Genomic DNA, 57,671 nt, shown 5'->3' with positions numbered 1-57,671 from the left:
AATCAAGCATTTGGTTAATGCTGCCGCTAGAACTTCCATGCGGAGTGGCGCGTGGTGAATCAGCAGGATTTGTGATCGTCGCTAGGGTTTCTAAAAGGGCGAAGGGTTGATTGGCCGCTTGCAGAATCGGTTGTAGTAATTGGGCGTAGCGTTGCTCTAAATCAACCACTTTGGCTTTCGCTCCCCAGCGAGCATAGCCATAGTAGGCTTCCTGCATATAGCTGGCGGCAATTTTCTCCTTACCCCAATCGAGATAAAATTGCGCGGCCAGTTCATATGCTAAAGCTTCTTCTTGAATGAAACCATTAGCTTTAGCACCCGCGATCGCCCGCTCATAGCCATTAATTGCCTCCAAGAAATTGCCCAAAAATTGATGTTTTTCTGCTGTCAAAAGATCCAGCTTGTGCTGGTAATTCATCGGGGCATTCTCTGCCCAAGGTGATAGGCTGCTTTGGTGCTGTTCCACCAAGGCGAGTAGCTCTAATCGCTCATTTTCGGGCTTGCCGATCGCGACTGCCAAACAGGTTAACCCTCCATAAAAATGGATGGCGGGAATATGCAACATTCCGACAATGTTATCTAGATACTGCTTGACTTCACTGAGATATTCAAGGGCAAGCCCATAATCACCAAACAAATAGGCCAAGATCAATTTGTAGGTGTAAGCAATCCCAAGATCAGTTAGTTGCTGATTTTGAAGATGTTTTGGAAAGATTTTCGTCTCGTCATAACGATCGCCAATCAAGAGAGCGGGCTGGCGGTGTGTGACCAACAATCGTTCAAGAAACTCACTCGTCATCTGCAAGTATGCTAGAGCGTTATCTTGCTTTGACGAAGCAATAGCAGAACAGAATTGATCAACCTCGGCTTGCAGTCCAGATAATTCCTTGCCGCTATAGAAATAAGCATAAAAATAGTGGGCTAAACAATAGCCTAAATATAAAAAGTCACCGGCTTCTATACCGGTTAAATATCCCTGCTTAAGCAGAGCTGCTATGGAAGTCATGGCTTCTTTCTGGTGCTGAACACAGGCAGCAAAGAAAAGAATGCTCAGGCACTTGTATGCTTTTGTATTGAGCTGATCGATTAGGGTTAAGGACATTTTTCCCAAGCGATAGCCCCGATCGACCTGACCGAAGCCCGTGGCTAAAACCAAGCCGTAAGTCGTATAACCAACACTTGAGACAGGCGTGTTGCCAAACTGGAGCGACAAGCTCACAATCTTTGCGCAAACAAAGGGTAGAAAAGTGGGCTTTGCAATAAATACCATGGGCATAATCATGCCCAGCAATTCCATGGCGGCAATGGTCTTTGGGTCAGTCATCACTGGCAAATTGACCAAATCCTCAATGACCGTTCCCTCTAGCTCAGTTTCCACAGTTTGCAAGGTTTGGGCGGTGAGGCTTGGTGTGATGTCGTCGGGAAACTGAACTCCCAATTCAGTGATAGCTTGGGCAGCAATGGCGATCGCCTCTGCCAATTGATTCTGAGCCGTCAACACCCTGACTTGCACCATATAAACAGGCACTTTATCCAAGACGGTTTGAGCTTGCTCTAAAACCTGTTGAACTTGGGCGATCGCCCCCTCAAAATCAGCCTTTAAACAGGCCACATCTGCCGCCATTTGATGGAGTTTTAAGCTCAATTCATACTGGGTCTGCCAAGGCTCTTCTGAAAGTAGCTCCAGCCCGATCGTCACGAGGCCTTGAGCCGCACCGTAAGCCGTTGCCTTTTTCGCCTTGTCAATGGCAGCAAGATTCAGTCGAATCAATGCCTCTCGTTCATTTTGCTGACTTAATAGCCCATGCCCCAAATTCAAATGTCCGACAATATCAAATAGCTTCTCCTCTCGCTCTGCTGCCGACAGGCGACTTTGGAGCAACTGACCCATCTTCAGGTGAGTCACCTGTTTCTGATCTTCAGGAATCAGGGAATAAGCAGCCTGTTGCACTCGGTCATGGGAAAAACGGTATTGAATTTGCCCAGAAATTTCTTCGCTCCAGGCTTGATCGACCTGGGATGAATCACGATCCGCATAGAACTTATAAATCTTGCCCTCTGGCAAAATCAGCCCCTCTTGCAGTGCTGGCCATAGGGCTGAAGCCGCTTGAATTTCGCTTTGTTCTGAAACAATTGCTAAGGTCTTGAGGTCAAATTTAGCCCCAACACAAGCGGCAAACTTCAGTTGTTCTTGGGTGACCATGGGCAACTTTTGGAGCTGCAAGGCCATGAACTCCACCACATCATCCGTTAAGGCTGCGTCCTGTACTGGTACTAAGTCGCATTGCCAGTGACCCGCCTCCCGATCGAAGGTAATGAGACTGTCTTGGTGTAGTGCTTTGAGGAATTGGGTCGCAAAGAATGGGTTGCCCTGGGTTTTTTGCATCACCAGATGGGTCAAGGGCTGCACTTTGCTGTTTGAGGTTCGGAAAGTATCAGCAATTAACTGGTTGAGACTCTCTGCACTTAAGGGGCCGAGGGTGAGGGTCGTCAAGGAAACATGGGCCTCTTCTAAGGCTTTTACTGTGATTAAAAAGGGATGGCCGGGCAACACTTCATTATCTCGATAGGCTCCCAAAACCAAGAGACATTGAGCATGGGAGCGAGCCTCTGTTAACAGATTTTGCATCAACCCCAAAGAAGTTGAATCAGCCCATTGCAGATCATCGATAAAAATGACGAGGGGGTGATCTGATTTTGCAAAAACTTGAATGAAATTTTGAAATAAGTGGTTAAAACGATTTTGGGCGGCTTCACCAGAAAGCTCTGGAGCGGGTGGCTGCGGCCCAATAACTTGTTCCAGCTCAGGAATGAGATCGATCAGAATTTGACCATTGCTGCCCACGGCTTCCAGAATATGGGTCTTCCATTGGGCTAATTGCGCATCAGATTCTGACAAAAGCTGTCCCATCAGGTCGCGCAGTGCTTGTACAAACGCAAAGAGGGGAATACTGCGATTGAATTGATCAAATTTTCCCTTAATGAAATAGCCTTTTTTCTGAGTAATGGGCTTGTGAACTTCGTTGACAACAGCGGTTTTGCCAATTCCAGAGAATCCCGCCACTAGCATCAATTCTGAACGGCCTTGAGCAATCCGATCAAAGGCTTTCAGGAGCGCTTGAACTTCCGTTTCGCGGCCATAGAGTTTTTCAGGAATCAGGAAGCGATCGCTTAAATCCCGTTGACCCAATTCAAAATCAGCAACAGTGCCTGTGTCCTGCCACTGGTTCAAGCATTGTTGTAAATCATGTTTTAGTCCCAGGGCACTTTGATAGCGATCCTCAGCATTTTTGGCAATCAATTTAGCAACGATCGCCCCTACGATGGCTGGAATGGCTGGATTGATTTGCTCAACGGGTGTGGGTACTTTGGCAATATGACAATGCACCAGCTCCATTGGATCCTCTGACTCAAAGGGCAACTGGCCACTGAATAGTTGATATAAGGTCACACCCAAGGCATAAAAATCCGCGCGATAGTCAATCCCCCGGTTCATGCGTCCGGTTTGCTCCGGCGCAAGATAAGTCAGGGTTCCTTCAAGAACATTCGGATTTTGAATTTCCTGTGTCTCTTTGGGCAATAGGGACGCGATGCTAAAGTCAATGAGTTTGACTTGCTTGGATTCTGGATGAATTAGAATATTGGCCGGCTTAATATCTTTATGAATGACCCGTTGCTGATGCAGGTTATGCAGAATGGTGGTCAGTTGCAGGGCAATGTTGAGCACATCACCTAGGCTGAGTTGTTGTTGCTGACAATATTGCTGAAGAGAAATGCTGCCACAGTCTTCCATGATCAGGGCATAGCTATTGCCGATCGGCTCCAAATCTAAAGGCTGCACAATGCCTGGAACATCAAGATTTTGAGTGATGGCGTATTGATTTCGAAATTGAATTAATTCACTAAAGGTGGGATAGCTTGAATGCAGCGCTTTTAGAATTACTAGTCGCTGACTATGGTGCTGGATGGCGCGATAAACGGATGTGCGTGACCCACGGTGAATTTGTTCAAAAATTCTATAGCCAGGAACTTCAGGAAAAGAATTGATTGAAGAAGCATTCAGTGGAGACATCTAAATTAATCCGTGATGAAGCGTTGATAGAGTTGAAATTGATCGTGTTTTCATCAACTCAGACATCTAGCTTAGCAATTTCTTTTGGTCAGGTGTCAATCTTAATGTTTGTGCTGAGGGTGATGACGATCGCCTGATTTTGTAACCTAGTGAACCGATCGCCTTTTTTGATCGCCTTTTTTTGATCGCATGGTTGCTGTTAAGCATGGTTTTGCTGCCCATTCTCACGCATTAAAAAAGCTTGGGCGATCGCCCCTGATGGTTTCTAGAATGGGAACCGTAGCCTTGGGAGTTGGCGGCAATGGTGCGATTGGCGCGGTGGCAGTGGGTGGTGTTGGCGCTGCCGTTGGTGACGATAGTGGGGGTGGTGCTGTGGGCGGCCGGCTCCCAGTTGCACGCTTGGGGCTTGAGTTGGATTTGGGGACTGTTTACCCTGATGCTGGTGGGCTGGCGCTGGTTGCTGGTGCGCTGGACAAAATCCATGGTGGGGCAAGTGGAAGCGGCGATCGCCTCGGCGGGGCTGGCGGACTGGGAACAGCGGGGCGATCATGTTGCTGTGCCGGTGAATGAAGGTGCGTTGGCGCGGGCGGAAGTGGCCTTAACGGACCTGTTGCAAGCTGCCCAAAACGACCCGGCCCCTTGGGAAAATTGGGATCAGTTTTGGCAGCGTTGTTTGAGCTTAACGACGGCGGTTGCTCGGGCCTATTACCCGGAGGCGAGCTATCCCTTACTCAGTATTTATGTGCCCCAAGCCTATCGATTGATGCGGGGGACGGTGGATGATTTGGATCGCTGGATGCAGCAACTGGAGCCAGTTTTGGGCCAGGTGACCGTGGGCCAAGCCTACGAGACCTATACGCTGTATCAAAAGCTGGAGCCTTCCATGCGCAAGGCGTTTCGGGCTTGGCAGTGGGCCCAGTGGTTTTTGAATCCGGTGGCGGCGGCGGCTCGAACGATCACCCAAGGCTCCAGCACTAGGGCTGATCGCGCCCTGTTGGCGAATTTGGGGCAAGTGTTGCGGGAAACGGCTTTGCGGAATTTGGCGCGCCAGGCGATCGCCCTGTACGGTGGGGCCGGGTTGCCGCCGGAAAATTTTGCCCCGATCGCCTCACCCATTCCCCAGGCCCAAACCGAAACCCTGCAAGCCTTGATTGCTCAAGCGGAACCGGAAGAGGCGATCGCCACCGCCGTGGTGAATGTGTTGTTGTTGGGGCGAACGGGGGCCGGCAAAAGCAGCCTGGTGAATGGGCTGTTTGCGGCGGAGTTGGCGGAAACGGATGTGTTGCCCAACACCGATCGGGTGGTGAGCTATGAGTGGGTGGCCGCCACGGGCGATCGGTTGCGGCTGTGGGACTCACCGGGCTATGAACAGGCGGGTAACCCAACGGCCGGAGAGCGGGCCCGGGCGGCCGCTCGGGCCGCAGACGTGATCCTGTTGGTGACTCCAGCGCTGGATCCGGCGCTACAGATGGATTTGGACTGCTTGCGAGATTTGCAGGCCGCTGGGGTGACGGCTCCGGTGATTGGGGTCATTTCCCAGGTGGATCGCTTGCGGCCCCTGCGGGAGTGGCAACCGCCCTACGACTGGTTGGAGGGAGATCGACCCAAGGAGCAATCGATGCGGGAAGCGGTGCAATATCGCGCCGAGCTACTGGGGGCCCATTGCGATCAATTCTTGCCTGTGGTGTTGGGAGAGCGGGGGCCTTGGGGGCTGGAAACCCTTTCCCTGGCATTACTAGAGGCGATCGGCCCAGCCCAGGAACTTCGCTTGGCCCGCTTCCTACGCGATCGGGAAGCCCGCGCCACGGCCGCCGCTCGCATCATCGATCAATATGTGTTCCAAATGTCCACCGCCCAAGGGCTGGCCCTGTTTCTCAAAAGCCCCGTTCTGCAACTCATTTCGCGGGTGATGACCGGCTCTCCAACCTTGGCCTATCTGTTGGCCGAGCGCATCCCGATCGAGCAATTGCCCCTGGTGGTTGGTAAGTTGCAACTGGCCTACGACCTGTTTAGCCTACTGCAACCAACAGCCAGCTTGGACGGCGAAGCGCGATCGCGCAACTTAGATTGGCTGTCCCTGTGGCCGCTGGTGACCGACAACGGTCAGCCACCGGAGCGGGAAGCTTGGGCCTTGGGCCATGCCTTGGTGGAACATTGGAGCCAAGAAACCCCGGCTAATACCCTGCGTGATCGGGTGCAGTTCTATCGCCAAGCGCGATTGGTCTAGGCAAAATCAGTTTAGAACCGCTGGAACGGGCGATCGCAGCCGGTGAATCTCCATGGCGAAGGAACGCGCCTTGACCCGAACGGAGTTGAAATTTCGCGCTAATCGCATCTCTGCTGATTTTTGGCGAAAAATTGAGCAAAATCACTCCAGAACTTTAACGCACCACTGATCGGCAGCTAAGGTGGGGGATTAATTTGTGATGATGCATTATCGAAACTTTAACTACAAATATCACAAATTTACGGCGGCCATTCGGATCATCCGTTAAGATTGGAGGATACTTGGTGCTATTTGCACATTTTGCAACTCAAATTTAAAGTTCTAATACGCTGGTACTCTTTATAAATATTCAATCCAATACAGATATTCATAACTATGGTCTGTCCTGGGCTGATTGTTTGATGTTTAGTGTTTGGATAGCTTGCTAAGCGTTATCCCTAAGTAGATGTCTGAAAAGCCATAGCTACTCCTTTCAGGTGTCATCGCAAATAAGGGGCTTAAGCTCCTTGCCTTCGTGATGATTCGTGCTTGGTAAATAATCCAAGACGCTTTTCAGACATCGACTCAGCAAGATTGCTAATTTTCCTTCCATTCAACAACTGACTGTTATGTCAAACCAGTTTCTTGGCATCACTGAAAAACTCAGTTTCCTGATTCAGCAAACCCCCTTAGCGCTGATTGAATGGAACCAAGATTTCTGTGTCATCAGTTGGAACCCGGCTGCCGAAAAAATCTTTGGCTATTCTGCGGAAGAAATTTATCTACAACCGGTTAGCCGTATCGTGTCGCCAACCGTGCAAACCGAAATTAAGCCGCTGATGGTGGCCCTGCTAGAGGAGCGAAAAACGGTTGTTTGTCAAAATGAGAATATCTGCAAAGACGGCAGTGTCATTATTTGTGAATGGATTAACACGCCGGTTTTTGATGACCAAGATCAGATGCTATCCATTTACTCGATCGCCCAGAATGTGACCGATCGAGTGATGGCCGAACGACGTTTGCAAGAATCCGAGGCTCAGCTCTTAGAAAAGTCCACGACCCTCGAGCAGGTGGTGGAACAGCTTCAGCAAGCGCAAATTCAACTGGTACAAAGTGAAAAAATGTCGGCCCTGGGGAATTTGGTCGCCGGGGTGGCCCATGAAATTAATAATCCTTTGGGGTTTTTAAAGGGCAATATTCGCCCTGCATTGGAGCACCTGGAGGATCTGTTTGCCCTGTTGGATGCCTATGCGGAACATCATCCCGATCCCCATCAGCAGGTGCAACAACTCATTGAAGAAGTGGATTTAGAATTCATTCGCCAGGACTTGCCCAAGCTTTTGGAGTCGATGAATCAGGGAATTGATCGCATTAAAACGATTAGTGATAGCTTAAGAACCTTCTCGCGCTTAGATAGTGAATATCCAGTTAGTTTTGATTTGCAAGATGGATTGGACAGCACAATTTTACCGTTAAAACATCGCCTGAAGTCCCATGATCATCGGCCTGCCATTCAGGTCATTAAAAACTATGGTGATGTGCCTGAAGTGGAATGCTTTGCCGGTCAACTGAATCAGGTGTTTATGAATTTGCTGGCTAACGCGATCGATGAACTGGATGAAGCTTGCCGCGATCGCCCTGTCCAGGCGCTCAGCGAAAATCCCCCCCAAATCATCATCACCACTGCCCTCTCGGCGGATCAAAAATCGGTTCACCTATCCATCCAGGACAACGGGCGCGGCATTGCTGAGGAGCTACAAAGCCAAATTTTTGAGCATTTATTTACAACTAAATTGGTTGGCAAAGGAACCGGCTTGGGCTTAACCCTGTCTCGACAAGTGATTGAAGAAAAGCATGGCGGTCGATTGTGGTTGGAGTCCCAGTTAGGGGCGGGCACAACCTTTATGATTGAGTTGCCGCTGGTTTGTGTAGACAGGAGTTAGGATTGAGCGTCACGGGTCAGGAAGTTGCATCGCTGCAACTTGGGATGCAACTGGAATCGATGCGGATGGCATCGATCGCCCTGTCGGTGGCGGGGAGTCGGCATCGGCGGGCGGCGGAACCTTGCCAAGATGCCAGTGGTTGGGTCTTGGGCGATCGGGCAGGATTTGCGGTGGTGGCCGACGGAGCCGGATCGGCCAGTGCCTCCGATCTGGGGGCCCAGGTGGCGGTGGAAACGGTTTTAACGTTGTTGCCTCGTTGGCAGCGGCGGCGATCGCCCCGATCGTTGGCGGATTGGTTGCCGTTGTTGCGGGCGGTGGTGCGGGCGGCTCGGTGGGCGGTCGATCGGGCCGCACGCGATCGGGATTTGGCCTTGCGAGAGTTGGCTTGCACCTTGGTGGTGACGGTGGCCTTACCAACGGGATTGGTGATCGGCCAAATTGGCGATGGGGCGGTGGTGATTCAAGATGCCCAGGGCAATTGGCAAACGCTCACGCAGCCGGAACAGGGAGAATTTGCCAACGAAACCCGATTTTTGCAGGAGCCAGGGGCCGCCCGATCGCCTCAGTTGGTCACTTGGCTTGGTGATTGGCAATCTCTCGCGCTATTTTCCGATGGTTTGCAGCGATTGGCCTTACAGGAACCCGATCAATCGCCTTTTCAGCCCTTTTTTCAGCCGCTGTTTCGGTTTTTAGCCCAAAGCCCAGACCTGACCGTCGTGATCGATCGGCTGCGGGCGTTTTTGGAGTCCGATCGAATTGCCCAGCGCACCGATGATGATGTCACACTAATTTTGGTTCAGCGTTTGGCTGATTGAACCGAAGCATCATTCTAAAAGCAATCCCAAAAGCAATCCCAAGAACACTCTCACCAACACTCTCAACAACACTCTTAAAACTAGCTATGCAACCGGATTTGCCCCCCAACTCCAATCCTCCAACGGCTCCCCGATCGCCCGATCGGCTCCTGCAAGCGACCCAGTGGATCGTGCTAGGGGCCATTGCCCTGGCTTGGGTTGGCCCGGCCTTCAGCCCCAGCGCCGAACCCACCCCCGAAACCCCCAAACCGGCGATCGAGCAGGGGCGTTAGGGCGTGTTTGGTCGCAAAACCGGGGGGCAAGGCACGGATTTTCTGAGTCGTTGGGCCAGCGGCGTTGCGCCCACCGCTGGCGAGCCAGGGCCAAGACGATCGCTGTGGAGTCGTTGGCAGCGATCGGCTCTGGCCTTGGGGGCTGGGGTGGTGATGGGGCTGGGGCCGGAGCCGGTGGGCTGGTGGCCGCTCCCCTGGGTGGCGATCGCCCCGCTGTGGTGGTTGCTGGCAAACCCAACGCTCAATTGGCGCGATCGACTCGGGTTGGGCTGGCTTTGGGGTTTGGGCTACAACCTCGTGGCGGTGTTTTGGCTCACGGGCCTACATCCCATGATGTGGCTGGGAGTGTCCTGGGCCACCAGCCTCACCATTGCCCTGGTGTGCTGGTTGGTGGCGGCCGGTTGGGCCGGGTCACAGGTCGCCTGCTGGGCGGTGGGGTTTGGGCTGCTACACCGCAAATTGGCGGGGCGATCGGCCGGCGGACGCTGGGCGCTGGGCCTAGCCCTGTGGTTGGTGACGGAATGGCTCTGGAACCAATCTCCCTTGGCTTGGACGGGATTGGGCCTGACCCAAGCGCCTCATAACTTAGCGATTTTGCACTTGGGCCAATTGTCGGGCCCCGCCCTGGTAACGGCGGTGATTGTGGGGGTGAATGGAGCCTGGGCAGAAGCTTGGTTGACCCATCGGCGGCGTTGGTGGGCCGGGGCGATCGCGCTGTTGCTGTTGGGCCATGGCTTGGGGGCCGCTTTGGCTGCCCAACCCTTAGCCGATCGCCCCGCTGCGGCCCTGACGATCGGGGTAATCCAAGGCAATATTCCCAACGATCTGAAATTTGGCTCCGAAGGTTGGCGCAGGGCCCTCACGGGCTATCAACGGGGCTATGAAACTCTTGCAGAGGCGGGCGTTGACGGCGTGTTGATTCCCGAAACGGCCTTGCCAATGGTCTGGACAGCGGAGGCCACTCGCGATCGACGCAATGAATTCCTGTCGGCAGTGCTCGATCGGGCTGTGCCCGTGTGGTTGGGCCTGTTTGCGCCCGATCGCCAGCAACCCGATCGCCTCACCAACAGCCTCATCTCCCTCGATCGCACCGGAAAAGCCGTGGGTCGCTATGACAAAGTGCGCCTTGTGCCCCTGGGGGAATATATTCCCTTTGAGTCTGTGATCGGCGGCTTGATCGATCGGCTATCGCCGCTGGACACCAAGTTGGCCCTCGGCCAGCCCAATCAGCGCCTCAACACTCCCTTTGGCCAGGCGATCGCCTTGATTTGCTATGACTCAGCCCATGCGGAGTTGGCGCGATCGCAGGCGGCCGGCGGCGGGCAATTCATCCTCTCAGCAGCCAACAACGCCCATTACCGGCCCACGATGTTTGCCCAACACCACGCCCAAGACGTGATGCGGGCGATTGAAACCGATCGATGGGTGGCCCGCGCCGCCAACACCGGCTATTCCGCCTTCATCGATCCGCACGGAGTCACCCACTGGCGATCGCGCCCCAATGTCTACGAACTCCACGCCACCGAAATCTATCGCCGCACCCGCCAAACCCCCTATGTCCGCTGGGGTGACTGGCTCACGCCGCTATCGGTGGTGGTATCCCTAGTAGTTATCTGGCTCTCGCAACGTCAAGACGAATTCTATTCATAATCCTTCAGTTTTAAAGAGTAACTTTGAGGGCTTGTTCAATTACTTCTTGGTATTCACTGACCCCATATAACCTGTAAGCAATTTGATCAATACTCAATTGAATCTCGGCTTGTCGCAACACAATATTCTCTAAGTCCGATCGCCCTGCTTCTTGTTGCACTCGTTGTTCAATGACTTCAAGGACGCGCAAGTTACTAATGCGATCATGATCGTATTGATAAACCTTAAGTGCTTCAAAAGCAGCATTTACTAAGTTATTAATATCGCGGGTAAGCTTTTGTTTACGGCGAAAGTCTTGATCAAATTCAATCAAATAAATTAATCGAGCTAATAAATAGCGGCGCAGGAAGTTATTACGGATTCTCACGGTGACAAGTTCGACCCATTCGCGATCGCCTTCTTTCCAATCTTCATCTTCGGTAATTTCTCCCAACAGCCGATAACCGTCAACGGTCGGCTCAATTTTTAGCGAGAGTAAATGTCCTTCTCGGTTAGGATTGGGACTTTCATATTCCACATCTGCACCATAGTCGCCTGTGATGCTGTGGTAATGAGTTGCAGCGACTTCGGTATATGGCATTGCTGACAATTTAGCTTGGTAAGTAGTGATGATCGAGTAGCGATCACGCCAAATTTGATGGGCTTCTTTGCTAAGTTGTGCTAGTTCTTGAAAGTTGGAATTATTTTCTGGTTCCTCAAATACAGGAATCGGTATATTACCCACTTGGTTTTCAAAGTATTCAAACATCCCTTTTCCTGTTAGCTTACCAATCCCACCCAAAGCTCTATAACGAAACTCTAAGGGTTTAGAATTGAGCAAAGCACAAATGTAATGAAGGGTATCAATACTTGCATTTTTAGCTTTTACAAAGCCCGCAACATCACTTTTGAATCCTAATGATCCATCTTCATCAACAGCGAATTTATTCGCATTGGCACGGCGTGGGAAAAATATTTTTGGCTCAAACAATCCGACTCTTGGTCGATGTAAATGAAACCATTCATAGCCGCCAGATTTGAAAACTTTTCTTGCCTCTAATGAATTACGATGAGATTTCAGGTGGTTTTGTAAGATTTTAGGAATATCTTCCCATTGAGTATCTCGACCATAATAGATGATCTGGGTCTCTGAAGGTTTATGTCCAAAGCTGTGGATAGATGAAATTGAAACTCTAGAACGCAAAAACTCTTTAGGAAATTTACGACTAAAATCACCCTCAAAAACTTCATCAAGTCCCGTATCTATTCCTTTTATAAATTTCCCATAATTAGATAGCTCTAGTTTTTGACCTTTGTGATCAATTTCATCGAAGATGTGACTATAGGGAGAAATTTCCCATCTATCGGCTTTTAGATTTTCCTGGTTGACTTCAACTTTAGCAAAACCATTTTGAGCAGATAATTCTAATTTTTTAGGAATTGCAGATTTAGCTTTGTCAAAATCAAGGACATAGTCAGTTATAAAACTACTTTCAATATCGGGGGTTTCTTTTCGATATTGAATAATACAAGTAGCGATTCCAGCTTTAAAAACTTTGTGACCCAAGAAATCGAGAATATGAGTAATTGTCGTATTTCGACTGAGAAAGTTGCGTAGATTTTCTGATTTATCACCCTGAATAAAAGCACGGGAAACAATAAAGCTCAACGTTCCTGCTTGCTTGAGCAATTCATAACCCCAGCGCAAAAAATAAAACAAAATATCAGTTTTATCAGTGTAAATATCTGCATAAATCGTTTTAAACCATAATAATTCCGATGCACCTTTACCAAAGGTAGCATCGACACTGAAATATGGAGGATTGCCAATAATTGACGTGAAACCTCTTTGATCTACTGGTAACCGTGGATCAAAAACATGAGGAAATTCTACCTGCCAGTTAAAAGGACGCTTAATAATTGCTTCCTCTAAAGCCGTAGGAATCAACATTAACTGTGCTTTCAATCGCTCAAGTTCGGTAACTGTCCAATCTTGCAGGACTCTCGGAGATTCTGACGTGAGATAACGACGAATAGCAATAACCTCTTTATCACTAGCTTCGCGATTTTTAATCAACTTAGTTGCTTCTTGTAAACTCTCATCACTAGCAAAGAAAGCAGCAAGTGTGGGATTAATTTGTTGATTAATTTCGGCAATGTAATGCTCTAAGTTTGTCACCGCTTGAGTGCGATCGTGTTCTGATAAAGTCACATTTCTAGCCGCAATTGCTAAATCGGCAGCCCTTACTAACTGCTCAGATACAGGCTCTAAATTTGCAGGCGAATGAATCAGACTATTACCAACTCTAATATTTAAAGCCAGTGCGGGCAACTTAGAATTAAGTGTTTTTCGCTTACCGTAAACATTAGGACGAGCGCGAAGTAACCTTGTCCATAGCGATAACTTTGCTAAAAGTACTGCTTGCGGGTCGAGATCCACACCATGCAGCATTTTTACGACAATACTTTCTTCGATATTACTAATCGGAATTGCTGCTGAATGACTAAATAAATCGCCATTACCAGAAGTTAAATTGGGATTTTCACAAGCCTTGTTGTAGCGCCTTAGTTCATCTAATAAATAATCAAAAGCTCCTAATAGAAACGATCCCGAACCACAGGCAGGATCGCAAACAGTGATTTCTAAAACTGAACTAGCAATCGCATGGGCTTCCGTAAAATGATGGGCTTGTAGTAAAGCGATCGCCTGATCAATTTTTGTTTCTACCAAAGGCTGCAAAGTTTGATAGACAATCCGCCGCACAATATATTCGGGTGTATAGAAAACTCCCTCCCGCTTGCGAGTTTGTTGATTTTCGAGGATCTTGACTTGATGCCCATCTTCAATTAATTGGTGAGCCAAAAACTGCTCATAGGCAGTTCCTAGAATATCCTGAGTTAAAGTTGTGAAATCATAATTATAAATCGAACGATATTCCGTTAAAGTTTCCGTGATTGCATACAGCAACCCGTTTTCAGGTACTGCATTAACAATAATTAGTGGCTCTAAATAATTGCTCTCAATGTCTAACTCATCCACCCAAGAGGGATGAAAAAGCTCCGTATTATAGCCCACCCAAGTATTCCGAAATCCCTTACGCAGCTCTTCGATAAAGGGCAAATCAGGAAAAGTTTCTTGCCAATTGTAATAAATTCTCCCTAAATAGTTATAGGGCATTTCGGAACTATAGGCTTCCAATAATCGAATCAACAAAAAACGATTGAGAATTACCTGTGAAGCTTCTCTAACTCGATCTAGACTTAGCCCAGGCTGTGAAGCTTTAATTCCATTCGCCAAAATTGCTCGCCAAATTTTTAAATCGGCTAGAAACCTTGCGCCCAAGCCTTCTCTGGTATTTTCTGTATAGTAAGCTGTTAGGCGATCACCGCGTAAATTCTCCCTAGCTAAACAACTATAAAGCCGTTCTCCCAACTCAGGATCATTTTGCAAATTCTCAATCTTAAACTGCCAGAATGGTGTCTTGTCTTGCAACCGCAACACATACCATTCTCGAAAATTTGATAGAACAATCCATAACACAGGCTGATCATTAGCAATATCCAAGCTGTAATCGCGCAAATAATCCAAAACCTGCTGCTTATTGCTTTCCCAAATATCCTTATCCCACAGACTTTTCGCCTCAAACATCAGCACAGGTCTAGTACCAGCTTCAGGCTTGAGCAAATAATCAACCCAAGTGGTAGTGCGAATTAGACTTTTGATCTTTCCTTCTGGAGTACGACACTCGGGCGTATAGCCCAAAGCATTGAGCAAAGGCTCTAATAAACGGCTTTTGGTAGCATCTTCTGGTTTACCCTCTCGCGGCGATCGCTGCATTTGCTCAGCTTCACCCGCTAGGCGCATAACTTCAGCTTGAAAATTTTTGAGACTCATAGCCAAGTGTCTGTTAGTTAACCTTTACACAATTTTAGAGCCAGAACTTCTTGAACAGCATAGGGATGCTACTTCGATCGGGTCACAATTTGCCACATGATGAATAGTGTGAATCCCACATAGCCAATCACCGTGGCCCAATCCATCCAATGGTCGCCCATGGTTGACTCCGAAACAGGTTAGGAAGGTGGTCAGCAATTCAGGGGTTAGGATTAGCGCTTGATTAGCGCTTGACTAGCGCTTTTTATTTTTGCTCATCCACTCTTCAACAAAATTGGTATAAACTTCGCCGCCAATAAACTCCGGCGATTCCATGATTTTTTGGTGAAAACCAATCGTGGTGTTCACCCCGGTGATGGCACATTCGCGCAGGGCACGCTTCATCCGGGCGATCGCGCTGGAGCGGTCGGGGCCCCAAACAATCAATTTGCCAATCAAAGAATCGTAGTAGACCGGAATTTCATAATCGGGATAAACGTGGGAATCGATCCGCACCCCCGGGCCACCCGGCGGCAAATAGGCCCCAATTCGACCGGGGCAAGGGCGGAAATTTTGATCAGGATCTTCCGCATTAATTCGACATTCGATCGCATGGCCGCGCAACTGAACCTGATCTTGGGTGAGGCGCAGTTTTTCCCCTTGGGCAATCCGCAACTGTTCAGCGATCAAGTCCAGGCCGCAAACCATTTCCGTGACTGGATGTTCAACCTGAATGCGGGTGTTCATTTCCATAAAATAGAAATTGCTCGATCGATCCACCAGAAACTCCACCGTTCCTGCGCCCACATAGTCGATCGACTTGGCCGCTGCCACGGCCGCGCTGCCCATTTTTTCCCGCAACTCCGGATTCAACACAGGGCTGGGCGCTTCTTCCAGGAGCTTTTGGTGGCGGCGCTGAATGGAACAATCCCGCTCACCCAGGTGGATCACGTTGCCATGGCTATCGGCCAAAATTTGGAACTCAATGTGCCGCGGCCGTTCAATGAATTTCTCAATGTAGAGGCCCGGGTTGCCAAAGGCCGCTTCCGCTTCCCCTTGGGCCGCTTGGAACAGCTTGGGCAACTCTTCCGCACTGCGCACCAAACGCATTCCGCGACCGCCACCACCCGCCGTGGCCTTAATCATCACGGGATAGCCAATCTCATTGGCCAGCTCCAGGGCCGATTCTTCGTTTTGCACCAGTCCTTCGCTGCCGGGAACCGTGGGCACGCCGGCCCGTTGCATGGTTTCCTTGGCGGTGGACTTGTCGCCCATGGCCCGAATCGCGGCCGGCGAGGGGCCAATGAAGGCAATTTGGTGATCGTTACAAATCTCGACAAATTTTGCGTTTTCTGCCAAAAAACCGTAACCCGGGTGAATGGCCGTGGCGTTGTGGGTGAGAGCGGCAGCGATGATGTTGGGAATGTTCAGATAGCTTTTGCTGCTGGCTGCGTCGCCGATGCAAACGGCTTCGTCGGCAAGCTGCACGTGCAGGGCTTGTCGATCGGCAGTGGAGTGAACAGCCACAGTGGAAATTCCCAGTTCTTCGCAGGCTCGGATTACCCGAACGGCGATTTCTCCACGGTTGGCAATCAGGACTTTTGAAAAGCGCATTGTCGTACGATCGCAGGTGGGGCGCGGTAGCCAATCCTATCATCGTGGGTGGCCTGCGGGCGATCGGGCGGCGGAGTCTGGGGAAATCGGGCCGAGGGTGGCGCTTGTGCTGGATCCTTTGGGATCTCGTTTGGGATCTCGTCCAATCTCGGCTCAAGATTTGGCTCAATCAATATTTGGATTTGGCTCAAGATTTGGTGTTTGGCTCAAGATTTGGCTCGATGCTCGATACCGATTGAATTTGACACTGATTGAATTTGATTCAGTATCTAGCCCAATTCTTCGATCTTGGCTCCAGCACCATCCCAATCTGCATCCCGATGTGTATCCTGATCTGCATGAATCTGTTGATGAACCTCAGCCAAGGCTCAACAAAACGATCGAAGAATGCTATACTGCTACGGCTGGTTTGACGGGTAACAATAATTTGCCCCCAACATCCTCAGTTGGGTTCAGCAATACCCCCAAAAACTCACGCCAGCATCATCAGTGAATCACCTGCGGATGTGGCGGAATTGGTATACGCGCACGTTTGAGGGGCGTGTGGCTTTGCCTTGCGGGTTCGAGTCCCGCCATCCGCATCGAATTCCAGATTGGACTTCATCCAGAGCACTTTGAAACCTGGCTTGAGCGTCCTCAGCTCATAACCTGCGACCGGATCATTGATTTTCAGTGATCCGGTTTTTCATAATCTCCGGCTCAGAGTTGTGGCTCAAGATTGCGACTCAAGGATTGCGACTCAGGCTCTCGATAGGATGAACGGGACTCTTAAATCGATCGAGACCCGCCGCGTCCTTAAATTCCAGAAATTCCAGGGGAGATGCTGAAAGCCGCATCACGAGGGTGGTGCTTCAGTCCCTTTTCTTTAGGTGAGTGTTAGGATCGAGAAAAGTTAAGAAATGCAAAGACCTTGACTGCTAGCGTTACTGATCGACAAGCGGATTTATCTGCACCTCAGCCCCCCGTCGATCGCCCCTCGATCGAGCTGGGATCCCATGGGGATTGGCATCGGCTGAAACCCACCTGGCAAGGGGATGAAACCGTTGTGCAGCAGGGCTTACCTCACCATTTTTTGGCTCCCCCTTGGCAAATGTTGTTGTTGGGAGATGGGTCACCCACTCGCCACCTGCAATTGCTGACGGGAGAACCAACCGAGGTGGATGTGATTGATATGTCGGTGGTGGGGCCGGCGGGGGATGGGGCCCCGGAGGCGATCGAAATGGTTCCGGGGCCGCGATTACGTCGCCAGGTTTGGTTACGGACGGCTTCCGGCCAGCGGTTGGCCTATGCCACGTCTTGGTGGGAAGCCAGCCATGTGGATGAGTATTTGCAAAATCGATCGCTGCCCATCTGGGCCAGTCTGGCTCGGTTGCGTACGGAACTTTACCGCGATGTGCGGGGAATTTGCTATGGGCGATCGGCGGCCCTAGAGGCCGCATTTGGAGAGTCGGGGCCGCTCTGGGGGCGACATTACCTGTTTTGGCATCGAAATCAGCCCCTCACGCTGATTTTTGAGGTCTTTTCCCCACATCTCCAGCGCTACTTGGGGCCGATCGCCCGCCAGTAGTGGCAATGATTGCAATGTAACGATCGCTAATGATCGATGGTGTTGGCCAGTTCGCGTGTGATGAAGGGCAGGTCGATCGCGTCGGTGGGGCAATGGTCAATCATGACGCTTAAGCCCGCGCCGCCCACTTTGGTGCGCAAATAGCCCAGCCCGATCGCCCCGTTTTCGGTGGCCACACAACTGGTGAGGGTTCCCACTTTCTGATCCGCTTGCAAAATCGGACAGGGGGTGGCGATCACCCGAGGCAGTCGAAATCCCCAAAGGTTCAGCTTCACGCCGTTGTAGGTGTTCAGGCGGGCGATCGTTTCTTGGCCGATGTAGCAGCCTTTGTTAAAGGAAACGGCTGTCCATAGCCCTGCTTCTAGAGGGTTGTAATCTTCCGTCAACTCATGGCCCACTGCCGGTCGCCCTTCGGTGATCCGCAACTGTTCCCAGGCCTGTTCGCCCAGGGGAATGGCTCCCGCTTGGGCGATCGCCTGCCACAGGTCACCGGCTCGATCGTTGCTCACCCAAAGGGTATAGCCATCGGTGGCCAGACCGCTGCTCCGTTGCACCCGCACAGACACATCCTGAGCCAGGATCATGGTCTGGTGGGCAAAGGGTTCCAGGGCTGAAATGTCGTCAAGGGTCGCCCCCAACTGTTGCAAACAAAGGGCACTTTGGGGCCCCACAAGGCTGAAAATCGCGAATTGACCGCTAATATCCGCGAGGGCGACCCGATCGGCGGGGAAGATGTAGCGATCGAGCCAGCGAAACAGGGTTGGCCCCATCCCCGGCGACACCAATAAATCCAGCGCTTCCGCCGTCACGGCCACCATGGCCAAGTCCAGGGTGCGAGCGGTGGAGGTCACCAACACGGTTTGGCAACCCTGGCCCGGTTGCAGAGTTTTGATGTTGGCGGTGCTTTGGTTATGTAAAAACAAGGCTCGATCGTCCCCTGTTAATTGCAACAGGGCCCAGTGCGATCGATCCACCAGGGCCACCCCCGTCGTGACCGCCGCGATCGCCCCCGGATCGTTGCCGAAATGGGCGGGCACTTGCCCCTCGGCCACGGCGGGATCCCATACTGCTCCCATCTGCTGTTGTGCGTCTTGCAGGGTTACCATCGTTCAGAACTGCTCTTGCTACGGTTTCAAAATTATGGCTGCCAGAGAGTTCAGTGGAGAGATAGGTCAATAGGGGCGGTTAAGCTGAGAAGCGATTAGGTTCCAAGAGCTTAATCCAGACATTTCAATCCAGAAACGGTTGGCTATGCCATTGAATCACCATCAAGAGCAGGAGTTGGGACAACTGCCCGGTCAACCGCTAGATCAGGTGCTGGAGCCAGTGAGCAATCCAGTGTTAAATCAGGCGCTGGCGACTTTGGCGGATGGGGATTTCTATGAGCGCTGGCAGGCGATCGGGCAGCTCAAAACCATTGGCAAGTCTGCGATTCCGGCTCTGGTGGCGTTGCTGACCGATGAAGCGCTGGATTTAGAGCAATGCTGGTTTGTGGCCAGGGCCTTGGGAGAGTTTGACGACCCGGCGGCGGTGCAATCGCTGGTGAATCTGCTCTCGATCGCGCCTGATCCCTCCGTGCAGGCAGCGGCGATCGAGGCCTTGGGTAAATTGGCAGAGCGATCGCCCCAACTGCGAACGGTGGCGCTGGATTGTCTGAACCCTTACCTCACGGATCCAAATTGGGGGCCCTTGGTGATCAAGGCGATCGGGCAAATTGACCACCCCGACGCAATTAATGGCCTCCTGATTGGGGCCGCTTCTCCTCAGCCTCCCCTGCGGCGGGCCGCCTTGGAAGCCCTGGGCAGCTTGCCCCATCCCGCCTTGTTGCCTCACCTGCTGCAAGGAACTCAAGACTCGGAGGCCACAGTGCGGTTGGTGGCGGTGACGGCCTTGGGGGCCAAGCGTTGGGGCCACAGCCCAGTGGCCCAAGAAACCATCGCCCAAACCCTCACCCAACTGTTGAGCGATCCGGCGGCCTCGGTGGCGGAGGCGGCCGCCTTGGCCCTCAGCCACTGGGGCCATGAATCAGCGCGGGCCGCTTTGGTGGCGGCCTGGGAGCGGCGACAGTTACCACCAGCGTTGGTGGTGCGACTGTTGGCCCAAATGGGATTGCCCTCGGCCTTGGCGGCCTTGGGAGAGCGGTTGCCCCAAGGTGAAACAGAGCTGTTGTTGGGGGGGATTGTGGCGATCGCCCAGCATCACAGTTCCGATCAAACCTATCAACGCCGGGTGGCTCATCTGCTGCTCGATTGGCTCGATCGGCCCCTGGCTCCCTTCACCGACGGGGCAGTTCAGGGGGCCTTAATTGAAGCCCTAGGTAATTTGCGAGTGGCAGCCGCGTTCGATCGACTGCTGCCCCGGTTGTGCGATCGGCCCGACCAGTCCCCGACCCTGGCCTTGCAAGTGTTGGCGGCACTGCGGCAAATCGACCCCCAACAGGGAGCCGATCGACTCGCGGCCTGGATTGATCAGGCGGCGGCCCAGCAGGCAACCGTCACCGCCCGCCAAGGCCTTCAGGAATGGCAGGCGATCGCCCAAGCGGCCCAGGACGGAGCAACCATGCCGTTTGCTTAAAGCGTCGTTGCCTGAAAGCTACTCACTGAAAGCTACTTGCTGAGGGACGCAACAATTTGCTGCATTTGCCCGATCGTTGCCTGCTGGGCTTGGGTGGTGTCCGTTGCCTGGGTGAGGTTGGTCAATAGGGCTTCCAGGTGTTGCCGCAGGCCGGAAACCTGCTCAGACATGGGCTGAGTCAGAGTGTCGCCCCCTTGGCTGCCCTGGGTGATGGCCTCAATTTGCTTACTTTGCAATTCACGTTCCCGATCTTGCAGGATTTGCAATTGGGCCTGCACGTCCCCATGGCGCTGGTTCACGGTCATTTCCGCCTCTTGCACGGTGGATTCCAATGTGGAAATCCGATCGCGCAATTGGGCTTGCAATTCCTCCAGGGCTTGCAGATCTTGCGTCACCCGATCGAGCAACGGCGACAGATCCACGCCGCCCTCCGTCCGGGGAGCAGTCAGCCCCTGGCGCTTGTTCAGCACCGTTTTGTGGGCATGGAGCACCTCTTCCCGCTCTTGCAGGTTGCGCCGTTGCCCCACCAGGGTTTCTTCCAGCATCTGGCAACCGTCGCGCTCATCGGCCAGGTTTGCCTCTAGCTGAATGCGATCGTACTCATTGGCACTGTTGATTTGGCCTTGCAGTTCCTCGATCGCCTGGCGCTTGGCACTCAGTTCCTCTTCCTCGTCACTCACCAGCCGCGATAGCTTTTCCAAGTCCCGCTGCAACTGGGCCGTCAGCTCTTGCAACTCCCCGATCGGCATGGCTTCCAAGGCTGCTCGATCGACCCGCTGGGCTGCATCGCTGTGGCCATCCCCATTGGCCGCTTGCTCCAACAGGGTCTGCAAGCTGCGTTGGGTGGCCAGTTGCCCTTCAACGGCCGAAAGCTGCTGTTGATGAAGTTCGAGCGCCGTTTGTTGGGCCCGCCATTCGGCCCGGGCACGATCCAGATCATCCCGCTGGGCATACCAATCTTGCCAAGCCGCCGCCAGGGTCTGAGTTTCTGACGTAATCCAATCCCGCACCTCTGGGGAAAGGGTTGGTTCCGCCGCTGGGGCGTGGTTGAGCAGGCTTTCCTGGGCCGCCGTAATTTGCAGGCAAGTTTCCACCGCCGACTGCAAATAGTCCATGGCCACCACCGAAGAAGCAGCCTGTTGCAGCAAATGTTGTAATTGAGCCGCCTGTTGGGCATCGAGACCCGCCGACTGCGCTAACTGCTGCTGCATTGCCAGGCGCTCTTGGTTGAGTTGCTCCTGTTGGGCCCGCAGGGCATGTTGAGCTTGCTCAATTTCCTGGCGCTTGTGTTGCACTTCCTGATTGAGGCGATCGGCCGATTCCCGGGCCTGTTGCACCTCTTGGCGCTGGCGATCGAGCTGCCGCAACTCCTGTTCCAGTTGCTCCAGTTTTTCGCGCCGCTCATCGAGCTCCTGTTCCCGCCGGTTCAGCTCCTGGCTTTGGTAAGTCAGGGACTCCATCCATTGCTGAATTTCTTCTTCCTGGCTCTTATTCTTTTCCTGTTGACGGGAATAGCTTTGCAGCAGGCTGACAATCTGCCGGGCCCCTTCTTGAATATTCTTGACTTTGCGATCGGCCCCTGACCCGATCGCATCCACCAGCACTAATGCCCCGTCTTTGTAATTGCTGGCATCGTCTGAAGCGATGGGATCCTCATTGGTAATTGCGCTCCACTGCTCTCCCTTTTGACAGGCCAGCAGCTTCAATTCTGACTTTGATCCCATCAAGCCGCGTTTTTGGACGACTTCTGCAAGATACAGCACGCTGCCCTTCCCCTCGTTCGTTCAGTGAGATCTTCGCGCTACGGATGATGGCGTTGGCCATCGTCTTTCAAGATGCAGCTTTTTTAAGGACGCAACTTATAAAGACGTGACTTGGCTGCCACTGTGAGATTGACACTTTTCCCTGCCCAGGGGCAAGGGGATTTTGGCCCCAGCCGAGCAACCCTATTTGCTCGATTAGACCACGGGTTGACGCTGCGTTGACCGTAACCAGCCATTGACCGTAACCGGCAAAGAAACTGGGGCGATCGGCACGTCAGCTTGACCCATTGGATTTCAAATCACCGATTCGCGATCGCGAGCCGGGCGTTTTACTCTCCGGTGCTGCAAAAGGGGCCTGTTTTTCGGTCAGACTGCCCATGGATTGCTGATTTTTCCCGCTCTTGGCCTTCAGACTCGGTTTCACAGCGCTAGGGCTGAGAGATCGCTGCAAGATGAGCAGAGTGGTTAAACCATGCTGATTTTATCAAACGCAGCCAGAAGCCACCTGAGAGGGACAATCTTCTATTTTCCGGCCAGCAGCCCGCTGGGGGCGAAGTTCTGCCAGCTCCCTGCGGTTGCTTAGGGTGGGTTGGCTGGAGTTGTTGAGATTCAAAACTAGCTCGGGGTTGAATCGCTGCTGAATTGAATCGCTGCTGGAGTAGATGCGCCGGGTTGCTTGGGCAACCGCCCTACTATACAAAATGTATTAGACAAAATGTATTTAAAAATTGAGCTTGAAAAAGTTGCGATCGAGCCATTCGGGATTGATCGATCGCGATAGCATGGAGCCAGGACTGGGCAACCCCACTCCCCCCTATCCCCGTGCCAGGACAGCCCTATGCAAGGACAGCTCAGCGAGATTGATATCCGCAGCCTCCTGCACCTGATTGAGTTAGGCCAGCGCACGGGTGAACTGTATTTAGAAGTGGAAGGCGCTCACCCGGGCGATCGCCGCAGTTGGTTCGTCTTCTTTCGCCAAGGGGCGATCGTTTACTGCACCTCCGGGGAAGGGGGCACAACCCGCCTTCGGGACTATCTCCATCGCTATGCCTTGGAAGCCGCCATTGATGAGCTGTCAGTTTCCAAAATGGCTTCCATCAGCGAGCCGGAATATGGATATCTTTGGGCATTGCTGGAAACCCATCAACTGGAGCCGGTGCAGGGCCGCAACATCCTCCAAGCAATGGTGCATGAGGCCCTGTTTGATTTGCTGACGGTGCATGAGGGGCGGTTCATTTTCAATATGGGCGAGGCGATCGCGCCCCACTTAACCAGCTTGGCCGTTAGCCCGCTGATTTCCCAAGTGGCCCAGGAATTGCAGGACTGGAAACAACTCTATCCCTACGTGCAGTCGCCGGATTTGTGCCCCGTGTTGACGGATGTTCAGCGATTGCGAGAAGTGCTGCCGGCCCAAACCCTCCAAACCTTTAGCGAGTGGGCCACCGGGTCAATTACCCTGCGCCAAATTGCTCGCTATCGCCAGCGGCCGCTCCTGGCCGTGGCCCAGGCGCTTTATCCCTACATCCAGGAGGGGTTGGTGCAACTGATCGAGCCGCCCTTGGAGCATTCGGCCGCCCGATCGCGCTGGCATCAGGTCATGACCGTTCAGGATCCCAACCCGCGAGCACCGAGAATTGTTTGCATTGAAGACAGCCCCGCCGTTTGCCGCGCGATCGAGCAGGGGTTGCAGTTGTTGGGCTATGACGTGGTGGGCTTTCTCAGTGCCCTAGAAGCGATTAGCCAGGTGTTTGAGCTGCGGCCAGATTTGATCCTCTGCGATATTGCCATGCCCCATTTGGATGGCTATGAGCTATGCGCCATGTTGCGACAAACTCGATTGTTTCGGCATGTGCCCATCATCATGATCACGGGGCGGGAGGGGTTTCTCGATCGCACCCAAGCCCGCTTGGCCGGCGCAACCGACTACCTAACCAAGCCCTTCAAGCGCCAGGAATTAAAAGCCTTAATTGAGCGATATATCGGCTCTGGTCGCTTAGAACCAGCCCCTGAGGAGGAAATAAGCGATCTAGCGCTGTCTACGGCGGAATCTCTTCCCGTACCATAGCAAAAGTGCCCAATTGGACTCAAATTAGCACCGGTCTAGGGCCTTTCGCGGAGAAACCCAAACGGGCGATCGCCCAGCCCCAACGGGATGTCAAATGGCCAGCGCGTTGCCTAAAGATTGCCCAAAGATGGCCAGAAAAGTTGAAAAACAACCCAACCATCGTTTACGCTTGCGCAACCGGGTTAGCCCCAACTCGGCTCAAGAATCGGGTGCGCGAGCTGTCAGTTCCTGCTAGCATTCAGGCGCAGGTCTGCGATTTCCGTGGGTGACAACCACCCGCAAAAAGACGTGGCCCGCCCATCACGACGCTATAATCATTGCCAGCCATCGCACTTGCATAGCGGCATTTTGCCAGGGTCTGAGTGTTCTTAGTCAACACCAGCCGTGATTGCTTGACATGGGTGAGGTTTATGCCCGCCCATAGGCCAGCACCACAGCTCTATTAGCCGATCTTGTCAACGGCAATCCTGCCGAAAACAGAGCAATTGCCCCCAGGCCATTGATCGCCGGTAATAACCTGATTGCTGGTTCGCACCCACTCCCTATCTCCTAGTCGTTAAATTCTCGCGTGCCTCAATTCACCGGTAGCCATGTCCGTTGGCTGCCAGGGATTTGGGAACCCTAAAGCTGGCAGGATCAGGATGGTTCAAGTAAGAGCAGCACCGATCGCGTCTGGGATAAATCATTGCCCGTTCCGATGACCGGTAATGCAAGAGTTTGGGTGACGAGCCACCGCTGCGTCATGAACCCCATGCGCCCCGATTGACCCCCTTGGCAGGCAGAGTGAAACGAGAAAGATAGCCATGAGTGTAGTGTTAGTTGTCGAAGACAGCGTCGCCCAGCGAGAGATGATCGGCGAGCTCTTGCAGGGCAGTGGGCTGACCGTCAACATGGCATCCGATGGTGTTGAGGCGCTAGAAAGTTTGCAAAAGCAGCGTCCAGATCTGGTCGTTTTGGATATTGTGATGCCCCGCATGAATGGCTACGAAGTTTGTCGTCGCTTGAAGTCGGATCCCACAACGCAGGATGTGCCAGTGGTGATGTGTTCCTCAAAAGGGGAAGAGTTCGATCGCTACTGGGGCCTGAGACAAGGCGCAGATGCCTATATTGCTAAGCCCTTTCAGCCTCAAGAGTTGGTGGGAACAGTGAAGCAATTATTGCGCGGCTGATTGGTAAAGGTTGGAATCTGGTGATCTGAGTTCGGCGATCTAAGTTTGGTGATCTGAGTCCAGTGATCTGAATCTGGTGATCTGGAGTTGAGAAAATTGGCTTCTAATTGAGGAAACTTGCGCCAATCTGGCAGGATGGGTGTGGTTTCGCGAAATTAGCAACAATTGAACGGTGATTCAACGGCAATTGCGCAGTTTGGCTAGATCAAAATCTGGCTCTTTGCCCCCAGCGGGGTGATGACTGCCTGAAAGATCGGGTGCGATCGCGAATGCATGGCGTAACGTAATTGTGGGGTAGCAGTTGCCCTTCAGTCTGTTACGGAGCCAGAGGAAAGCGCTGTGGTCGGAAGTCCAGATTTTTTGGCCGGCGGAGGTGTGGATGATCAGTCGCCGGAACTTCAGGAGCTAGAAAATCCTGAAGGTGAGATGCACCTGCGGTTTTACCTACCCTCGGGACGGGAATTGGCGTTGCCAGCGGTCATTATCCGCGAGGTGAGTGAACCCTCTCCCGATCGGATCACGCCTGTGCCGAACGTGTCTCCCCTGTTGTTAGGAACCTTGAATATTCGGGGGCAGGTGATTTGGGTGGTGGATCTGGGGCAGTTTTTGGGGGAAACCATCCCGCTGAATACCGATCGGGCGGAGGTGCCGGTGATTGCGATCGAGGAAGGGGATATGATGCTTGGCTTGGCGGTGGCCCGGGTGGCGGGTATGTATTGGCTCAAGCCGGACAATGTGGAAGCCTTGAGTAGCGTGAATGATCCGATCGGGGAATTTTTGCGCGGAGAGTGGCGATTGAGTAACAATCGAATTCTGCAATTACTGGATCATGTGGCCATTTTGCGGTCTAATCGCCTGGGTCAATCCGCAGGATAGGAGTAGCATCGAAGTACGATGGGCGGCTATGCTCGTACCTGACTTGCCCAATTGTTTGCCCAATTGTTACAAGCGGCCCCACGCGCCCCCAGCCGCAATTTTCTAAACGCGCCAGAGTTCGATCGTCCCGGAGAAGGTCAATGGCATCCAGCACGGATTACAACCAGGATTACCAGCGGGCCAATGATGCCTACACCAGCGGTAATTACCCCGAAGCTGCCGCCGCGATCGATCGGCTTGCCCAGGCCTATCCCGATGATCCCAGCGTTCGCTTACTCCGAGGCCACATCTACTGCTATGGCCTAAACCAATACGACACGGCCCAGGTGGAATACCAGTCCGTGCTCAGCCTGACCAGCGACCCCACCTTTGTGGAATACGCCCATTCAGGGTTAGCCGCCACCAGCCAGGCCCTGAGCGCCGGTAATGGTTATGACGAAACTCCCAACTTTGACCAATTCGACTTTGGCGATCAGGAAACCACTACCAACGGTGGCAACACCCATCTAGCCGATCAACCGTTGATTGATGATGGGGACTTCAATTTTGATGAATTGATGAGTGACCCCCAGGGCACGGAAACGGGACTACTGGCCGGCAACAGCACCATGGCCGAAGCCCTGGGCGACCTGGAAAGTGACGCGGACTTTGCCAATGCTGACCTAGAGAGCGGCGAGCTTGGTAGCGCGGACTTTGGCAGTGCAGACTTCGGTAGTGTCAACTTTGAAGATGCGGATTTTGAGAGCGCCGATTTAGGCAATTTGGGCGCGCTGGATCTCGGGGATGGATCCCCGGGCAGTGATCCCAATGACCTCAACAGTTTTGATAACTTTGACTTTGGCACGGACTCGGGAATGGACTTGGGAGCCGACCCCGGGGCGATCGCCCTAGGTGCTGACCTAGGAGGGAGCGATGATCCCTTCGCCGCCTTGGGGTCTCCGGAACCAGCCATCCCCTCAGATCCGGCAGCGGATCCCTTCCTGATCGATCCCTTTGGGGGAAGCGAAGAATCCACACCCTCACCAGCACCAGATTTGGGGCTGCCCGATCGCTTCGAGGCGGATCCCTTTGCGGCATCGGCATCGCCCACCAGCGATGATGCTTTTGGGGCCAGCATGGATTTTGGTGATCAGTCTTTCGACTTAGATCAAGCTGATTTTGGGGCAACCAGTGGAGCGGATCCCCTGGCCGCATCAGCCTTTGGAGCCGATGACTTCGCGAGCGATTTGCCCGGCGACACGGCCGATGGCGATCAGTTTGGCGCAGGTCAATTTGGCGCAGATCAATTTGGAGCCGCGTTGGCTGACCTCGACTTCGGCGAATCGGCCGGCTTTGATGAGGCGGTGGGCTTTGGAGCGGCTGGCTCAGAAGACTTTGCCGCGTCCACCTCTGCAGCTCCGGTGTTTGGGGACTTGGATGCTGATCCCATTGAAGATTTTGGTGATCTTGGAGGTGACTTTGGGGCAGCGTCTCCCGCAGCGCCCTTTGAAGCCAGCTTTGAGCCACCTAATTTTGCCGATTCGACGGAGACCAATGACTTGGCGACCGATGGCTTCGGTGACTTTGAGGGCTTTGACCTCGAAACCCCGGCCGATCCGGCCGCGGCGGCCTTTGCAGAAGACTGGGCAGCACCGGCAGGCTCTGAATCATCTGCCCCTGAAGATTTTGGATTTGGCGTGTTTGACGCGGATGGGCTAGCGAGTCAACCCCTGGCCGCTGAGGCTGATTTTGATTTTGGTGGCACTGATTTTGGTGGCGCTGAGGTTGCCGCAGGGGCCGAAAATCCCTTTGGCTCCGAGACGTTTGGGGACGGCTTTGGCGATTTCTCAGAGCCAGCGGCTCCGGCTCCGGCCGGGCCGCTGGCGGGCGCGAATGCTTTTGATGAACCCTTTGGCGTGTTTGTGGGGGACAGTGCCGACGACGATCGCACCCTCTTCATGCCGCCGCCAGCCGGCACGCAAGAACCAGCGGTTAAGGAGCCAGCGGCCAGAATCGAGTTGCCTTTTGCGGCCCCGATCGAGGGATCTTTCCCGATCGATGATGAGGTGGAAGAAACCCTGTTCATGATGGCGGGGCCCAGCACCCTTCAGGGAGCCACAGCCCAAGACTTGGCGGAATTTGGCAGTGGGAACTTCAACGGGGCAGAGTTCAACCCGGATGAGTTCAACGAGTTCAACCCTGAAGACTTGAGTGCCACAGCCTTTGGGGGCGGCTCCTGGGACGCACAGCCGGAGCCAGCCTTGGGGGCGATCGAGCCAGAAGACAACGAGGCTGGCGATTTTGGCATCTTCAATGAGCCGCCGGTCATGGAGCCGGAGTCCGATGATGATGCGTTCCCCCTCGACATGATCAACGGGGCCCCGGGCATGGCTTTCACCAGCCCTGCTCGATCGGTGGATGATCCGGCCTCCGGGGCCCTGTCCGCGATCGCGGATGACGGAGCCGCCGCCGCCAGCGACTTCATGGATGACTTCGATGAATTCGACGACCTCGGCAGCCTACCGGACTTCAGCTTGACCAACACCTCCTCGGAATTCGTGCCGCGATCGGACGGTGGCGACGAATTTTCCCTTGGGGAACCCTCCTTGGGCGTGATGGGAGAACCTCTCTCTAACTTTGTTGGGGGAGACAACGAGGTTTTCAACATCGCCACCAGTTCCAACAACGAAGAACTGCTGAGCTTTGACCAGCCCGAAAGCCGCGCCGCCGAACCGGTCACCCCATCCGAAGATGGTTGGCTGGCTTCCTTCGACAATGCCCGCCTGACCACCAAGCAAACCGTCACGGCGGTGATGGCTGGGATTGTGTCATTCCTGGCCGTGGCGGGCACCACGCACTTAACCATGACCCATGTGCGCGATCGGGGCATCAGCCCGCAACTGATGGGCGACATTCGCACCATCGGCCTGGTTTCCTCCCTGTTGGCGGGAGCCACCGGAGGCGGGGTGGCCCTGTTCCTGGGCCGTCGCACTGCCCAGCATGTGGAGCGGGCCACGGGCGATTTGCAAGCCCAGTTGGATTCCGTTTGCCAAGGCAGTCTCCATGCCACAGCTCGGGTTTTTGGGGATGACGAGTTTGGGGAACTGGCCAACTCCTTTAACCAAATGACCCGGGTGATTTTGAGCACCATGGGCGAGGCCCAGCGCAAAGCCCAAGAACAGGAGCAGGCTCGCGAAGACCTCCAGCGGCAAGTGATTCGGCTGCTGGACGACGTGGAAGGGGCTGCCCGAGGCGACCTAACCGTACAGGCGGAAGTGACCGCCGACGTGCTGGGCGCAGTGGCCGACTCGTTCAACCTGACCATTCAAAACCTGCGAGAAATTGTGCAGCAGGTGAAAACGGCCGCTTTGCAGGTGAACAAGCGCTCCTCGGAAAACGAGTCTTTTGCCCGATCGCTCTCCTCCGATGCACTGCGGCAGGCGGAAGAGTTGGCCGTGACCCTCAATTCTGTGCAGGTGATGACCGACTCGATTCAGCGGGTGGCCGAAAGTGCCCGCGAAGCCGAGGAAGTGGCTCGTTCCGCCTCCGCGACCGCTTTGAAGGGAGGCGAAGCGGTGGAACGCACCGTGGCCGGGATTTTGCAAATTCGGGAAACGGTGGCGGAAACCGCCCGCAAGGTGAAGCGACTGGCGGAATCCACCCAAGAAATTTCCAAGATTGTGGCCTTGATTGCCACGATCGCCTCCCGTACCAACCTGCTCGCCCTCAACGCCAGTATCGAAGCGGCCAGGGCTGGCGAAGCGGGCAAGGGCTTTGCAATCGTGGCGGATGAAGTGCGACAGTTGGCCGATCGCGCCGCCAAGGCTTCCAAGGAAATTGAAAAGATCGTGATGCAAATCCAAAGTGAAACCAACTTGGTGATGCGAGCGATGGAAGACGGTACACAACAGGTGTTGGAAGGAACCAAGCTGGCGGAACAAGCCAAGCGCGCACTCGATGACATCATCCAAGTGTCGAACCGGATTGATGTGCTGGTGCGATCGATTACGGCGGACACCGTGGAGCAAACGGACACCTCCCGCTCCGTGGCTCAAGTGGTGCGATCGGTCGAAAAGACCGCCCAAGACACCTCCCAAGAATCGCAGCGGGTGTCCGAGTCCCTGCAAATTCTGGTGCGAGTGGCGGGCGATCTGCTCTCCTCCGTGGAGCGTTTCCGTGTTGACAGCAGCAATCAGTAGCCCTGAGTGATTCTGACTCACCATGAGCGGGGGCATCAGGGGCGATCGTGGTCAATTGCGAATTGCTCAGTGGCTCATCGCCCAATCGCGGCTCAAAATCTGTTGAATGCTGCCGTTTCCTGGGTTGTCTTGAGTCCTCACCTTCGGGGGTTTGGATCAATCAGATTTGGGCAGATTTGGATCAGCCCAATTTGGGTCAGTCCCATATTGAACAAGTCTAATTTGAACGAATCAAACCCAAGTGGATCAGACGGTTCAAGATGTATCCATGGAAGCTGATCTGAAATGGATCGAGTACAGTAGATTCCAAGCTGGAGATTCCATGCTGAATTCTGAAGTCATTGTCACGGCTTGGAAGGTTCAGCGGCTCGCCCCGTGAGCGAGTTTGAGTCGCCAGCAACCCTTTGTCGATCCATCTTTTGATTCGCCCCAAATCCGCATCGAGTTGGCTGGCAGTGCCCTTGATCATGCGGGCAAACGCTTCGGAGGCTATGTTCCATGCAAGATCAACAGCAACGCATCGTCGGTTATTTCATTGAGGAAGCCAAGGACTACCTCACAACCATCGAGCAAGGCCTCATGAACTTGCAGGGGACGATCGAAGACCCGGAGCTGATGGATGAGGTCTTTCGGGCGGCCCACTCGATCAAGGGGGGCGCGGGGATGTTGGAATTCGAGAGCATCCAACAGGCCGCCCACCGGATTGAAGACTTTTTCAAAGTCCTGAAAGAACATCCGATCCATATCGATCGGGAGTTGGAAAGCCTGTTTTTGCGAGCCTTTGACACCCTGGTGGAACTGCTCGACCATCTCCAGGGCCCCTTCGGCCTCACCACCGAAGTGGGCAACCGCGTGCTACAGGATTCGGAGCCAGCGTTTAACGCCCTGGCAGAACGTTTGGGCCTCGCCGTCCATGAAGTGGACATGCCCAGCGTGCTGCATCGTACCCTCTCATCCCAAAGTGAGGATGCTTGGGCGGCCGATCGCACCCATCAGGTTTTTCAGCAACAGGTGCCCCAACTGTTGCGGGAAATGTTGGATCTGTTTCGCCAAGGGGACAGTCCTCAGCAACGCGCGCAGCTCCAATGGATGTGTCAGCGCTTGTCTGACTTGGGCAAAAGCAGCCGCATTACCGGCTGGGTGGAGCTACTGGATGCGGCCAGCCAGGCGATCGGTTGCCCCACCAACTCCTACAAAACCCTAGCGCCCACCATTATTCGCGACCTGAAGCAGGCTCAAGATCTGGTTCTGGACGATCGCAGCCAGGAGATCTGCTTGGGCAGTGAGTTACGGGCCTTGGTTCCCCAGCCGGTTGCCCCCAGCCCCAGCAGCCTAGATGTAGATCTATTTGACTTCGACGACTTACTCAACGACGAATTAGCGCCCGAAATTACCGACATCACCCACAGCCAGGGCGATGAGTTTGAGCAAGATTGGTTTACAGAAACCAGCAACACCGTCGTAACCCGGATGGATGAGCTGGATTTAAGCCCCACTCCATCACCCACCCAAACCAGTCGGGTGGAACGGCCAAGGGCAGAACCGGGCACGGGGCCGGAAGTGGGCGTGGCTGAATTGGACGTGTTGGCGGACTTGTTTCGCCAAAGCTCCCAGGATTTGGAGGCTGATCTGCCGGGGCAAAGTTCGGAGTCAGGGGCTGGGTTACCCCTAAATCAGGCCGCGGACTATGACCTGTCAGATCTAATCTTTACCCATGAGGAATCGTCAGCGGATGCTGATGCCTTGACCAGTTCTCTGGATGCACTGGGCTACGATCTGCTGGATGAGATGGATACCACCGATTCGGTGGCGGATATGGGCTTAGAGTCCATCGATGACCTGTTGTCCTTTGGGGATGAGCCATCGAGTGGCAATGGACTGCTGGTGAATGCGGGTCAAGGCTCAGGGGCGATCGATCTCATTGGTGATGATGATCTGGATGCGCTGCTGGACGCGGTGGAAACGGCCACAGAAGTCAACCCGATTGCCTCGGATGACCTGTTCGATCTGGGCTTGGATGCGGAAGAGGAACCCACCGATCTGCGGGTGGTGCCCAGCGGCGACCTGACCTTCTCCACGGAGCTGATCAGCAATCCCACGGCGATCGAACCGATCCCCAATGAACTCCAAAAGTTGGGAGATGATGACCCGGATTTGACGACGGTGATTGATCCGGCGCTGGGGAATCTGGATGATCTTGATGGCAATTTCGGCTCAGACCTGGGGTTGGATCTGATTGATGGCCTGACGGGTGAGATTGCGCCTCCAGAGCTGACCCTCGATCCGTTACCAGAGACTGGGGCGATCGATGACATGGCTGATCTGGATGCTTGGGCCGCAGATTTGGCCAACGTAGATCTGGCCCATGCAGACCTAGACTTTGGCAATGCGGGCCTGGCTGATCTAGCTGATCTAGATGTGGCGGCCGCCGCGGCCCCGGAAGCAACCGCAGATCATTGGGGGGATGGGTTGGATCTCGGGGATATGTCGCCAGGGGAGTTGCCTGACTTGGCCGCGATCGACCTGGACGATAATTGGTCAGACTCCGCCCCTGATTTGGACTTCAACGATTTCAATAATCTGAGTGACTTCAGCGCTGTTGACCTGACCGATGATTTCAATAATCTGAGCGACTTCAGCGCCGTTGATCTGACCGATGAGGATCTCGCGCCGACCACCGCCATGCCGGCCCTGGTGGATCCGTCCCTAGACGACTTACCCGCCCTTGATCAGTTCGACTTGGATGGCATCTTGAATGCCAATCCCTTGGAGGAGGTGGATCCCTTCGCGGATCTGTTGGTGGAGTCGCCCGATGTGATGTTGCCGGATGCGGAAACCTCAACCGCTGAGAACTTTATCCAAGATATCGATACCCTGCTGGACGATCCGCTTTCTGCGGAGCCGGCCGAGCCGGTCTATGAGGCGGCTGACCTCAGTTACGACGTGAATGGGGCCAAAGCCATTCGGATCGATCGCTCCACCCTCAGTTCCGAAGGTCTGGAAGATCTGTTCTCCGATCGGCGAACGACCGATCTGAGCGGTCTAGAAGAAGATCTAGACCTGGCCGAGGCCGAAGCAGATCTCGCAGGGGCCAACGATGATGCAGCCGCCCTCTGGACTCCGGAAAACTTCACGGAGCCGCCCATTCTCTCGGATTTGGATGCCCTGTTGGCCCCCGCTGCCGCGTCGGCCCCTGCTCCTGCGCTGGATGATGATTGGGCAGCCTTGGACGATTTGGACTTTGGGGAAGCGACCAGCCTGGAAGCCACCGCTGATGGCGAAGCCCCTGACTTCTTGATGGGAACGGCCGACTGGAGCAGCCCCTTGGATCTTAGTGAGCCACAGGAGGCAGCCAGTGCCGATCTCGCCGATGACTTTGACTTCGGGGGCCTGGGTGATCTAAACGACTTGAGTGGCTTAGGAGACTTGGGGACTTTGGGTGATTTTGGTAATTTGGGTGACCTAGGATTACCCGTTGATGCGGTTGATCCGCTGGCCGGTTCGGACTTGGAAGATTTGGATGCGCTCTTGGGTGCGCCCCCCACCAGTGAGCCGATGATGGACGGCCTCAGCGGTTTGGGTGATTTGGGCGATCTGGATCAACTGCTGAATCAGGAGCCGGGATCTGCGCCGGCCGGTGACAGCACCCTCGATGACCTGCTCAATGCCCTAGAGGGTTCCGCTGCACCGGCTCCGGCGAGCCAAGCGGCCAGCGATGCCGATGAGCTGGATAATCTGCTGAAGAATCTGAATCTGTCAACGACGGCCGCCACCAACAGCCCTGATCGCTTTGAGGATCTATTTGGCGATGCGGCGGCCCCAGCCACAACCCCCGCGCCCGCTGGCAGTACCGGTGGCCTCGATCTAGACTTTGACGCTTTGGTGGAGATACTCGAGACCCCGGCCAAGGCTGCCCCAGCGACCGGCCCCAGCCCTGCGGTGTCTCCAGCTCGATCGGCCCCAACTCCCGTGGCGAACGGTCAGCGCGAAATGGAAGCGGCCGCCAACCGCAATTTACGGGCCGAGCAAATCATCAAAGTGCCGGTGCGGAACTTGGACAACCTCAACAACCTGGTTGGGGAAATGGTGGTGAACCGCAACAGCATGGAACAGGGCCAAGAGCGCCTGCGCCAGTCCTTGGAAAATCTGACCCAACGGGTGCAGCAGTTGGGGGATGTGGGGCAACGAATGCAGGACTTTTACGAGCGATCGCTCCTGGAAATGTCCCTGCTGTCGGGGCGGCGCGGCGGCAGTGGCGGCGGACATTCCGACACCCATCACAGCGGTGAGTCTGACACCCACGGCGGCCGGATGGGCTTGGGAGAACTGGAGCTGGATCGCTTCACCCCCTTCCACACCCAATCTCAAGAAATCATTGAGTTGATTGTGCGGGTGCGGGAGTCTGCCTCCGACATTGACTTCGTGGTGGAACAAACCGATCAACTGGTGCGGAACCTGCGGCAAATCACCACCCAGATTCAAGAGAACTTGAATAAGTCGCGCATGGTGACCTTTGCGCGTACGGTGGAACGGTTGCCCCGGGCAGTGCGATCGGTGTCTGAGCGCTGTGGCAAGGACGTGGATCTGATCATTGAGGGCAAAGAAACGGCGATCGATGAGTTCCTATCCCAGGAGCTATCGAGTCCAATTACCCACATGATCAATAACGCCCTGGTGCATGGCATTGAAACGCCTGAAGCGCGGGTGGCGGCAGGCAAACCCCCCACCGGCAAGCTCACCATTCGGGCGTTTTATCAAGGGAACCAAACGGTGATTTCCCTGTCCGATGATGGGGCGGGGATTAATACGGAGCGGGTGAAACAAAAGGCGATCGAGAAGGGCTTGATTGACCCCAACCAGGCTCGCAATATGGTGCGCCAAGAAATCTATGAAATGCTGTTTCTGCCGGGCTTCAGCACCAAAGACCAGGCCGATGAGTTTGGCGGGCGCGGCGTGGGCATGGATGTGGTGATGCGCAAAATTCAGGAATTGCGCGGCAGCATCAGCATTGATTCAGAACTGGGACGGGGAACGACCTTCACCATCCGGTTGCCCCTGAACCTGAGTATTTGTAAGGCGCTGCGGTGCTTGAGCGATCACGCCACGATCGCGTTTCCGATGGATGGGGTGGAAGATACGCCGCCCGATATTCACCCGGAGGATGTGCAGACCGATAAGGAAGGCCGCCGCTGCATTGCCTGGCGCGATCGGATCTTGACGTTGCATCCCCTCACTGAGCTGCTGAAATACAACCGCCACCTGAGTCGCGGCAACATCTACGGCGGCAACCAGGAGGATGACTCCTTGGCGATCGTGGTGTTGCGCAGTGCCGGTGAGTTCATTGCGATCGAGGTCGATCGGGTGCTGGGCGAGCAAGAAATCGTAATTAAGCAACCGGAAGGCCCCGTGCCCAAGCCCCTGGGCATTGCCGGGATGACGGTGCTGGGTGATGGGCGCGTCATGCCGATCGCCGATGTGCTGGAGCTAATTGACCTGGCGAAGGGTCGCATCCGACGCGATACCGTCAGCGGCCGTTGGGAATCCGACAACATCCACATCGTGGAGCCACCGACGGAGCAAAAGGATCCGATGGTGTTAATTGTGGACGACTCGATCACGGTGCGCGAGCTGCTGAAGATGACCTTCCAGAAAGCGGGTTATCAGGTGGAGCAGGCCCGCGACGGTCAAGAGGCCTGGGAAAAACTGCGATCGGGCTTGCCCTGCGACTTGGTGTTCTGTGATATTGAAATGCCCCGCATGGACGGCTTGCAGCTCTTGCAGCGATTGCAGACGGAAGAAACCCTCTGTGAACTGCCTGTGGCCATGCTCACCTCTCGGGGAGCCGACAAGCACCGGAAAATGGCCGTTGACTTGGGCGCAAAGGGTTACTTCACCAAGCCCTACCTGGAAGAAGCCCTCCTGGATGCGGCGCGGCGAATGCTGCGGGGTGAGGTGCTGATCACGGCCAATGCCTAACGCCTAAATTCCCGACCAGCGCCTAAGCAGTGCCTAACTAGTGCCTAAGCTGCTCGGCCGAGCAATGCTCAATGGATTCTGAACCAACGGATCCTGCGCGAACCGCTTGATCGCCCTATTGGTAGAGAGCCTGGAGTTCGGCCACCGGTTCGATCGCCAATCGATGTACCCGGTGGCCATCTAGCACCGCATGGAAAGGAACCACCTCCACCACGCTGTTGGAATAGGCGATCGCCTCGAATCCTTCCACCCAATCGGCAGTCCAGGGCTGGTCAACGCCGATCAGTTGCCCGTGACGTTGGAGCTGGCGAATCAGGTGCGATCGAGCAATGCCCGGTAAGCAATCCCCCAGGGGCGGAGTCCACCAACGCCCATCCCGAAATCCCCAAAGATTGCCCGTGCTGGTTTCCAGCCAGCGCCCATCCTCATCAACCAAAATGGCTTCGGAGGCCGGTTCGGGGCCCAAAAACTGTCGCTGGGCCGTTTGCAATGCCAGCCAACAGGGAAGATAATTGCCCGTTTTGTGAACGGCGATCGAACGGCGGTAGTGGGCTGCCTGGGCCACCCAAGCCACAATGCCCTGTGTTTGTTTTTGGGCCAAATTGGAGGGCAATTCTCGCCCCACAATCCACTCCCGCCCATCGGAAAAAAGAGTGACCCGCACCACCGGATATTCAGCCGCCAACAGGGTTGCTCCCTGTTCCACCTGTTCCCAATCCGGCTGGGGCAGGCCCAACTGACTGCGAGTGTTGTAGAGCCGATCGCGGTGGGCCAGCCATTGGGTCATGGGCCCGTGGAGATCGCGATCGTAAATGCGCAAGGTTGTGAAGGTTGTGGCCCCAAATATCAACCCCGGATCTGTGACATCCAGAGTAATGGTGCGCTGATCGAGGGGTTGACCGTGATACCACTGGGCAGGCATGAAACCAATTGCGGGTAAGCTCAAAAATACTGACGGGATCAATGCCCCGCTTGTTTACCGTAATCGTTGTGCTGAATTTTGTCCCCTTGCTGGAACCTTGATTGGGTTAACCAACCGTTTGCACCGATCAAGTTGAGTGCCAAGCCGGTTGAGCCAATCTGGTTGAGCTAATCAGCATGATGGTGATCGAGTTCAGAACTCAACCAAAACAGCGCCATTGCGGAGAACTAGAACTACCTCAGGTTTTCGGTTGCCAGGAGCGATCGACCGGGGGCCATTGGGAAACTACAGGAAAACAGGATCTGGGGAGATGCTTGACTGGGGCTTGATTTGGGCGCTGGGTTTTTTGGGTAGTTTTGGTCACTGTGCGGGTATGTGTGGGCCTTTGGCGGTGGCCTTTGCTCTGTCGGGAGACCCTCGATCCTTGCCGCAAGCGGGAGCCAAAACCTGGTGGCAGTTGGGCCGCTTCCATCTGTTGCTGAATTTGGGGCGAATTTTCAGCTATGCCGTGGCGGGCGGGGCGATCGGGAGTTTGGGATCTTTGCTGGTGGCGGGCGGACAACTGACGGGGATTGATAGCCCCCTGCGCCAAAGCCTGAGCGTCCTGACGGGGTTAATGTTGATTTGGTTTGGCCTTGCCCAAGTGCGACCCCAATGGTTGCCCCGCTTGCCGCTCTGGCATCCCCTGGCCCGGGGGCCCCAACGCGATCGCCTCGAAAAAACCATGCTCACCATTGCTGGCCAAACCCGTTGGTGGATGCCGTTGGCCGTGGGGCTGGTTTGGGGGCTAATTCCCTGTGGATTTTTGTATGCGGCCCAGATTAAGGCGGCGGAAACGGGCAGCGCGATCGGGGGCAGCCTGACCATGCTGGTCTTTGGGCTGGGAACCTTGCCCACCATGGTTTTAACGGGCGCTTGGGCTGGCTCCATTGGCCAAGATCGACGCAGCCAACTCTTTCGGATGGCCGGTTGGGTGACGATCGCGATCGGGCTGTTAACCCTGGGCCGCACCAGCGCCATGCAGGATCTGACGGGCTATGGTTCCTTGGTGCTGCTGAGTTTATCCCTGATCGCTCGGCCCATCAGTCGGTTGTGGGCGGCCCCCCTGCGCTATCGTCGGGCGATCGGGGTGGGCGCTTGGTTGTTGGCCCTGGCCCATACGGGCCACATGCTCGATCACTCCCTGGATTGGGACTGGGGGGCGGTGGGCTTTTTGCACCCTCGCCAGCAGGTGGGGATTTGGGCCGGTGTGGGGGCGATCGGGCTGCTAACGTTGTTGGCCCTCACCAGTTTCGATCGAGCCATGCGCTGGTTAGGCTCCCACTGGCGCACCTTACACCTGGCTGCCATTCCGGCCCTGGTGGCGATCGGGATGCACATGACCCTGGCAGGCGGGCCAACCACGATCGGGGATGGGGGATCGGTTTGGCGGCGGGCGATGGGGGTTGGCTGTGGGCTAACCCTGGTTTTGTTGGTGCGGGTGCGTTGGTTTTGGCAACTGTGGGGCCTGGGTTCGCTCTATCACGGCGTGGCCGGTGCGTCTGCGTCCCTGACCGCCGCCCCATCCCAGGATTTCACTAGCTCCAGCGATCGGGTCTGATAGCCCAAGGATTGATAAAGGGCGATCGCCGCTTGGTTGCTGGCTCCCACTTGCAGCCCCAGGCGATCACAACCGGCCTGTTTGGCCTGCTGTTCCGCTTGGTGCAGCAGGGCCCGAGCCAAACCGCGCCGCCGTTCTGCCGGTTGCACATAGAGCCAAAGCAGTTGAGCCCGTCGTTGGCCGGTTTCTGGGTCGATCGCCCAGCCCAACCACAGACCCGCAACCCAAGATTGACCGTTAGATTGACCGTCACTGGCCTGAGCCGTGGCCGCTTCCACCCACCACAGTTGCCCATCGGCCGTCCAGAGCCGATCGACCAACAGGGCGATCGCTGTTGGGTCTGGACTCAGGGGCATTAGCTCTCGGTAGGTGGCCGCCAAGCCCGCCAACAATTGGGGGCGATCGGCCCGGCTCCCTCGCCGTAATCGGTAGCCTGTGGGTAACTGATTGGATGGTTGCCCCATCCCAGGCTCCGGCCCTGGGTCGGATGGCTGATTCATGGCGGCATTAGTCCGCAGACTTCAACCCGCAGGCTACAAACTGGCAGAGAGATCCAAATCGGGCGCAGACCCTTGCACCAACGCAGACAGGGAAGGCGGCAACGGTGCAGAGGGCGTAGTTTGTTGAGCAATGGGGGAAGGGAAGTCGATCGCCCCGATCGGTGCGGGCGCGGCCAAATCATTGGGCAAGAAGATCCGCGCACTCACGGCGATCAATGCCACCGCGAAGATCAACACCACCAGGAAGGGAGCCACATACTGCCGGAAAAACGCCATCACCGACCTCTCTAATTTTGATAACGTTCTGTAATATTTCTTGGCACTTATTTTGACAGAAAACCCGCCCAATCCCGCATTGGGTTTCTCAGAATTTCTCGCGGAAATTTTTCGTCGGCATTTCCCGTGAGCATTTCCCGCAAATATTTCTACCAGCGACCTCATCCATGGGCCATGGGCTAGACCTGGGCTGAATGTCGTTACAACGGCATAGACAATCAATCCGAAACCGACAATCCAAAACCAACGATCCAACCCAATTGCTATGGATGCAGCCACCCCTCGATCGCCCCTGTTAGCTTGCCAAGGCGCAACCCAAGGCGGTCGATCGCCCTTGGGGCCGATTACGGGGGCGATCGAACCCGGAGAGCGGCTGTTGATTGTGGGGGCACAGGCCCCGGAGATTTTGCGCTGGTGGGTGCGGCTGTCGGAGCCAACGGCTGGCGATGTGCTGGTGCAGGGAGAGCGGGTGCAAACGCTGGATCCCGTTGCCCTGCGGCGGCGGGTGGCTTGGGTGGCTCCTCGATCGACCTTGCTGGCTCCGACGGTGGCGGCAACCCTCGCCTATCCTCTGGCGTTGCTGGGCCAAGACTCCCGGGCGATCGAGGCGGCCATTCAGGAAACCTGCGATCGCTTTGGGATTCCCGCCAGTTGGTTAACCCGCCAAGCCTTTCAACTGACCGCCGCCGAGCAACATTGGGTGGCGATCGCGCGGGCTAGTTTGTTGCAACCGTTGGTGTTGCTGTTGGGCGATGGGTTTGAGGGCTTAACCAAGGAACAGAGCGATCGCCTGCAAAACCTGCTGCAAAATCAAGCATTCAGCTCCCAAACCGCCGCAGTTGTTTGCACCGCCACCACAATCGCCGGCCTGAGGGCTGCCCCGATCGCCACCCGCTGTTGGGTGTTAACGCAAGGGCAACTGACGACCGATCGGCCGGCTTCCGAAATGGACTGGGCTGCCCTGGAAAAACAATTCCCCTCGGTTAATCAGGCCGGCCTTAATTCCGGCATGAATTCTGGAATAGATTCCGATCCCGAAGCCGATTGGTTTTGAAGTGGTTTGGCTATGCTCTGCAAGTGGCCCTGCATGGCCTGTGTCGTCATCGGGCCCGTGGCATTTCAATCGGCTGGCAAGACGACACGCGGAGCCAATAGCGGCCCCGCCTCTTCCGTCGTTAGGGCCCCAACTCCCAACAACCGACCGGACTGATCCAAAACACGGGCGATCGGGTCGGTTTGCTCTTGCTTGAGGGATTCGCCGCATTGCGGTGTTGGGGGCCATTCCGCGAGGGTGATCGCTTGGCCAAAAAACCAGCGCTTCACGGCCTCTTCCGCCAAGGTCACCGTGGGCAGATGGGTTAAGCCCAAGGCTGGGTCGATCGGTTGCCACCCTTGCCCGATCGCCGCTTCCAATTGCTCCAGTGTCAGGCTGTCTTCCAAGGTGAAGCCACCGCTGGCCGTTCGTTTCAAATGGGCCAACGTGCCCCCCACGCCCAAGGCCGCGCCCAGATCTCGGGCGATCGAGCGGATATAGGTTCCGGGGCCACAGTCGATGGTTAAGTCCAACTCCGGTTCGGCTCCTGGTCGCCAAGCCTCGATCGTGATTCGATCGACCTGCACTTGTCGCTCCGGCACTTCCACGGTCTTACCTTGTCGCGCTAAATCATAGAGCCGCTGCCCATCCACCTGAATAGCGCTGTATTGGGGGGGAATCTGTCGAATTGGGCCGATGAATTGCGATATTTGGCTGGAAATGGCTTCTAAGGTGAGGCTGGTTAAGGCCTCGGGCGATCGCGCCGTCAGCACTTCCCCTTCCAGGTCATCGGTGGTGGTGGTGATGCCAAGGCGCACCGTGGCTGCGTAGGATTTGGCCCCCGGCAAAAATTGCAACAGACGGGTGGCGGGCCCCAGGGCGATCGGCAACACCCCGATCGCGGCCGGATCCAACGTGCCCCCATGGCCCGTCCGTTTGCACCGCGTCAGCCGCCGTACTTTGGCCACGCAATCGTGGGACGTGAAGCCCGCCGGTTTGCACAAGTTCAAAAATCCACAAACCATCGCCTAATTGCACCTACAGGGGACAAACACCTGATTTTTGATTTCTAATTTCTAATTTCTAATTTCTGAATTCTTGGTTCTAATTCTTGCTAATGCTGGATTGCTGCTAGCGTTCTGTTTGGTCAGATGTGGGCCGAGAGCAGCCGTTTCAGCCAGCCTCAGACACGCAAAGGGGTAGAGATGCAGCCCACATCTCCACCCCCTGTGATTGCAGCCTGCGCCCACCACGATCGCCCGAAAACGACCTTGAACGCAAACCAAATTTCATGGGTTTTTGGTCTCTGAAGGAACGGCCCTAGGCCGCCATTCCCTGAATGATGTAATCGAAGTAAGGCTCGGTGGCGGCGGCATCTTCGGTGCTCAGAAGGCCCAAAGTGGCTTCCTTGAGACAACGCACGGCTTCCACCATCCCCGGCAGCGGGACACCCAAGGAGTTGTACATTTCGCGTGCGCCCACCAGACCAATGGTTTCGATCGGTTCTTTGTCGCCCGCCAACACGCCGTAGGTCACCAGTCGCAGATACCAGCCATAGTCCCGAAGGCACTGGTTCCGCTCCCGTTGGCCATAGGCATTGCCGCCGGGAGCAATAAAGTCCGGACGACGTTGCCACAGCTTGCGGCTGGCTTCTTGCACAATCTTTTTCTCACTGTCGGCCAGCGTTTGGGCAATCCGAATACGCTGCTCGCCGGTTTTTAAAAATTCCGAGATGCTCTTAAGCTCGCCACTGCTAGGGTAGCGAAGCTCGTCGTCGGCTTTCAGAATGACTTGGCTAACTACGCTCATAATATCGAGAGTATCGGAATATCGTTTCCACTCTACCAAAGTTTTTTCGCGGCAAAACCTTCGGGCGAATTGACCCCTGATTGGGGCGATCGCCCGGGGCTGGAATGGGCCGAGACCCCTTAGCAAAAATGGGGTCAAACCATTGCCCAGTCGGTTTTCGTCGATCGGGAAATCGTTGGCTTGGGTTTACTTAGGGGCGATCGATTCAGAGGGCTGTTGCTGATCCCAGATTCTCCACAAAAGGCCTTGGTCGGGGGTGTCAATCGGTGGCAGCTTTGGTGAAGATTTGTAACAGATACCCCGAAGCCTGTCTCAGGTTTGGCGACGACTGCCGGGGACTGGGCCAGGAGTAGCCAAGATTCAGAAAGATTCGGATTCTGACCTGGATCTGATCCAGATCAGAATCTAGACAGGAATGGGCAAAAGGGGCAGGAGGAAATTTTGCTGGAATTGCATTGTCATACGACGTTTTCCGATGGCACGCTGACTCCGACGGAGTTGGTGGCGGCGGCGATCGAGGCGGGGGTGCGGGCCCTGGCCATTACGGATCACGATACCTGCGCTGGTTTGGATGAGGCGATCGAGGCGGCGGGCGATCGGCTCGAAATTGTGCCGGGGTTGGAACTGAGCGTGGTTCACAACGGGCGATCGCTCCATATTTTGGGGTTTTATCCCGATCGCGATCGAATTCATGAACCGCTGGCCGTGCGCTTGGCCGGCCGTCGCCAGCGGGCCCAACGCATGGCGGAAAAGCTGGCGGAGTTGGGCTACCCGATCGAGCTGCCGGAATTACCAGGCAACATGGCTCCCGGCCGACCGCACATCGCCCAAGCGCTGGTGGCGGCGGGCCATGTCACGTCGGCCCAGGAAGCGTTTACCCGATTTTTGGGGGATGATCGCCCGGCCCATGTGCAGTACGACAAATTTTCGATCGTGGAGGGCATGAACCTGCTCCGATCGGCTGGGGCCGTGCCCGTTTGGGCCCATCCTTACCTGTTTCGTGGGGGCAATGTGGAAGACACCTTGCCGGAACTGGTGGCGGCGGGGCTGTTGGGCTTGGAGGTTTATCATCCCAACCACAGCCTGACGGAGCAAAAGCGCCTTTTGGAACTGTGCGATCGCTATGGATTGTTGGCCACAGGCGGCAGTGACTACCATGGCCCCGCCCCGAGTACCAGGGCTGAACGCCGCGACAGCTTAAATCAATTTCAATTGCCCCTGGCCTTGCTCGATCGCCTAAAACAGGTCAAGGCCACCTTGGCAATGGAAACTGGTTATTGATTGGGCAGCCACCCAAACCCGATCGACCCCAAAATCGCCACCCCAAAGATCAACCGATAGATCACAAAAATCCAAGTGTTTTGGGTCTGCAAAAACTTCAGCAACCAAGCGATCGCCGCATAGGACGACACCGCCGCCACCACAACGCCCACCGTTAGCGACAACCCCGCACCGGCCGGCAACCCTTCTTTCAAAACACCCACCAGTTCCACCAACCCCGCCAGGGTAATGGCGGGGATGCCCAGCAGAAAGGAGAAACGCGCCGCCGCCGCCCGATCGATGCCGGACAACAGGCCCGCCGTCAGGGTTGATCCCGATCGCGAGACCCCGGGAATCAGGGCCAGGGCCTGGGCCGCCCCTAAAATTAATCCATCGTTCAGCCCCAGGGAGTTGTAGTGGCGGTGGCGGCTGCCGGTCACTTCCGCTAAACCCAGCAGCAGGGCCATGACGATCGAGGCGATCGCGATCGCCCCCAAGCTCCGGAGCGGGGAATTGTCAAAATCGGGGATGAATTTCTTAATTGCTAAGCCGCCAGCCACAATGGGCAACGTTCCCAGACCAATGCCAAGGGCAATCCGAAACTGCCGATCGCCCCAATCCTTGCGGGAAATGGCTTGGGCCGACCCGATCGCCAGGGCCGTTAAATCTGCCCAAAAATAAGTCAGCACCGCCGCGATGCTCCCCAGTTGGATCACCGCCGTGTAGGCCACGCCCGGATCGCCCCAACCGAGCACCACGGGCACAACCTTCAGGTGGGCCGTGCTGCTGATCGGTAAAAATTCCGTCAGCCCTTGCACCAGCCCCAGACCGATCGCCTCCAGCCAGCTCACACCATCACTCACCGGAACCGTTGGGTCAGCCGCTTGGGCCGCAGCCCCCAAGCCCACCAGCCAAACCCCCAGCCCCATCCCGGCCCACCAGCGGTAAACCCGCTTGATTTGACTCTGCCCTTTGCTGCTCGATCGCCCTTGCTGTGAATTACCCATCGTTAAACCTGATTGGCCCCAACCATGCCTGAAAATGCTCAGCACCTTCAACCACTGTTCTGAATTTCTGCTGAATTTCTAAGGACTGATGCTAAGGACTGAATACGATGTCCTTGATTCGCAATCCGCCTTCCTTGCCATGCTACCCAACGGCGTTCCTCCGCCATCATTCCAATCGCGGCTGATATTGTGGCTGATTTTGCCGCATCTCGAAAACCAACTGCTATCGGTGATGCACCGTGGGGGCTATGGTATGTTAAGAAAACTAAAGATAAAAATTAATAAACCTAACCAAAGTCGCAGGTTTTCTCATTTTGGTTGCCTATCCCTCCTCTGCCAGCGCCATTACGCCGTTTCGCCGATCGGCTGGCCCCGGTCGTTTGATGTCCGCGAATTTGGCGGCGGATGCCTCGGCTAGTGATTGCCCTGATGAGACAACCCTGATTCCCCCTGCCCCGCCGATCGCCAGCCGATCGCCCGTGGCCTTGGGCTGGATGTTTGTGGCGGGGTTGTTCCTGGTGTCGGGCCCCGTGTTTGTGGAAGCCCCCTTGGTGCGATCGTTTCCCATCCTTTGCACCGCCCTCACCCTGGTTTGGAGCCTGTTGGGGGCCCGGTGGCTGGAGTCGCCCAAGTGGCGGGTTTGGGGCGATCTGTTGGTGGGGTTTAGCTGGAGTTGGCTGGCGGGTTCGCTCTATTGGGGCTGGTTGCGTTGGGAACCCACAGTCCACCTGCCCATGGAGGCGATCGCCCTGCCCCTGGCGCTAATCTCCGTGCGATCGAGCTGGGGACGCATTGGCAGCCTGTTCTATCTCGGCTCCTTGTTGGGAACCGCCATCACCGATAGCTATTTCTATTGCGTGGATCTGATGCCCGCCTGGCGCGAGGCGATCGCCGCCGAAAGTGCCGATCTTCACACCGTTGCCCCGATCCTGCACGGAGCCTTGGCCAAAATGCATACCCCCTTTGGCCTGGGCTGGGCCGCGTTGCTGGCGGGTACGTTGCTGTTTGCTGGCCTGGGCGCGGGTTGGTGGGCCAAGCGATCCGAGGATGCTGGCTGGATGGTGTTTAGTGCGGCCCTGTTGGGCACTCTCTTTGTCGATGGCCTATTCTGGCTGAGTGCCCTGTTTGCCTAATTTGCCTACTCGGCCCCGTTGGCCCCAACCGTGGCGTAGCCCAAAATCTGCACAGGCTGTACGGAGGAGCTGTCAATGGCGGTGTATATTGTGCCGGACTAAAACAACACCTAGTCTCCAGGACTTTCACTTGTGCGCGCGTGGTTACGCTCCAGCCCTGTCCGCATTTAATTCTGAGAACCGAATCCGGCAGCCGGTACTTACCCCTTGTCGGTAGCGCTTGCTGGACGATCGGTCGTAGCCCAGACAATGATTTTGTGCTGGGCGATCCTTGGATCTCGCGCAACCATGCCATGCTCCAGTGCATGGAGGATGGCGCGTTCTATTTGATTGATCTGGGAAGTCGCAATGGTTCCTTCGTGAATGGCCGCCGGGTGAGCATTCCCGTCACCCTGCAAAGCGGCGATCGCCTGACCTTTGGCCAAACGGAACTGGATTTTTATGCGCCCGCCCACGATCGGGACTACAGCACCAGCGATAGTTTTGAATTTTCTGTGACTGCAACGCTCCATGTGCGACGGCTGATCACGATTTTGGTGGCTGATATTCGGAATTTCACGGGGCTGACCCGACAGACGGACGAAAAAGTCCTCTCGGAGGCGATCGGGACTTGGTTTCGCCAAGCGGGCAACATCATCCGTGAATCCGGCAGTTGGGTGGATAAATATATCGGCGATGCTGTGATGGCCGTGTGGATTCACGGGGAACAGGAAGTGAGTCCCCGGGAAGTGCTGCAAATTTTTGAGGCGGTCAATGCACTGCAAAAAATGACCCGCGACTTGCATTTGCACTATCCTTTGCCCTTTCCGTTGCGAATTGGCACCGGGGCCAACACGGGCTATGCCATGGTTGGCAACACCGGCAGCAACGATCGCCCTGATTACACCGCCCTGGGCGACACGGTGAACGCCGCCTTTCGGTTAGAGTCTTGCACCAAGGAATTGCAACTGGACGTGGCGATCGGGAAAACCACCTACCAGTATCTCTGTGCCTTGAATGGCTCTGCCTGCGAGATTTTTCAGGAATATCGCGTAAACCTCAAGGGCTATGACACCGAAAGCGTCACCTATGCCGCCACCTACGACAATCTTGATCGGTTTTTAACCGCCCATCATCGATCCCTGGAACTGGATTTTTAAAATTCAACTTGATTAAAATCCAAATTAAAATCCAATCAATTGCCTCCCTTGACCCAAGTTTGGTCTAACTGGCGAATTGAGATGAAGACCAGGACCGTGTGGAAAATCCTAGGGCCGATCGTTGGTCAATTGTTCTCGATCGAGATTCAAAACTTTGGCCAATCTCCACCAACACCTAGGGATGTAATGTCGGTGCAATCCCATGGGCGCAAACGGTATTACTCAACAGGACCCTAACCATGATTTTGGGCTTCTGTTGCTATAGTGGAATGAAATTTTGTTGGGTTTTGCATCCAAGCAATGGGACAAAGAATCGACTATTGGCAACTATTGGCAAATTTTACTGGCTTGAGTCACTGATTTCTTTCAAACAGCGATCCAAAAAACAACCATAAGGAATGATCATTCCTGGAGTTTTTGATGAACGTCCTGCTGCTATATCCTCTTTTTCCGAAAAGCTTTTGGTCCTTTGAGAAAACCCTAGCCTTGCTCGATCGCAAGGCAATGCTCCCGCCCTTGGGATTGGTGACGGTGGCGGCGCTTTTGCCCCAAAGCTGGAATTTTAAGCTGGTGGATTGTAATGTCCGTGACATCACCGAAGCGGAGTGGGATTGGGCTGATTTGGTGATTTTGTCGGCGATGATTGTGCAAAAAGATGATTTGCTCGATCGCATCAGAGCCGCAAAACAACGGGGCAAACGGGTTGCCGTGGGCGGCCCCTATGCCACGGCCCTGCCGCAGGAAGTGAGCGATGTGGGGGCCGATTATCTGATTTTGGATGAAGGGGAAATTACCCTGCCCCTGTTTGTGGAGGCGATCGAACGAGGCGAGCTAGCGGGCACTTTCCGCGCCAACGGGGTGAAGCCCGACGTAACCGAAACGCCCATTCCGCGCTTCGACCTGCTGGAATTTGATGCTTATGCGGAAATGTCGGTGCAATTTTCGCGGGGCTGTCCGTTCCAGTGCGAATTCTGCGACATTATTGTGCTCTATGGTCGCAAGCCGCGCACCAAAACGCCTCAACAACTCTTGCGAGAATTGGACTACCTGTATGAGTTGGGATGGCGGCGCAGCATCTTCATGGTGGATGACAACTTCATTGGCAACAAACGCAATGTGAAGCTGTTCCTAAAAGAGCTGTTGCCTTGGATGGTGGAGCATCAATATCCCTTCTCCTTTGCCACGGAAGCTTCGGTGGACTTGGCTCAGGATCAAGAACTGATGGATATGATGGTGCAGTGCAACTTTGGGGCTGTGTTTTTGGGCATTGAAACGCCCGATGAGGAGAGCCTGACCCTGACCCAAAAGCATCAAAATACCCGAGATTCCTTGAGCGAGGCGGTGATCGCCATTGCCCGATCGGGCCTGCGGGTGATGGCCGGTTTTATCATCGGTTTTGATGGGGAAAAAGCCGGTGCGGGCGCAAGAATTGTGCAATTTGTGGAAAAAACGGCAATTCCCACCGCCCTGTTCAGCATGTTGCAAGCCTTGCCGGATACGGCCCTTTGGCATCGATTGGAGCGGGAAGGGCGGCTGCGCAGCAAGTCGGCCAACATCAACCAAACCACATTGATGAACTTTGTGCCCACGCGCCCCCTCGAAGACATTGCGCGGGAATATGTGGCGGCTTTCTATGAACTCTACGATCCGGAACGGTTTTTAGATCGGGTTTATCGCCACTTCCGCTTGCTGGGGGAAGCGACCTATCCCAAGAAGGGCAAGGGATCGCGCAAGCCCATTAACTGGGTGACGGTTCGGGCATTGCTGACCATTTGTTGGCGGCAGGGGGCGTTGCGGAAAACGCGCTGGCAGTTCTGGCGCAACCTTTGGAATATGTGGCGGCATAACCCCGGTGGCATCAGCAGCTATCTATCGGTTTGCGCCCAAATTGAACATTTCATGGAATATCGCGAAATTGTGCGATCGGAAATTGAAGAGCAAGTGCAGCAGTTCTTGGCGGAGGAATTGCGCCTGAAGAATAGTCAACGGGCGGAAGCGATGGTTTAAGGCTCGGGAGCCTGTTGGGCCTAAGGGTGGCAGTCAAGAATGGGCGATCGCACGCCCAAAATCTATGCAACAATTAGCTCTCGACTGGCTCTCGCCCGTTTGTCTGTTTGCGAGCAATAGCGAAAAAGGTTGGTGGGGCTTCCATCAGCCCGGTCGCAGGTGGCTCGAAACTTGAGATACTGGTGATATTATTCGACTTTTTCACCAGCGAAGGCCGTTGCCCAGTCTCGGTGCCCATGGGTAACTGAGAGCGAAGCGCGATCGCGTTGGTGGTTCCGCCATGATTTGCTGTGTCTTGTAAGGAGGTACCGGTTCTCATGAAACGGTTTGTTCGCCTGGTATTTGCGATCGCCCTGGTCGCGCTCACGTGGATTGGCGCGGGCTATCCTCAGGCTGCATGGGCTGAAGCATCTTTAAACAATGCCGATGCCAAGTTGGCGACGGAATTTGGCAAAAAAATTGATTTGAACAATACCAATATCAGCAACTTCAAGGCTTACCGGGGTCTGTACCCGACGTTGGCGCAAAAGATTATTGCGAATGCGCCCTACAGTGCGCCGGAAGAAGTGCTGAAGATTGGCGGCCTGAGCGATCGGCAACAGAGCCTTTTAAAGGATTACTTGGATGCGGGCACCTTCACGGTGACGGAACAGGATCCGATCTTCAATGAAGGGGATCACCGCATTAACGATGGCGTTTACAAATAACGTTAGGTTGCCCCTGATTGGTTTCCAAGACTAATCAAAGGGCTAATCAAGGGTTCCGGTGATCGCAATATTGCCACTGGAACCGAAGATAGTGACTCACCCCGCCCGATGATCGGCTTGGCCGGTTTGATTGCTCCATCGGGTTTGGGGCCCCGCACTCGGAATTCCCGTATCCGGAATCCGTGAACTAGATTATTAAAGGCGATTGCGCAGCGGTGGTTTAGCTCCCGGCGCGATCGCCTTTTGCTTAAATCTGGTTGAATCTCGTTAGGTCTCGGGCAGTGATCCGAGACATGCAGCGTCTGTTGCGGCTTGGCGGCGGTGATCGCTGGCTGTGGCGCTTTTGCTTGGCAATCCCACGATTTTTAGCTTTCTGTGCCCAATGATGCATGACCCTTTGCCGGCTGTGGAAATTGAGCGCCCAACGGTCGATCGCTTTGATGTGATCGTGGTGGGTTGTGGGGCGGCGGGGTTATATTCAGCCCTCTGTTTACCGGCTGAGCTGTCGGTGGCGGTGGTGACCAAGGCCACGGTGTCGCGATCGGCGAGTGATTGGGCCCAAGGGGGGCTGGCGGCGGTGACGGCTCCCGATGATTCGGTGGCGTTGCATGTGGCCGACACGCTGGCGGCAGGGGCGGGCCTGTGCGATCGGGTGGCGGTGGAATTTTTGGTGGCGGAAGCGCCGGCCTGCGTGGCGCAGTTGGTGGAACTGGGGGTGGCGTTCGATCGCGATCAGGGACAGTTGGCCGTCACCCTGGAGGCGGCTCACTCCCGACGGCGGGTGCTCCATGCGGCGGATGCAACGGGGCGAGCGGTGGTGAGTGCCTTGGTGGCGCGGGTGTTGGAGCGATCGAACATTACGGTGCTGTCGGAAACCCTGGCGATTGACCTGTGGCTGACCCCCGATCGACAAAGTTGCCAAGGAATTGCCTGTTTGCAGGAAGGGCAACTGCGGTGGCTGGCGGCCGGAGCCACGATCTTGGCCACGGGCGGCGGCGGCCAGGTTTTTGCCCACACCACCAATCCCAGCGTTAGCACGGGCGACGGCGTGGCCATGGCCTATCGCGCTGGGGCCGTGCTGCGCGACTTGGAATTTGTGCAGTTTCACCCCACGGCCTTGGATATTCCCGGCGCACCGCACTTTCTCATCAGCGAGGCGGTGCGGGGTGAGGGGGCCCACTTGGTGGATGACCAAGGGCGGCGGTTTGCTTTTGATTTTCATGAAGCGGGAGAGTTGGCCCCGCGTGATGCAGTCAGTCGGGCCGTCTATTCCCACTTGCAACGGCATGGGGGCGATCGGGTGTGGTTGGACTTACAACCCATTCCCGAAGCGCAAATTTTGCACCGGTTTCCCAATATCTTGAAGGCTTGTCGTGATTGGGGCATCGATCCGCTGCGGGAGCCGATTCCCGTGTCGCCCGCGGCCCACTATTGGATGGGGGGCATTGCGACCGATCGAGCCAATTGCACCTCCTTAGGGGGGCTATATGCCGTGGGCGAAACCGCCAGCACCGGGGTGCATGGGGCCAATCGCTTGGCCAGTAATTCCTTGTTGGAATGCATTGTGTTTGGGGCCCAGTTCCGAAACTTGACCGTGGCCCAAGGGTCGGTACTGCCGATCGAGCGGTGCTTGTCGCTGCCGACCATCGCCTTTGAGCCATCGCCGGACTTGGCGCACTGGCGAAATTATTTGCCCAAGCTGGTTTGGAGTGCGGCGGGCATTTGTCGCAAATCATCGACCCTGATCGACGCGATCGCCCAGTTGCAAGCGGCCCAATCCACCCTGCGCAACTTGCCGATTCAACAATTGTTGACCCAATTGCAGCCGGGTGAAACCTGCCAAATTTTGGACGATCGCGCAATCTCGGCGGTACATCAGTGGGTGGAAACACGCAACTTGCTGGATGTGGCCACCTCGTTGCTGGAGAGTGCCCTGTTCCGAACGGAAAGTCGCGGCGGTCACTATCGAGTGGATCACCCCAACACGGATCCAGCTTGGGCTTGTCACACCCTGTTGCAGGGGAACAAGCGCTGGATTTCCCAATCGGGTTTGGGCGATCGCACCAGTCTCCCTTGGGTCTGATCGTTCGATCGCCTTATGGCAACTTAGCTCAGGAGTTGGGCGATCGCCTGGCGATACTCACTCTTTTGCTTCACGCCGCGAAACTCCGCTGCCTTGGCCTTGTTGTGGAAAATCATCACCGTTGGCGTTCCGGTGACCCCCGCCCCTTCGGCAATTTGTGGCTCATCCTTCACATCCACCTCCACAAAGTGGATTTGCCCCTCAAATTCATCCACCACCTTATCCAGCATGGGCTTCAGGATGTGGCAAGGGCCGCAATCGGGGGCAACGAACTTCACCACCAAGGGGCGATCGGTCTCGTGGTAAAGCTTGCGAACCGCGTAGCCGCCAAAGTGGCGTGTGGCTTGTGGATTGAAAGTTTCTTCCGTATCCGCCACGATCGGCTTGTCTTCGGTCACGGAGGCCGCCGTTGGCTCGGTGCTGTCGCGCTTCACCTCCTGGGCCAAGCCCTGAGCCGAAAGCCACCGTTCCGCCAACAGGGCCGCTGCGCAACCGGTTCCGGCCGCCGTGATCGCTTGCCGATATTCATGATCTTGCACATCACCGGCCGCAAACACCCCTTCCACGCTGGTTTCCACGCTGTGGGGACGGGTTTTGATATAGCCCACCTCGTCTAGGTCAAGCTGCCCCACAAACAAATCGGTGTTGGGTTTGTGCCCGATCGCGTAGAACAAACCACGGGCGGCGATCGTTGATTCTTCGCCGGTTTGCTGGTGCTGGACCCGTAGGCCGGTCATGCCCGTTTCGTCCCCCACCACATCGATCGCGGTGGTGTGCCAATGAACCGTGATCTTGGCATTGGCCAACACCCGGTCTTGCATGGCCTTGCTGGCCCGCATTTTGTCCGATCGCACCAACAAATGCACCCGTGAGCCATATTTCGTCAGGTACATCGCTTCTTCGGCGGCCGAGTCGCCCCCACCAATCACCACCAGCTCGGCGTTTTGGAACATGGGCATGGCTCCATCACAAATGGCGCAGGCGGAAATGCCCCGGTTCCAAAATTCCGTTTCGCTGGGCAGCCCCAGCCGCTTGGCCGTGGCTCCGGTGGCAATGATGACGCTGTGGGCTCGCAATTCCCGATCGGTCGATCGCACCACAAAGGGCCGCTGGCTCAAGTCCACAAAGGTGACATCTTCCGTCACCACCTCCGTGCCCCACCGTTCCGCCTGGGCGCGCATCCGATCCATCAATTGTGGGCCCGTGATGCCCTCCGGGAAGCCGGGGAAATTTTCCACTTCCGTGGTGGTCATCAGTTGGCCACCGGGCAGACCGCCCGCCTGGAAGCCCGCAAACATAAAAGGTTTCAAGTTGGCACGAGCGGCATAGATGGCAGCCGTGTAACCGGCGGGGCCGGAACCGATGATCACGACATTTTCAACGGTGTTGGGTGCAGAAGCGGCGCTGGTCATGGATGCTTTATCTAAACTCATACCGACTATGAATAAAATAGCATAGTCAGAATTCCGTTGCCATCCCAGCAATTGATTCAGCAGTGTAGGCATTCGTTCAGGTATTGATTAACCCTTGCCCCGTTGCTTCAAGGCAGGAAGGATGTCACCCTAAAATCAATGTGATGGTGTGGTGTGCGTGGTGAGTAACGTTCCTGCGTTTAATCTAACGGAGCAATTTCCGCAAATTCGCGACGAAGTGAATGCGGCGGTCTTGGAGGTATTGGCTTCCGGTAAATACATTGGCGGCGCGGCGATCGAGTCCTTTGAGCAGGATTTTGCCCGCTATGTGGGTACGGAATTCTGTGTGGCCTGTAATTCCGGAACCGATGCTCTGTATTTGGCGTTGCGGGCCCTGGGTGTTGGCCCGGGGGATGAGGTGATTGTGCCGCCTTTCACCTTCATTGCCACCACGGAAACCGTGAGCGCAGTGGGTGCGGTTCCGGTGTTTGTGGATGTGGATGCGGAGACCTTTAACCTGGATCTGGACGCGGTGGAACGGGCGATCGGGCCGCGCACCAAAGCGATTATTCCCGTACACCTGTTTGGCCAGCCGGTGGATATGGAGCGGCTGATGACGATCGCCCGGGCCAGCAACCTGTGGGTGATTGAAGATTGTGCCCAGGCCACGGGAGCAAAGTGGGGCGATCGACGGGTGGGCAGCATTGGCCACGTGGGTTGCTTTAGTTTCTATCCCACCAAAAATTTGGGCGCTTGCGGCGATGGCGGGGCCATGACCGTGAACGATCCTCAACTGGCGGCGGATTTGCGGATGTTGCGGGAGCATGGCCAGCGCCAACGCTACTACCACGAGGCGATCGGGGTGAATAGTCGCCTCGATGCCATTCAGGCGGTGATTCTGCAAATTAAGTTGCGATCGCTCGATCAGTGGAACCAACAGCGCACCGCGATCGCCCAGCGCTATCAACAGGGTCTCGCCGGTTTGCCGGGCCTGCGTTTGCCCCAGGCGATCGCTGGTGGAACTAGCGTTTGGAATCAATACACAATCCAAGTGGGCGAGGGCAGCGCTGGCCCAGAACTGCGCGATCGGTTGCGGCAAGCCCTGCAAGATCGCGGTGTGGGGACAGCGGTTTACTATCCTCTGCCGCTGCACCTACAAGCGGTCTACGCCAACTTGGGCTATCAGCCGGGATCTTTGCCCGTTTCCGAGCAATTGGGCCATTGTGTCTTGTCCTTGCCCATGTTCCCAGAGCTGACCCCAGAGCAACAGGATCGCGTCATCAACGACCTGCGAGAGGTGTTGACTGCGGTTCCTTTGCCGACGAACTGTGTCGGGGTTTAGGGCAAGCGATTAACCAATGCATTGATTGGCAAATGCATTGACTGACAAACCCATTGATTGGCCAATAAATCCATGAATAGGTGAGTGAATAATCGATGAATTGATGAATCAAGGACTGTGAATGAGTCGTGAATTGGTCGTGAATTGGTCGTGAATTAATGGTTGGCGGATTGATTTTGGGCCCGCCGAAGGGCCCAGCGGCGCATTGCCCAAATGCCCAGCCCGAACAGTAACCAATAGGGGGTGTAGGCCAACAGCCACAGGGTGATTTGCAAGAGGCCGATCGTGACTTGACCCACCGATTGCGTCGCCTTACCCCAGGTTTCCGCCAACTGGGCCGTAATGGGGTTGGCATCGGCCAAACCAGCCACGCTCTGTTCGATCGTTAAGTTCACGGTGGAATAGGCCACGCGGGTGCGCAGATTTTTCAGTTGGGCTTCAATTTGCTCAATCTGTTGGCGAGTTTGGCTGACCTGTTGATTCACCGCCAAAATGTCGCGCACGGAGCCAGATTTTTGCAGCAAGGCGAGCAAGCTGTCTTCGGTGCGGCGCAAGTTGCGTAACCGGGCATCGGCATCCACCAGTTGATCAGTCACGTCTTCCGCTTGCATGGCTCGGTTTTGCAGGTAACCCAATTGGGTGACGGCGGCCACGGCGCGATCGAGTTGGTTGGCGGGAACCCGAAACTGTAATTCTGCGATCCGGCTGGTGTCGGTGCGGCGATCGTTGAGACTAATCACATCGCCCTGATTTTCCTTGACGATCGCTTGGGTGGCTTCCAGGGCTTTGGTGACCGAATCTGCCTTCAGGGCCAGGGTGACGGTTTTGATCAGTTGCGGTTGGGCGATCGGGCTGGGGGGCGACTGCGCATTGGCCGCCAAATCGCTATCGTTGGGGGCTAATGCCTGGCGCTCTTGGCCGCCCGCTGCGGGAGCCATGGCCTCGGGCATGGGTGCGGCGGCTTTGTTGGCCATGCTGCCCCCGCCACAGCCGGTTAACGCAACGCCCAACAGAAGGGCCCACAGGGGCGATCGACTGTTACGGGTCACTTGGGGAGAATTCACCAGCACCAACGATCGAGCCATGGAAGTTGCCTGCTCTGTGTGTTTCAGACTTTGGGGTTCAAACTTGTTGTGCTTCCGACGGTTTCAGCGATTAATCAACCAATTAATTAACCAATTACAGATTAACCAGTGACAAATCAACCGGTGACCAATCAACCCATCAATCAACAAATTTGGGAAGTCGATTTTTATCGTCGGCCCATGACCGACACCGCAGGGCAACCCCTTTGGGAATTAGTCCTGTGCGATCGGTCCCAAACGTTTGTGTTTCGAGATGTTTGCCCCCAAAGCTCGATCGACACCAATTGGTTAACGGAGCGGCTGGTGGCGGCTATGGGTGACAATGCTACCCCGCCCGATCGGCTCTGTGTGTTTCGGCCCCAATCCCTGAGTTTGGTGGAAGCGGCGGCTTCGCGGTTGGGTTGGCCCGTGACCGCCACCCGCCGCACCCAAGCGCTGAAGGATTGGTTGCAAAAACGGGCGATCGAGTCCACCCTGCTCGACCCGGCCACCGGTCAGCCTTACGATCCCTTGGCGATCGATTCGCCGCCACCTTTGCCCCTGGCGGACTCGCTATGGGGGGATTCTTGGGGGTTTGCCAGTTTGTCGGCGGAGGTGTTGGCTCGGCAGTTAGCCCAGCGGCCCATCCCCTACGGCGATCGCCCTTCGGAATTATTTCCCGATCGCCTGGGATTGTCTGCCAAGGCTCCTATTCCCGGGGTTGTGGTGAACGGTGGGCGGCGATCGCGTGCGTTGGCCCAATGGCTCAATGGTGTGCAGCCCGTTGCCCTCAGCTTCGTGCCCGGCGAGCCGGATGGGGTAATCTTGGAAGCCGGCCTGTGCGATCGATGGATTTTAGCCACCAGCCAAGATTCGGAATTGCGCCAAGCTGGCCTCGCGTTTGAGTCTCGAAAGTCCACCGTGCGCCACCTGCACTTCTTGCTTATTCAACCGGATAATTCCGGCATGACCTATACGGGGCTTTGGTTTTTGCAACCTGCCTGAGCTGATCACTGCTCGGTGACGGCGAGGGATTGACCTGCCGGATCGTTCGGTTTTGCTCAATTTCAATCTTGTTCAATCGTGTTTGATCAAATGCGCCTAATTAAACACGCCTAATCAAACGCACTTCATTAAAAAACTTGTTCAAACGCGCTCGATCGCCGTTGATCACGCGCGATCGGCTTAGTATCACGAGCTGCGTTCGATCGACTCTCTCCGTTGTGCGGCATTGCTTTGTAACAATTTCTTTAGATTCATTTACATTGCTTATTATTAATTTTACGAAACTCAATCGTTGTTTGTTTTACTTTAAATTCAATCAAGCTTTTTCATAAAAATATATTCAACTTCGTGGACGTTACGGAAGGTAAGTCTCTAGGATCTAAAAAGCAATTTGGATTGACATAATTCATCAATTTCCAATTGCCTCATTTCCATTCTTCAACACGGATTCATTTACAAATGACTGCAACGATCACCCGTCAAGGTGGTAGCAGTTGGGATCGCTTCTGCGATTGGATCACCAGCACCAACAACCGGATCTATGTCGGTTGGTTTGGTGTGTTGATGATCCCCAACCTGCTGACCGCAACCATCTGCTACATCATCGCCTTCATCGGCGCTCCCCCGGTTGACATCGACGGCATCCGCGAACCCGTGGCTGGTTCGCTGCTGTACGGAAACAACATCATCTCTGGTGCTGTGATCCCCTCGTCGAACGCCATCGGTTTGCACTTCTACCCCATCTGGGAAGCTGCTTCCTTGGATGAGTGGCTGTACAA

Annotated in this window: 35 protein-coding genes, 1 tRNA gene and 1 pseudogene (1 of these 37 running past the window's edge); 24 read left to right on the top strand and 13 right to left on the bottom strand. The window is 55.3% G+C overall.

Features of this window, described 5'->3' with window-relative positions; genetic code table 11:
- Nucleotides 1-4,072, bottom strand: partial view of an ATP-binding sensor histidine kinase gene (locus H6G53_RS16635; protein ID WP_190534854.1) — the 5' portion only. It extends 1,352 nt beyond the left edge of the window; 4,072 of the gene's 5,424 nt are visible here — the first part of the coding sequence; it begins with the start codon at nucleotides 4,070-4,072; the stop codon falls past the left edge of the window.
- 301 nt (nucleotides 4,073-4,373) lie between these two features.
- Between H6G53_RS16635 and H6G53_RS16630 the strand changes: the two genes are divergently transcribed.
- The 5 genes from H6G53_RS16630 (at nucleotide 4,374) to lnt (ending at nucleotide 10,958) form a co-directional block, all read left to right on the top strand.
- A complete protein-coding gene (locus H6G53_RS16630; RefSeq protein ID WP_190534852.1) occupies nucleotides 4,374-6,299 on the top strand; it encodes a GTPase family protein in 1,926 nt (641 codons plus the stop codon).
- A gap of 608 nt (nucleotides 6,300-6,907) precedes the next feature.
- A complete protein-coding gene (locus H6G53_RS16625) occupies nucleotides 6,908-8,221 on the top strand; it encodes an ATP-binding protein (RefSeq protein ID WP_190534849.1) in 1,314 nt (437 codons plus the stop codon).
- A 2-nt stretch (nucleotides 8,222-8,223) separates the two neighbouring features.
- Nucleotides 8,224-9,036 (top strand): PP2C family serine/threonine-protein phosphatase, encoded by an 813-nt coding sequence (locus H6G53_RS16620; RefSeq protein ID WP_190534846.1) that lies wholly within the window; start codon nucleotides 8,224-8,226, stop codon nucleotides 9,034-9,036.
- An 86-nt stretch (nucleotides 9,037-9,122) separates the two neighbouring features.
- Nucleotides 9,123-9,308 carry a hypothetical protein gene (locus H6G53_RS16615; RefSeq protein ID WP_190354117.1) on the top strand — a complete coding sequence of 62 codons (186 nt, stop codon included), beginning with the start codon at nucleotides 9,123-9,125 and terminating at the stop codon, nucleotides 9,306-9,308.
- A 3-nt stretch (nucleotides 9,309-9,311) separates the two neighbouring features.
- Nucleotides 9,312-10,958, top strand: a complete 1,647-nt coding sequence (gene lnt, locus H6G53_RS16610) for an apolipoprotein N-acyltransferase (protein ID WP_347343081.1) — start codon at nucleotides 9,312-9,314, stop codon at nucleotides 10,956-10,958.
- Nucleotides 10,959-10,968: 10 nt separating this feature from the next.
- Here lnt and H6G53_RS16605 read toward each other — a convergent pair whose 3' ends face one another.
- Both H6G53_RS16605 and accC read right to left on the bottom strand, forming a co-directional pair.
- Nucleotides 10,969-14,832: an N-6 DNA methylase gene (locus H6G53_RS16605; protein WP_190534886.1), complete on the bottom strand. Its 3,864-nt coding sequence runs from the start codon at nucleotides 14,830-14,832 to the stop codon at nucleotides 10,969-10,971.
- A gap of 234 nt (nucleotides 14,833-15,066) precedes the next feature.
- Complete coding sequence (gene accC / locus H6G53_RS16600) at nucleotides 15,067-16,425, bottom strand: acetyl-CoA carboxylase biotin carboxylase subunit (RefSeq protein WP_099531788.1); 1,359 nt, start codon at nucleotides 16,423-16,425, stop codon at nucleotides 15,067-15,069.
- A 500-nt stretch (nucleotides 16,426-16,925) separates the two neighbouring features.
- Here accC and H6G53_RS16595 point away from each other — a divergent pair.
- Together H6G53_RS16595 and H6G53_RS16590 are read left to right on the top strand one after the other, a co-directional pair.
- Nucleotides 16,926-17,006, top strand: a tRNA-Leu gene (locus H6G53_RS16595).
- 398 nt (nucleotides 17,007-17,404) lie between these two features.
- Nucleotides 17,405-17,992: a chorismate lyase gene (locus tag H6G53_RS16590; RefSeq protein WP_099531852.1), complete on the top strand. Its 588-nt coding sequence runs from the start codon at nucleotides 17,405-17,407 to the stop codon at nucleotides 17,990-17,992.
- Between the two features lie 26 nt (nucleotides 17,993-18,018).
- Here H6G53_RS16590 and H6G53_RS16585 read toward each other — a convergent pair whose 3' ends face one another.
- On the bottom strand, nucleotides 18,019-19,098 hold the full coding sequence (locus tag H6G53_RS16585; protein WP_190534844.1) for a folate-binding protein YgfZ: 1,080 nt from the start codon (nucleotides 19,096-19,098) through the stop codon (nucleotides 18,019-18,021).
- A gap of 145 nt (nucleotides 19,099-19,243) precedes the next feature.
- Here H6G53_RS16585 and H6G53_RS16580 point away from each other — a divergent pair, with 145 nt between their 5' ends.
- On the top strand, nucleotides 19,244-20,566 hold the full coding sequence (locus H6G53_RS16580; RefSeq protein ID WP_190534841.1) for a HEAT repeat domain-containing protein: 1,323 nt from the start codon (nucleotides 19,244-19,246) through the stop codon (nucleotides 20,564-20,566).
- Nucleotides 20,567-20,598: 32 nt separating this feature from the next.
- On the opposite strand, the gene hmpF is transcribed toward H6G53_RS16580, so the two are convergent.
- Nucleotides 20,599-22,329 (bottom strand): pilus motility taxis protein HmpF, encoded by a 1,731-nt coding sequence (gene hmpF, locus H6G53_RS16575; RefSeq protein ID WP_190534838.1) that lies wholly within the window; start codon nucleotides 22,327-22,329, stop codon nucleotides 20,599-20,601.
- An 838-nt stretch (nucleotides 22,330-23,167) separates the two neighbouring features.
- Between hmpF and H6G53_RS16570 the strand changes: the two genes are divergently transcribed.
- From H6G53_RS16570 to H6G53_RS16550, 5 genes are all read left to right on the top strand, one after another.
- Nucleotides 23,168-24,394 carry a response regulator gene (locus H6G53_RS16570; RefSeq protein ID WP_190534834.1) on the top strand — a complete coding sequence of 409 codons (1,227 nt, stop codon included), beginning with the start codon at nucleotides 23,168-23,170 and terminating at the stop codon, nucleotides 24,392-24,394.
- Between the two features lie 803 nt (nucleotides 24,395-25,197).
- The gene (locus tag H6G53_RS16565) at nucleotides 25,198-25,563 is read left to right on the top strand and encodes a response regulator transcription factor (RefSeq protein WP_099531794.1); all 366 of its coding nucleotides are present in this window, start codon (nucleotides 25,198-25,200) and stop codon (nucleotides 25,561-25,563) included.
- A 339-nt stretch (nucleotides 25,564-25,902) separates the two neighbouring features.
- Entirely contained in the window at nucleotides 25,903-26,439 is a 537-nt protein-coding gene (locus tag H6G53_RS16560) for a chemotaxis protein CheW (protein WP_099531795.1), read from the top strand.
- Between the two features lie 140 nt (nucleotides 26,440-26,579).
- Entirely contained in the window at nucleotides 26,580-30,617 is a 4,038-nt protein-coding gene (locus H6G53_RS19105) for a methyl-accepting chemotaxis protein (protein WP_190534831.1), read from the top strand.
- 498 nt (nucleotides 30,618-31,115) lie between these two features.
- Nucleotides 31,116-36,593, top strand: a complete 5,478-nt coding sequence (locus H6G53_RS16550; protein ID WP_190534828.1) for a response regulator — start codon at nucleotides 31,116-31,118, stop codon at nucleotides 36,591-36,593.
- A gap of 115 nt (nucleotides 36,594-36,708) precedes the next feature.
- On the opposite strand, the gene H6G53_RS16545 is transcribed toward H6G53_RS16550, so the two are convergent.
- Entirely contained in the window at nucleotides 36,709-37,515 is an 807-nt protein-coding gene (locus H6G53_RS16545) for an aminotransferase class IV (protein ID WP_190534825.1), read from the bottom strand.
- 310 nt (nucleotides 37,516-37,825) lie between these two features.
- Here H6G53_RS16545 and H6G53_RS16540 point away from each other — a divergent pair, with 310 nt between their 5' ends.
- Nucleotides 37,826-39,115, top strand: coding sequence for a sulfite exporter TauE/SafE family protein (locus H6G53_RS16540; RefSeq protein ID WP_190534822.1), 1,290 nt, complete (start codon nucleotides 37,826-37,828; stop codon nucleotides 39,113-39,115).
- Here the strand turns inward: H6G53_RS16540 and H6G53_RS16535 are convergent.
- Nucleotides 39,037-39,579 carry a GNAT family N-acetyltransferase gene (locus tag H6G53_RS16535; RefSeq protein ID WP_190534819.1) on the bottom strand — a complete coding sequence of 181 codons (543 nt, stop codon included), beginning with the start codon at nucleotides 39,577-39,579 and terminating at the stop codon, nucleotides 39,037-39,039. The two genes, H6G53_RS16540 and H6G53_RS16535, sit on opposite strands and share 79 nt — an antisense overlap.
- A gap of 69 nt (nucleotides 39,580-39,648) precedes the next feature.
- The gene (locus H6G53_RS16530; protein WP_099531800.1) at nucleotides 39,649-39,891 is read right to left on the bottom strand and encodes a hypothetical protein; all 243 of its coding nucleotides are present in this window, start codon (nucleotides 39,889-39,891) and stop codon (nucleotides 39,649-39,651) included.
- A 265-nt stretch (nucleotides 39,892-40,156) separates the two neighbouring features.
- Here H6G53_RS16530 and H6G53_RS16525 point away from each other — a divergent pair, with 265 nt between their 5' ends.
- A complete protein-coding gene (locus H6G53_RS16525) occupies nucleotides 40,157-40,945 on the top strand; it encodes an ATP-binding cassette domain-containing protein (RefSeq protein WP_190534816.1) in 789 nt (262 codons plus the stop codon).
- Between the two features lie 65 nt (nucleotides 40,946-41,010).
- Here H6G53_RS16525 and truB read toward each other — a convergent pair whose 3' ends face one another.
- Nucleotides 41,011-41,949 (bottom strand): tRNA pseudouridine(55) synthase TruB, encoded by a 939-nt coding sequence (truB, locus tag H6G53_RS16520; RefSeq protein WP_190534814.1) that lies wholly within the window; start codon nucleotides 41,947-41,949, stop codon nucleotides 41,011-41,013.
- Between the two features lie 295 nt (nucleotides 41,950-42,244).
- Nucleotides 42,245-42,733, bottom strand: coding sequence for an allophycocyanin subunit alpha-B (locus H6G53_RS16515; protein WP_099531803.1), 489 nt, complete (start codon nucleotides 42,731-42,733; stop codon nucleotides 42,245-42,247).
- Between the two features lie 441 nt (nucleotides 42,734-43,174).
- Between H6G53_RS16515 and H6G53_RS16510 the strand changes: the two genes are divergently transcribed.
- Entirely contained in the window at nucleotides 43,175-44,014 is an 840-nt protein-coding gene (locus H6G53_RS16510) for a PHP domain-containing protein (protein WP_190534811.1), read from the top strand.
- Here the strand turns inward: H6G53_RS16510 and H6G53_RS16505 are convergent.
- On the bottom strand, nucleotides 44,008-44,922 hold the full coding sequence (locus H6G53_RS16505; protein WP_190534883.1) for an undecaprenyl-diphosphate phosphatase: 915 nt from the start codon (nucleotides 44,920-44,922) through the stop codon (nucleotides 44,008-44,010). The two genes, H6G53_RS16510 and H6G53_RS16505, sit on opposite strands and share 7 nt — an antisense overlap.
- Nucleotides 44,923-45,314: 392 nt before the next feature.
- On the opposite strand from H6G53_RS16505, the gene H6G53_RS16500 reads away from it, so the two are divergent.
- The 5 genes from H6G53_RS16500 to nadB all read left to right on the top strand — a co-directional run bounded on the left by H6G53_RS16500 (nucleotide 45,315) and on the right by nadB (nucleotide 52,069).
- Nucleotides 45,315-46,133, top strand: coding sequence for a DUF3120 domain-containing protein (locus H6G53_RS16500; protein WP_199309291.1), 819 nt, complete (start codon nucleotides 45,315-45,317; stop codon nucleotides 46,131-46,133).
- Nucleotides 46,134-46,273: 140 nt separating this feature from the next.
- Entirely contained in the window at nucleotides 46,274-47,272 is a 999-nt protein-coding gene (locus H6G53_RS16495; protein WP_099531807.1) for an adenylate/guanylate cyclase domain-containing protein, read from the top strand.
- 420 nt (nucleotides 47,273-47,692) lie between these two features.
- On the top strand, nucleotides 47,693-49,279 hold the full coding sequence (locus H6G53_RS16490) for a B12-binding domain-containing radical SAM protein (RefSeq protein WP_099531808.1): 1,587 nt from the start codon (nucleotides 47,693-47,695) through the stop codon (nucleotides 49,277-49,279).
- Nucleotides 49,280-49,596: 317 nt separating this feature from the next.
- Complete coding sequence (gene psbU, locus H6G53_RS16485; protein ID WP_099531810.1) at nucleotides 49,597-49,986, top strand: photosystem II complex extrinsic protein PsbU; 390 nt, start codon at nucleotides 49,597-49,599, stop codon at nucleotides 49,984-49,986.
- Between the two features lie 382 nt (nucleotides 49,987-50,368).
- Nucleotides 50,369-52,069 (top strand): L-aspartate oxidase, encoded by a 1,701-nt coding sequence (gene nadB, locus H6G53_RS16480; RefSeq protein WP_242030707.1) that lies wholly within the window; start codon nucleotides 50,369-50,371, stop codon nucleotides 52,067-52,069.
- Nucleotides 52,070-52,092: 23 nt separating this feature from the next.
- On the opposite strand, the gene trxB is transcribed toward nadB, so the two are convergent.
- Nucleotides 52,093-53,502: a thioredoxin-disulfide reductase gene (trxB, locus tag H6G53_RS16475; protein WP_099531811.1), complete on the bottom strand. Its 1,410-nt coding sequence runs from the start codon at nucleotides 53,500-53,502 to the stop codon at nucleotides 52,093-52,095.
- A 148-nt stretch (nucleotides 53,503-53,650) separates the two neighbouring features.
- Here trxB and H6G53_RS16470 point away from each other — a divergent pair, with 148 nt between their 5' ends.
- Nucleotides 53,651-54,823: an aminotransferase class I/II-fold pyridoxal phosphate-dependent enzyme gene (locus H6G53_RS16470; RefSeq protein ID WP_190534808.1), complete on the top strand. Its 1,173-nt coding sequence runs from the start codon at nucleotides 53,651-53,653 to the stop codon at nucleotides 54,821-54,823.
- 155 nt (nucleotides 54,824-54,978) lie between these two features.
- Here H6G53_RS16470 and H6G53_RS16465 read toward each other — a convergent pair whose 3' ends face one another.
- Nucleotides 54,979-55,908 (bottom strand): DUF4349 domain-containing protein, encoded by a 930-nt coding sequence (locus H6G53_RS16465; protein WP_099531813.1) that lies wholly within the window; start codon nucleotides 55,906-55,908, stop codon nucleotides 54,979-54,981.
- Between the two features lie 108 nt (nucleotides 55,909-56,016).
- On the opposite strand from H6G53_RS16465, the gene H6G53_RS16460 reads away from it, so the two are divergent.
- Nucleotides 56,017-56,892, top strand: a complete 876-nt coding sequence (locus H6G53_RS16460; protein WP_370567851.1) for a Tab2 family RNA-binding protein — start codon at nucleotides 56,017-56,019, stop codon at nucleotides 56,890-56,892.
- Between the two features lie 459 nt (nucleotides 56,893-57,351).
- Nucleotides 57,352-57,671, top strand: a pseudogene (locus H6G53_RS16455) (photosystem II q(b) protein); the annotation flags it as partial.

The sequence above is a fragment of the Limnothrix sp. FACHB-406 genome (genome assembly GCF_014698235.1).
Taxonomy (GTDB): Bacteria; Cyanobacteriota; Cyanobacteriia; order CACIAM-69d; family CACIAM-69d; genus CACIAM-69d.
Note: the sequence above shows the minus strand (reverse complement) of the source record. Positions and strands in the feature narration are given on the sequence as shown.

Excerpts from the sequence above, each read along its gene's own strand:
- H6G53_RS16630 (WP_190534852.1), top strand. The coding sequence starts at position 4,374 with ATGGTGCGATTGGCGCGGTGGCAGTGGGTGGTGTTGGCGCTGCCGTTG.
- H6G53_RS16625 (WP_190534849.1), top strand. The coding sequence starts at position 6,908 with ATGTCAAACCAGTTTCTTGGCATCACTGAAAAACTCAGTTTCCTGATT.
- H6G53_RS16615 (WP_190354117.1), top strand. The coding sequence starts at position 9,123 with ATGCAACCGGATTTGCCCCCCAACTCCAATCCTCCAACGGCTCCCCGA.
- H6G53_RS16605 (WP_190534886.1), bottom strand. The coding sequence starts at position 14,832 with ATGAGTCTCAAAAATTTTCAAGCTGAAGTTATGCGCCTAGCGGGTGAA.
- accC (WP_099531788.1), bottom strand. The coding sequence starts at position 16,425 with ATGCGCTTTTCAAAAGTCCTGATTGCCAACCGTGGAGAAATCGCCGTT.
- H6G53_RS16585 (WP_190534844.1), bottom strand. The coding sequence starts at position 19,098 with ATGGTAACCCTGCAAGACGCACAACAGCAGATGGGAGCAGTATGGGAT.
- H6G53_RS16580 (WP_190534841.1), top strand. The coding sequence starts at position 19,244 with ATGCCATTGAATCACCATCAAGAGCAGGAGTTGGGACAACTGCCCGGT.
- H6G53_RS16570 (WP_190534834.1), top strand. The coding sequence starts at position 23,168 with ATGCAAGGACAGCTCAGCGAGATTGATATCCGCAGCCTCCTGCACCTG.
- H6G53_RS16565 (WP_099531794.1), top strand. The coding sequence starts at position 25,198 with ATGAGTGTAGTGTTAGTTGTCGAAGACAGCGTCGCCCAGCGAGAGATG.
- H6G53_RS19105 (WP_190534831.1), top strand. The coding sequence starts at position 26,580 with ATGGCATCCAGCACGGATTACAACCAGGATTACCAGCGGGCCAATGAT.
- H6G53_RS16550 (WP_190534828.1), top strand. The coding sequence starts at position 31,116 with ATGCAAGATCAACAGCAACGCATCGTCGGTTATTTCATTGAGGAAGCC.
- H6G53_RS16545 (WP_190534825.1), bottom strand. The coding sequence starts at position 37,515 with ATGCCTGCCCAGTGGTATCACGGTCAACCCCTCGATCAGCGCACCATT.
- H6G53_RS16540 (WP_190534822.1), top strand. The coding sequence starts at position 37,826 with ATGCTTGACTGGGGCTTGATTTGGGCGCTGGGTTTTTTGGGTAGTTTT.
- H6G53_RS16535 (WP_190534819.1), bottom strand. The coding sequence starts at position 39,579 with ATGGGGCAACCATCCAATCAGTTACCCACAGGCTACCGATTACGGCGA.
- H6G53_RS16530 (WP_099531800.1), bottom strand. The coding sequence starts at position 39,891 with ATGGCGTTTTTCCGGCAGTATGTGGCTCCCTTCCTGGTGGTGTTGATC.
- H6G53_RS16525 (WP_190534816.1), top strand. The coding sequence starts at position 40,157 with ATGGATGCAGCCACCCCTCGATCGCCCCTGTTAGCTTGCCAAGGCGCA.
- truB (WP_190534814.1), bottom strand. The coding sequence starts at position 41,949 with ATGGTTTGTGGATTTTTGAACTTGTGCAAACCGGCGGGCTTCACGTCC.
- H6G53_RS16515 (WP_099531803.1), bottom strand. The coding sequence starts at position 42,733 with ATGAGCGTAGTTAGCCAAGTCATTCTGAAAGCCGACGACGAGCTTCGC.
- H6G53_RS16505 (WP_190534883.1), bottom strand. The coding sequence starts at position 44,922 with ATGGGGCTGGGGGTTTGGCTGGTGGGCTTGGGGGCTGCGGCCCAAGCG.
- H6G53_RS16490 (WP_099531808.1), top strand. The coding sequence starts at position 47,693 with ATGAACGTCCTGCTGCTATATCCTCTTTTTCCGAAAAGCTTTTGGTCC.
- psbU (WP_099531810.1), top strand. The coding sequence starts at position 49,597 with ATGAAACGGTTTGTTCGCCTGGTATTTGCGATCGCCCTGGTCGCGCTC.
- nadB (WP_242030707.1), top strand. The coding sequence starts at position 50,369 with ATGATGCATGACCCTTTGCCGGCTGTGGAAATTGAGCGCCCAACGGTC.
- trxB (WP_099531811.1), bottom strand. The coding sequence starts at position 53,502 with ATGAGTTTAGATAAAGCATCCATGACCAGCGCCGCTTCTGCACCCAAC.
- H6G53_RS16465 (WP_099531813.1), bottom strand. The coding sequence starts at position 55,908 with ATGGCTCGATCGTTGGTGCTGGTGAATTCTCCCCAAGTGACCCGTAAC.